This is a genomic window from Campylobacter sp. IFREMER_LSEM_CL2194, assembly GCF_025771685.1.
In the GTDB taxonomy this organism is placed as follows: domain Bacteria; phylum Campylobacterota; class Campylobacteria; order Campylobacterales; family Campylobacteraceae; genus Campylobacter_D.
On the sequence record NZ_JAKMQS010000001.1, the window covers coordinates 1 to 57,671 of the forward strand.

The 57,671-nt window shown below is 29.6% G+C and carries 59 protein-coding genes and 1 pseudogene (1 of these 60 running past the window's edge); 24 read left to right on the forward strand and 36 right to left on the reverse strand.

What is annotated here, in order from left to right; genetic code table 11:
* Positions 1-41: 41 nt before the first annotated feature.
* Both L8V79_RS00005 and L8V79_RS00010 read right to left on the reverse strand, forming a co-directional pair.
* Entirely contained in the window at positions 42-248 is a 207-nt protein-coding gene (locus L8V79_RS00005; RefSeq protein ID WP_263702019.1) for a hypothetical protein, read from the reverse strand.
* A 157-nt stretch (positions 249-405) separates the two neighbouring features.
* Positions 406-794 (reverse strand): annotated as a pseudogene (locus tag L8V79_RS00010) (hypothetical protein).
* Positions 795-1,324: 530 nt separating this feature from the next.
* On the opposite strand from L8V79_RS00010, the gene L8V79_RS00015 reads away from it, so the two are divergent.
* Complete coding sequence (locus L8V79_RS00015; RefSeq protein ID WP_263702020.1) at positions 1,325-2,245, forward strand: helix-turn-helix transcriptional regulator; 921 nt, start codon at positions 1,325-1,327, stop codon at positions 2,243-2,245.
* A gap of 11 nt (positions 2,246-2,256) precedes the next feature.
* Here the strand turns inward: L8V79_RS00015 and L8V79_RS00020 are convergent, their stop codons facing one another.
* The 6 genes from L8V79_RS00020 to dnaE all read right to left on the reverse strand — a co-directional run bounded on the left by L8V79_RS00020 (position 2,257) and on the right by dnaE (position 7,751).
* Positions 2,257-2,397: a hypothetical protein gene (locus L8V79_RS00020; RefSeq protein ID WP_263702021.1), complete on the reverse strand. Its 141-nt coding sequence runs from the start codon at positions 2,395-2,397 to the stop codon at positions 2,257-2,259.
* A gap of 296 nt (positions 2,398-2,693) precedes the next feature.
* Positions 2,694-3,143 (reverse strand): hypothetical protein, encoded by a 450-nt coding sequence (locus tag L8V79_RS00025; RefSeq protein WP_263702023.1) that lies wholly within the window; start codon positions 3,141-3,143, stop codon positions 2,694-2,696.
* A 94-nt stretch (positions 3,144-3,237) separates the two neighbouring features.
* Positions 3,238-3,483: a Sir2 family NAD-dependent protein deacetylase gene (locus L8V79_RS00030; RefSeq protein WP_263702024.1), complete on the reverse strand. Its 246-nt coding sequence runs from the start codon at positions 3,481-3,483 to the stop codon at positions 3,238-3,240.
* 4 nt (positions 3,484-3,487) lie between these two features.
* The gene (locus L8V79_RS00035) at positions 3,488-3,652 is read right to left on the reverse strand and encodes a Sir2 family NAD-dependent protein deacetylase (RefSeq protein WP_263702025.1); all 165 of its coding nucleotides are present in this window, start codon (positions 3,650-3,652) and stop codon (positions 3,488-3,490) included.
* 9 nt (positions 3,653-3,661) lie between these two features.
* Complete coding sequence (locus L8V79_RS00040; protein ID WP_263702026.1) at positions 3,662-4,090, reverse strand: hypothetical protein; 429 nt, start codon at positions 4,088-4,090, stop codon at positions 3,662-3,664.
* 67 nt (positions 4,091-4,157) lie between these two features.
* Positions 4,158-7,751: a DNA polymerase III subunit alpha gene (gene dnaE / locus L8V79_RS00045; protein WP_263702027.1), complete on the reverse strand. Its 3,594-nt coding sequence runs from the start codon at positions 7,749-7,751 to the stop codon at positions 4,158-4,160.
* 103 nt (positions 7,752-7,854) lie between these two features.
* On the opposite strand from dnaE, the gene L8V79_RS00050 reads away from it, so the two are divergent.
* Positions 7,855-8,094, forward strand: coding sequence for a SelT/SelW/SelH family (seleno)protein (locus L8V79_RS00050; RefSeq protein ID WP_257396702.1), 240 nt, complete (start codon positions 7,855-7,857; stop codon positions 8,092-8,094).
* A gap of 23 nt (positions 8,095-8,117) precedes the next feature.
* On the opposite strand, the gene L8V79_RS00055 is transcribed toward L8V79_RS00050, so the two are convergent.
* The 6 genes from L8V79_RS00055 to L8V79_RS00080 are packed head-to-tail and all read right to left on the reverse strand — an operon-like array spanning position 8,118 to position 12,362.
* Positions 8,118-8,684 (reverse strand): DJ-1 family glyoxalase III, encoded by a 567-nt coding sequence (locus L8V79_RS00055; protein WP_263678634.1) that lies wholly within the window; start codon positions 8,682-8,684, stop codon positions 8,118-8,120.
* Between the two features lie 11 nt (positions 8,685-8,695).
* A complete protein-coding gene (locus tag L8V79_RS00060; RefSeq protein ID WP_263702028.1) occupies positions 8,696-9,568 on the reverse strand; it encodes an N-carbamoylputrescine amidohydrolase in 873 nt (290 codons plus the stop codon).
* Positions 9,537-10,451 carry a cation diffusion facilitator family transporter gene (locus tag L8V79_RS00065; RefSeq protein ID WP_263702029.1) on the reverse strand — a complete coding sequence of 305 codons (915 nt, stop codon included), beginning with the start codon at positions 10,449-10,451 and terminating at the stop codon, positions 9,537-9,539. The genes L8V79_RS00060 and L8V79_RS00065 overlap by 32 nt, the downstream gene beginning before the upstream one ends.
* Complete coding sequence (locus L8V79_RS00070; RefSeq protein ID WP_263702030.1) at positions 10,448-11,425, reverse strand: agmatine deiminase family protein; 978 nt, start codon at positions 11,423-11,425, stop codon at positions 10,448-10,450. Before L8V79_RS00070 ends, L8V79_RS00065 begins: the two co-directional genes overlap by 4 nt.
* Before the next feature lie 56 nt (positions 11,426-11,481).
* A complete protein-coding gene (locus L8V79_RS00075; RefSeq protein WP_263702031.1) occupies positions 11,482-11,763 on the reverse strand; it encodes a hypothetical protein in 282 nt (93 codons plus the stop codon).
* On the reverse strand, positions 11,763-12,362 hold the full coding sequence (locus L8V79_RS00080) for an MBL fold metallo-hydrolase (protein WP_263663228.1): 600 nt from the start codon (positions 12,360-12,362) through the stop codon (positions 11,763-11,765). The genes L8V79_RS00075 and L8V79_RS00080 overlap by 1 nt, the downstream gene beginning before the upstream one ends.
* Before the next feature lie 61 nt (positions 12,363-12,423).
* On the opposite strand from L8V79_RS00080, the gene L8V79_RS00085 reads away from it, so the two are divergent.
* From L8V79_RS00085 to L8V79_RS00105, 5 genes are read left to right on the forward strand one after another with little or no spacing between them, the layout of a single operon-like run.
* The gene (locus tag L8V79_RS00085) at positions 12,424-13,164 is read left to right on the forward strand and encodes an NAD+ synthase (RefSeq protein ID WP_263702032.1); all 741 of its coding nucleotides are present in this window, start codon (positions 12,424-12,426) and stop codon (positions 13,162-13,164) included.
* Positions 13,151-14,089: a tetraacyldisaccharide 4'-kinase gene (locus L8V79_RS00090; protein ID WP_263702033.1), complete on the forward strand. Its 939-nt coding sequence runs from the start codon at positions 13,151-13,153 to the stop codon at positions 14,087-14,089. Before L8V79_RS00085 ends, L8V79_RS00090 begins: the two co-directional genes overlap by 14 nt.
* On the forward strand, positions 14,064-15,473 hold the full coding sequence (thrC, locus tag L8V79_RS00095) for a threonine synthase (protein WP_263702034.1): 1,410 nt from the start codon (positions 14,064-14,066) through the stop codon (positions 15,471-15,473). Before L8V79_RS00090 ends, thrC begins: the two co-directional genes overlap by 26 nt.
* The gene (gene kdsB, locus L8V79_RS00100; RefSeq protein WP_263702035.1) at positions 15,470-16,195 is read left to right on the forward strand and encodes a 3-deoxy-manno-octulosonate cytidylyltransferase; all 726 of its coding nucleotides are present in this window, start codon (positions 15,470-15,472) and stop codon (positions 16,193-16,195) included. Before thrC ends, kdsB begins: the two co-directional genes overlap by 4 nt.
* Positions 16,192-16,956: a transporter substrate-binding domain-containing protein gene (locus tag L8V79_RS00105; RefSeq protein ID WP_220567099.1), complete on the forward strand. Its 765-nt coding sequence runs from the start codon at positions 16,192-16,194 to the stop codon at positions 16,954-16,956. Before kdsB ends, L8V79_RS00105 begins: the two co-directional genes overlap by 4 nt.
* On the opposite strand, the gene L8V79_RS00110 is transcribed toward L8V79_RS00105, so the two are convergent.
* Positions 16,953-17,669 (reverse strand): amino acid ABC transporter permease, encoded by a 717-nt coding sequence (locus L8V79_RS00110; RefSeq protein WP_318529917.1) that lies wholly within the window; start codon positions 17,667-17,669, stop codon positions 16,953-16,955. The two genes, L8V79_RS00105 and L8V79_RS00110, sit on opposite strands and share 4 nt — an antisense overlap.
* Before the next feature lie 247 nt (positions 17,670-17,916).
* Between L8V79_RS00110 and dsbD the strand changes: the two genes are divergently transcribed.
* Together dsbD and L8V79_RS00120 are read left to right on the forward strand one after the other, a co-directional pair.
* On the forward strand, positions 17,917-19,608 hold the full coding sequence (dsbD, locus tag L8V79_RS00115; protein ID WP_263702037.1) for a protein-disulfide reductase DsbD: 1,692 nt from the start codon (positions 17,917-17,919) through the stop codon (positions 19,606-19,608).
* A gap of 24 nt (positions 19,609-19,632) precedes the next feature.
* Positions 19,633-19,932 (forward strand): 3-alpha domain-containing protein, encoded by a 300-nt coding sequence (locus L8V79_RS00120; protein ID WP_263702038.1) that lies wholly within the window; start codon positions 19,633-19,635, stop codon positions 19,930-19,932.
* Here the strand turns inward: L8V79_RS00120 and L8V79_RS00125 are convergent.
* Positions 19,925-21,100, reverse strand: a complete 1,176-nt coding sequence (locus L8V79_RS00125; RefSeq protein ID WP_263702039.1) for an NAD(P)/FAD-dependent oxidoreductase — start codon at positions 21,098-21,100, stop codon at positions 19,925-19,927. The two genes, L8V79_RS00120 and L8V79_RS00125, sit on opposite strands and share 8 nt — an antisense overlap.
* 102 nt (positions 21,101-21,202) lie before the next feature.
* On the opposite strand from L8V79_RS00125, the gene L8V79_RS00130 reads away from it, so the two are divergent.
* Positions 21,203-22,567 carry a sodium-dependent transporter gene (locus L8V79_RS00130; RefSeq protein WP_263702040.1) on the forward strand — a complete coding sequence of 455 codons (1,365 nt, stop codon included), beginning with the start codon at positions 21,203-21,205 and terminating at the stop codon, positions 22,565-22,567.
* On the opposite strand, the gene L8V79_RS00135 is transcribed toward L8V79_RS00130, so the two are convergent.
* From L8V79_RS00135 to L8V79_RS00155, 5 genes are all read right to left on the reverse strand, one after another.
* Complete coding sequence (locus L8V79_RS00135) at positions 22,538-23,422, reverse strand: 1-aminocyclopropane-1-carboxylate deaminase/D-cysteine desulfhydrase (protein WP_263702041.1); 885 nt, start codon at positions 23,420-23,422, stop codon at positions 22,538-22,540. The two genes, L8V79_RS00130 and L8V79_RS00135, sit on opposite strands and share 30 nt — an antisense overlap.
* The gene (locus tag L8V79_RS00140) at positions 23,409-24,359 is read right to left on the reverse strand and encodes an OmpA family protein (RefSeq protein ID WP_263702042.1); all 951 of its coding nucleotides are present in this window, start codon (positions 24,357-24,359) and stop codon (positions 23,409-23,411) included. Before L8V79_RS00140 ends, L8V79_RS00135 begins: the two co-directional genes overlap by 14 nt.
* Complete coding sequence (locus L8V79_RS00145) at positions 24,346-25,677, reverse strand: MotA/TolQ/ExbB proton channel family protein (protein ID WP_039626332.1); 1,332 nt, start codon at positions 25,675-25,677, stop codon at positions 24,346-24,348. Before L8V79_RS00145 ends, L8V79_RS00140 begins: the two co-directional genes overlap by 14 nt.
* Positions 25,678-25,752: 75 nt before the next feature.
* The gene (gene fbaA / locus L8V79_RS00150) at positions 25,753-26,817 is read right to left on the reverse strand and encodes a class II fructose-bisphosphate aldolase (protein ID WP_258107514.1); all 1,065 of its coding nucleotides are present in this window, start codon (positions 26,815-26,817) and stop codon (positions 25,753-25,755) included.
* Positions 26,817-27,632 carry a major antigenic peptide/PpiC-type peptidyl-prolyl cis-trans isomerase gene (locus L8V79_RS00155; protein WP_039618453.1) on the reverse strand — a complete coding sequence of 272 codons (816 nt, stop codon included), beginning with the start codon at positions 27,630-27,632 and terminating at the stop codon, positions 26,817-26,819. The genes fbaA and L8V79_RS00155 overlap by 1 nt, the downstream gene beginning before the upstream one ends.
* A gap of 79 nt (positions 27,633-27,711) precedes the next feature.
* On the opposite strand from L8V79_RS00155, the gene nth reads away from it, so the two are divergent.
* Positions 27,712-28,338, forward strand: a complete 627-nt coding sequence (gene nth, locus L8V79_RS00160; RefSeq protein ID WP_263702043.1) for an endonuclease III — start codon at positions 27,712-27,714, stop codon at positions 28,336-28,338.
* A 22-nt stretch (positions 28,339-28,360) separates the two neighbouring features.
* Here nth and gltS read toward each other — a convergent pair whose 3' ends face one another.
* From gltS to L8V79_RS00180, 4 genes are all read right to left on the reverse strand, one after another.
* On the reverse strand, positions 28,361-29,569 hold the full coding sequence (gene gltS / locus L8V79_RS00165; RefSeq protein WP_263677566.1) for a sodium/glutamate symporter: 1,209 nt from the start codon (positions 29,567-29,569) through the stop codon (positions 28,361-28,363).
* A 115-nt stretch (positions 29,570-29,684) separates the two neighbouring features.
* Entirely contained in the window at positions 29,685-31,025 is a 1,341-nt protein-coding gene (locus L8V79_RS00170) for a TolC family protein (RefSeq protein WP_263702044.1), read from the reverse strand.
* A gap of 1 nt (position 31,026) precedes the next feature.
* A complete protein-coding gene (locus L8V79_RS00175) occupies positions 31,027-32,958 on the reverse strand; it encodes an ABC transporter permease (RefSeq protein WP_263702045.1) in 1,932 nt (643 codons plus the stop codon).
* Positions 32,955-34,088, reverse strand: a complete 1,134-nt coding sequence (locus L8V79_RS00180) for an efflux RND transporter periplasmic adaptor subunit (RefSeq protein WP_263702046.1) — start codon at positions 34,086-34,088, stop codon at positions 32,955-32,957. The genes L8V79_RS00175 and L8V79_RS00180 overlap by 4 nt, the downstream gene beginning before the upstream one ends.
* Before the next feature lie 127 nt (positions 34,089-34,215).
* Between L8V79_RS00180 and L8V79_RS00185 the strand changes: the two genes are divergently transcribed.
* Together L8V79_RS00185 and L8V79_RS00190 are read left to right on the forward strand one after the other, a co-directional pair.
* On the forward strand, positions 34,216-34,824 hold the full coding sequence (locus L8V79_RS00185) for an NAD(P)H-dependent oxidoreductase (RefSeq protein WP_263702047.1): 609 nt from the start codon (positions 34,216-34,218) through the stop codon (positions 34,822-34,824).
* A gap of 69 nt (positions 34,825-34,893) precedes the next feature.
* A complete protein-coding gene (locus L8V79_RS00190) occupies positions 34,894-38,406 on the forward strand; it encodes an acyl-[ACP]--phospholipid O-acyltransferase (protein ID WP_263702048.1) in 3,513 nt (1,170 codons plus the stop codon).
* A gap of 30 nt (positions 38,407-38,436) precedes the next feature.
* On the opposite strand, the gene L8V79_RS00195 is transcribed toward L8V79_RS00190, so the two are convergent.
* On the reverse strand, positions 38,437-40,446 hold the full coding sequence (locus L8V79_RS00195) for a CocE/NonD family hydrolase (RefSeq protein ID WP_263702049.1): 2,010 nt from the start codon (positions 40,444-40,446) through the stop codon (positions 38,437-38,439).
* The gene (locus tag L8V79_RS00200) at positions 40,443-41,693 is read right to left on the reverse strand and encodes an MFS transporter (RefSeq protein ID WP_263663202.1); all 1,251 of its coding nucleotides are present in this window, start codon (positions 41,691-41,693) and stop codon (positions 40,443-40,445) included. The genes L8V79_RS00195 and L8V79_RS00200 overlap by 4 nt, the downstream gene beginning before the upstream one ends.
* Positions 41,694-41,944: 251 nt before the next feature.
* Between L8V79_RS00200 and L8V79_RS00205 the strand changes: the two genes are divergently transcribed.
* From L8V79_RS00205 to mnmH, 7 genes are read left to right on the forward strand one after another with little or no spacing between them, the layout of a single operon-like run.
* Complete coding sequence (locus tag L8V79_RS00205) at positions 41,945-42,889, forward strand: NAD(P)-binding domain-containing protein (protein ID WP_263702051.1); 945 nt, start codon at positions 41,945-41,947, stop codon at positions 42,887-42,889.
* Positions 42,883-43,575, forward strand: coding sequence for a tRNA1(Val) (adenine(37)-N6)-methyltransferase (locus tag L8V79_RS00210; protein ID WP_263702052.1), 693 nt, complete (start codon positions 42,883-42,885; stop codon positions 43,573-43,575). Before L8V79_RS00205 ends, L8V79_RS00210 begins: the two co-directional genes overlap by 7 nt.
* Positions 43,565-43,936: a YkgJ family cysteine cluster protein gene (locus L8V79_RS00215; protein ID WP_263674548.1), complete on the forward strand. Its 372-nt coding sequence runs from the start codon at positions 43,565-43,567 to the stop codon at positions 43,934-43,936. The genes L8V79_RS00210 and L8V79_RS00215 overlap by 11 nt, the downstream gene beginning before the upstream one ends.
* Positions 43,912-45,147, forward strand: coding sequence for a tetratricopeptide repeat protein (locus L8V79_RS00220; protein ID WP_263702053.1), 1,236 nt, complete (start codon positions 43,912-43,914; stop codon positions 45,145-45,147). Before L8V79_RS00215 ends, L8V79_RS00220 begins: the two co-directional genes overlap by 25 nt.
* Entirely contained in the window at positions 45,132-45,734 is a 603-nt protein-coding gene (locus tag L8V79_RS00225; RefSeq protein WP_263702055.1) for an indole-3-glycerol-phosphate synthase TrpC, read from the forward strand. Before L8V79_RS00220 ends, L8V79_RS00225 begins: the two co-directional genes overlap by 16 nt.
* Entirely contained in the window at positions 45,734-46,222 is a 489-nt protein-coding gene (locus L8V79_RS00230) for an HIT family protein (RefSeq protein ID WP_263702057.1), read from the forward strand. The genes L8V79_RS00225 and L8V79_RS00230 overlap by 1 nt, the downstream gene beginning before the upstream one ends.
* The gene (mnmH, locus tag L8V79_RS00235; RefSeq protein WP_263702058.1) at positions 46,215-47,198 is read left to right on the forward strand and encodes a tRNA 2-selenouridine(34) synthase MnmH; all 984 of its coding nucleotides are present in this window, start codon (positions 46,215-46,217) and stop codon (positions 47,196-47,198) included. The genes L8V79_RS00230 and mnmH overlap by 8 nt, the downstream gene beginning before the upstream one ends.
* On the opposite strand, the gene L8V79_RS00240 is transcribed toward mnmH, so the two are convergent.
* Genes L8V79_RS00240 through L8V79_RS00250 form a run of 3 tightly spaced genes read right to left on the reverse strand, consistent with a single transcriptional unit; the run spans position 47,193 to position 50,624 of the window.
* Complete coding sequence (locus L8V79_RS00240) at positions 47,193-48,713, reverse strand: inorganic phosphate transporter (RefSeq protein WP_263702059.1); 1,521 nt, start codon at positions 48,711-48,713, stop codon at positions 47,193-47,195. The two genes, mnmH and L8V79_RS00240, sit on opposite strands and share 6 nt — an antisense overlap.
* Before the next feature lie 46 nt (positions 48,714-48,759).
* On the reverse strand, positions 48,760-49,860 hold the full coding sequence (gene pdxA, locus L8V79_RS00245) for a 4-hydroxythreonine-4-phosphate dehydrogenase (protein WP_263702060.1): 1,101 nt from the start codon (positions 49,858-49,860) through the stop codon (positions 48,760-48,762).
* Positions 49,857-50,624: a pyridoxine 5'-phosphate synthase gene (locus L8V79_RS00250; protein WP_263702061.1), complete on the reverse strand. Its 768-nt coding sequence runs from the start codon at positions 50,622-50,624 to the stop codon at positions 49,857-49,859. Before L8V79_RS00250 ends, pdxA begins: the two co-directional genes overlap by 4 nt.
* A 55-nt stretch (positions 50,625-50,679) precedes the next feature.
* Here L8V79_RS00250 and L8V79_RS00255 point away from each other — a divergent pair, with 55 nt between their 5' ends.
* The 3 genes from L8V79_RS00255 to L8V79_RS00265 are packed head-to-tail and all read left to right on the forward strand — an operon-like array spanning position 50,680 to position 52,743.
* On the forward strand, positions 50,680-51,639 hold the full coding sequence (locus L8V79_RS00255; protein WP_263702062.1) for a Ppx/GppA family phosphatase: 960 nt from the start codon (positions 50,680-50,682) through the stop codon (positions 51,637-51,639).
* A gap of 10 nt (positions 51,640-51,649) precedes the next feature.
* Positions 51,650-52,093, forward strand: a complete 444-nt coding sequence (locus tag L8V79_RS00260; protein WP_263702063.1) for a GatB/YqeY domain-containing protein — start codon at positions 51,650-51,652, stop codon at positions 52,091-52,093.
* Positions 52,090-52,743, forward strand: coding sequence for a DNA/RNA non-specific endonuclease (locus L8V79_RS00265; protein ID WP_263702064.1), 654 nt, complete (start codon positions 52,090-52,092; stop codon positions 52,741-52,743). The genes L8V79_RS00260 and L8V79_RS00265 overlap by 4 nt, the downstream gene beginning before the upstream one ends.
* Positions 52,744-52,774: 31 nt before the next feature.
* On the opposite strand, the gene dnaK is transcribed toward L8V79_RS00265, so the two are convergent.
* The 3 genes from dnaK to L8V79_RS00280 are packed head-to-tail and all read right to left on the reverse strand — an operon-like array spanning position 52,775 to position 55,948.
* A complete protein-coding gene (dnaK, locus tag L8V79_RS00270; RefSeq protein ID WP_087700645.1) occupies positions 52,775-54,637 on the reverse strand; it encodes a molecular chaperone DnaK in 1,863 nt (620 codons plus the stop codon).
* Positions 54,638-54,659: 22 nt separating this feature from the next.
* The gene (grpE, locus tag L8V79_RS00275) at positions 54,660-55,169 is read right to left on the reverse strand and encodes a nucleotide exchange factor GrpE (protein WP_263702065.1); all 510 of its coding nucleotides are present in this window, start codon (positions 55,167-55,169) and stop codon (positions 54,660-54,662) included.
* Positions 55,166-55,948 (reverse strand): HrcA family transcriptional regulator, encoded by a 783-nt coding sequence (locus tag L8V79_RS00280; RefSeq protein WP_263702067.1) that lies wholly within the window; start codon positions 55,946-55,948, stop codon positions 55,166-55,168. The genes grpE and L8V79_RS00280 overlap by 4 nt, the downstream gene beginning before the upstream one ends.
* A 240-nt stretch (positions 55,949-56,188) precedes the next feature.
* Between L8V79_RS00280 and L8V79_RS00285 the strand changes: the two genes are divergently transcribed.
* Positions 56,189-56,320 (forward strand): hypothetical protein, encoded by a 132-nt coding sequence (locus tag L8V79_RS00285; protein ID WP_256374638.1) that lies wholly within the window; start codon positions 56,189-56,191, stop codon positions 56,318-56,320.
* On the opposite strand, the gene L8V79_RS00290 is transcribed toward L8V79_RS00285, so the two are convergent.
* The 3 genes in view from L8V79_RS00290 to L8V79_RS00300 are tightly spaced (each overlapping or abutting the next) and all read right to left on the reverse strand, a layout consistent with a single transcriptional unit that may run on beyond the window.
* Positions 56,309-56,938 carry a hypothetical protein gene (locus tag L8V79_RS00290; RefSeq protein ID WP_263702068.1) on the reverse strand — a complete coding sequence of 210 codons (630 nt, stop codon included), beginning with the start codon at positions 56,936-56,938 and terminating at the stop codon, positions 56,309-56,311. The two genes, L8V79_RS00285 and L8V79_RS00290, sit on opposite strands and share 12 nt — an antisense overlap.
* Positions 56,935-57,171 (reverse strand): hypothetical protein, encoded by a 237-nt coding sequence (locus tag L8V79_RS00295; RefSeq protein WP_263702069.1) that lies wholly within the window; start codon positions 57,169-57,171, stop codon positions 56,935-56,937. Before L8V79_RS00295 ends, L8V79_RS00290 begins: the two co-directional genes overlap by 4 nt.
* On the reverse strand, positions 57,155-57,671 hold the end of the coding sequence (locus L8V79_RS00300; RefSeq protein WP_263702070.1) for a DHH family phosphoesterase. It continues 536 nt past the right edge of the window; the window shows 517 of its 1,053 coding nt (coding positions 537-1,053); its start codon lies off the right edge, out of view — the gene reads right to left on this strand; its stop codon occupies positions 57,155-57,157. Before L8V79_RS00300 ends, L8V79_RS00295 begins: the two co-directional genes overlap by 17 nt.

The window sequence follows — 57,671 nt, forward strand, 5'->3', positions numbered from 1 at the left end:
CCCTATAAATACTTTATCTTTATCACAGCAACCACCCCCAGTTAAGCCAAAAATTTGTCTTTAGAGCGACATCTATTATCTTTTTTATTAAAGATAAAAATTTGTCCTCTATAAGAGCCATCATCTTCCCAACCATTATTATTTTCATCATTAATACCAACTTGAGCATCTTCATCTTCGATATGGCTAGTGCTTTCTATGAAAGGAAACGGAGCGCATTGATACTTATTATCTGTTAAAACCATCATTGTTAGAATCTATCGCTAAATTATCTCTTAGCTTTTGGAATGGTAATTTCAATAAATGATATATTGTCACAATATATACTAAAAATCCAAAAGAAAGTAGTATATTATAATGCAACATAACACTATTTAAAAAATTTTCAACTACATTTTTTATACTTCAATTAGTATTTACACTTTTTGAATTTGTATTTTGGTTAATACTTGTGTTTTGCTCCCACAGCCTATCAAGCATAGCATTAAAAAGCTTAGTGGTATTAGTTTCATTGCTTTTGGATATATAGTTTTTAACATCATCAACCATTGTTTTAATTTGATTTTTTGAGTATTTGCATGAAAGAGTGCTTTTAGCTCTTGCTCGTGTCTTGTTTTCAACTCCTGAGTAATCCTCGTGAGTTCATTATTTACACCCAAAGCTAAATTTAAATCACTTTGACTTTTTTCTAATTTTGCATTTGTGCTATCTAGCTTAAGATATAAAAATACATTAAGCATAAACATTAGAGCTAAAGCAATATAAAGCTTTGTATTTTTAAATAAAAATGACATATTATTTGTAGTTTAAAGTAGGTTTTTGTATAATACTTTCAAGGGTTAGCCGTAGGTCTGACCCCCTATGGCTTAATCTAACCCTAGAAAGTAGGTGATTAAATTTGAGCTATATAATCCACATAATCTTTATAATTATACTACTAAGTATGATTATAGTCAAGGCTTATTAACCTTGTCCCCTTTTTTTAGGGGGATTATGTGGTAACCTACTCTAAGCTTACTCCTTTCTAAAAATTTATTTGTGATTTCTAATTTTATATTTGATAAATCTTGTTGATATAGCAAATCATATAATTTTTACAAGCTTGTCTACTTTGTCCTACACTTTCATCGCTCTTAGTTAAACCTAGTAAAATACAATCTTCTGTATTCTAATAATTATATATTTATCATCTTTTACTCTCAAACATTGTTTTCTAAATAAACTTTCATTTCTAAACTATAAGTTTTACAGCGTTTATAAACTAGACTTTATTTGTTTATAAAGCAATTGTTGTTAATATTTTTAAAAAATTTAGAGAAAAATCATGAAAGATCTTAAAAAATACATTGCAAATTCCAAACTAACACGCCTTGAAGTTTTATATGAAAAATTAGTAAAGTCTGAAAATGGCATAACTATAAAAGAACTAGCCCAAGAACTCAATGTAAGCACTAAAACCATAAAAAGAGATATGCAAGGGGTTTTTGAGCCTATGGGGCTTATTAAAAATGGAAGAAAATGGCGTATCGATACAAGCAAAGACATTCAAGAGCAAGATGATGAAAAAATAATCCTTGAAGTGCTTGATACTATGGCAAAAAGTGCTGGAAACAGCTTTTATGCCAAAGCTCATCCTCTACTTTCTAAACTTTCTCAAAACATTTCTAATCCCATCCATACTAGCCTAGATGCAGAAAAGCTAGAAGAAAAAGATTTAAGCAATTTTCAAATTCTTGAACAAGCTATCAACACCAAAACACAAATTGTCTTTAAATACGAAAATAAACTTTTCCAAGTAAAACCTTTAAAACTAGCTTTTTTTAGTGGCTTTTGGTATTTGCTTGCTTTTGATATGAAAAAACGTGATATTTTCAAAAAATTTTATTTAAAAAATATCCAAAACATCACCCTAACCCAAGAGCATTTTCAAACCGATGAGAGTTTAGAAGTAAAACTTCAAAGAGTAAATTCTATATGGTTTAGCCTTGATAAGCCTTTTACAGTAAGACTTTTAGTAGAAGAACCTATACGAAAATACTTTAAAAGAAAGCCTCTAAATTCACAAATCATCACCGGTAAAGACAAAGATGGCTCCATAGAAATAGAGCTTGAGATAACTCATGAAATGGAAATTTTACCTTTGGTGTATTATTACATACCTTATGTAAAGGTTTTAGAACCTGATTTTATAGCAAATAAAGTCAAAGAAGTAGTTGGGGAATACCTTGATCAAATAAGCAAATGATTGCTTATTTGTCAGGATTTTAATACTTTCTTAGCTTTATTTAAAGCTTTTTCAATCGTGTCATTTTCTATAAAATTTTTTATCTCATTATAAATATAATCTTCTATAGTTTTAAATTTATCAGCCTTAGTGGTTTCATCATAGTCAATCATATCATAAATAAATTTATAATCTTTATCTTGATTTTTTTATCTAAAATTATTTTTTTATATAAATTAGCATATAAAATATTCATTTTTTTCAATTCTGTTTTAAAAACTTGAATTTTTTCATCATATTCTTTGCATTCTTCATCATTATCATAATAATAAGTAATACAAAAATCAATACACAAATTTTTATAGTTTTTTTCAGAAAAATATAAATTAAATATTGGCAATATATAATTATTTATATCTTTTTTGTGGTAAATAGTAAAAAATGTTTTTTGGTTGAATTTGTTTTTTCACTATCTTTTTCCACAAGCAAAGTATTTTTTCTTATTTTTTTTGTTTTTAAATTTCTTTTCGAGTTTATCCATAAATTCACTCATTAATTCTTCACAAATTTCATCCCATTTCTCTCTTACTATTTCTTTTGCTTTTTTATATTTATCGTAATCTATATCCTTAAAATCACTTTTATTTTTAGTATATCTATATAAATTTGTAGCATTGTTTAAATTTTCTTTACTCGATTTCAAAAATTCCATGACATAATCTTTAGCCACATAATCATCTATAGCTACATACCAAGTTAAAAGAGTTTTATACTGATTTAAAGTAAAAATCACATTTTGCATATCATTTTTAAATTTTTTATCAATTTCATTGTTTTTAACTTTATTCTCACACACACCTATACAAGCATTAATCCACTCTTTTATCCATTTATAATCCATTTTTAGATAAAAACTCATTTTTTTATCATTGCTATCATATATAAGATCATCATTTATTTTAAATCCATTTTTTGTGCCTAAGCTATATTTGCTAGGCTCGGTATCTTCATTTTTATGCAAATAAATAGTAATTTATATTTCCATGAAATTCATAAATTTTATTCTCATCAAAACCAGCCTTTTTAAAATGCCCATCTACATTAGTCGTAACAACATAATAATCTTGTTTGCTTTTTGCAAGTTTTAAAAGTATCTCATAACCTTTATGTGGCATAGTGTCTTTATACAACTTAAATCTATGTCCATAAAATGCCCAAGCAAGTTGTGCGTTTGTATAAAAATTTGTAGGATTAGCCATGCGTTCAAAGTCTATGCCTAGTTTTTTGCAAATGCGGATAAGCTCTCCAAAAACCTTCTTTTCCTCTAAAATCAGGCAAACCACTATCTACTCCCATGCCAGCTCCAGCTGTGATGATGATTACCTCTGCTTTGTCTAAAGCTTCTTTTATATAAGTTTGTATTTGCATTTTTTACCTTTAAAAATTTTCATAATCAAATTTCCTAGCTTCATGTAATTCTTTGGCTACTTCAAGGCTCATTTCCCAAAAAACTGTATTCATGGATTTTGGTATGCAGTTTTTATCTTCATATTTTTTGCTTATAGCCTTATAAATCTCATCATTTTCCTCACAATCAACAGCAAGACTACCTAAATAAGGATACGACAAATACCCCACCGGAGCTGTATCAAATACCATAGTTAGTTTTGTTTTTGGAAAATTTTCTTTCATAAAAGCTAAAAATTCATCTCTAGCTTTATAATCTGTCTTGTCTTTATCAAACAAATCGCTATGTTTTGTTTTATTGACATGAAAATCATTGTTTGGAGTGTTAAAGCACATCCAAAAAGATTTTTTACCTTTTTGGATGGTATAATCTTGAATAGTTTCAAGCGCTAAAGCCATTTTTTATCCTTTTTATATTGTATTGATATAATTATACTATATAAAATGGACTTTTAATGTCTATATTTTAACCTTTACATTTTTGAGCTATCACATCCATAGCTTCTTGTGAGAGAACAAAATTTGTATGATAAAGCAAGCAACTACCCATATCAAGCACTTTTAGCACAAGCTTTTTGTTATTAGTATCTTTTGGATTGTGCCTTGTATTAGCTAGATCATAAATTTCATACACCATATCTTTGCTAAGCTTGTTAATATCAAGTTCTATGATATTTTCTTCAAATTTCATAGGCTCTTGGGTAAATTCTTCTTTATTTTCTTTTTTTGCAAAGCTTTTTTTCTTACTAAAAGATTTTAATTCATTTTCCTTTGCTTCTTCTAGGGTGTAAATTTCATTTAAACTAAAGCTTAAGTCATTGTCGTTGTTTTTATATCTTAGTAAAAAGGCAAAGGCTTCATCTTTGCTTTCTTTAAAAAGCGCTTCAACTTTTTCTACTTGGGCTTCAAAGATGATCATATCAAAAGTAGAATAAAAGTCTAAAACCACAGCCTTAGCATACCTTTTACCGCTTTTACTCATCATTGATTTAAAATCTTCAATCTTTCCTACAACCAAAAGCTCGCCTTCGCCTTTGAGTGTTTCAAAATCCATACTTTTAAAATACTCTATGCCTTCTATTTGACTTGCAAATTTATCTAAAGGATGGCCTGATACATAAATTCCTAAGATTTCTTTTTCATAGCCTAGTTTTTCCATTAGTTCAAATTCGATTTTACTATCATGAAGCCCTACTTTGATATCTGCAGCTATTTCCTCTTCTCCAAAAAGTGAAGCAGTGGAGTTTCTTTTAACTTCAGCGATTTTTCTACTTGTTTCTGAAATAAGCTCAAGATTATCCACCAAGCATTTTCTAGTATAGCCAAACTCATCAAAAGCACCTGATTTTGCCAAATTTTCAATAGTTTTTTTATTAATTTTAGTTGGATCAATCGAACTTATAAAATCATCAAAATCACTAAAACCTTCTTCCTTACGAATTGCCATGATATTTTCTATCGCAGGAATTCCCACGCTTTTAATCGCTCCAAGCCCATAAATAATAGCTTCAGAACCATCTTCAAGCTTAGTTGCACTAAATTCTCTTTGGGCTTTGTTAATGCTTGGTGGCAAAAGCTTGATGTTCATTCTTTTCATCTCTTCAATGTATTTTGCGACCTTGTCTACATTACTTTCTTCACTTGTTAAAAGTGCAGCCATAAACTCACTTGGATAATAAGTCTTTAAATACGCTGTTTGAAAGGTTATAAGTGCATAAGCAGCTGAGTGAGATTTGTTAAAACCATATTCAGCAAATTTCAAAATAAGCTCAAACAAATCATCAGCCTTTTTCTCATCATAGCCTTGTTTTTTAGCTCCTTCTAGATACTCTGCTTTAAGATTGTCCAAAATTTCTCTTTTTTTCTTACCCATAGCACGGCGCACATTATCAGCCCCGCCCAAAGAAAAACCACCGATTTTTTGCACTATTTGCATAACTTGTTCTTGATAAACTATAACTCCATAAGTGTTTTCAAGTATAGGTTTTAAATCTTCAAATGCATAAGTTGCAGCCTTTCTACCATGCTTGATATCGATAAAATCATCCACCATCCCACTATCAAGTGGTCCTGGTCTATATAAAGCTAAAACCGCGATTAAATCTTCAAATCTTTCAGGCTTTAACCTAGCATTCAAACTTTGCATACCGCCTGATTCTATTTGGAAAATACCCAAGGTATTACCACTTTGTATAGTTTTATAAACCTTAGGATCATTCATATCAATCTTTTCCCAAATCACATCTTTACCATAACGCTTTTTAACTAGTTTTATGGCATTATCAATTACTGTAAGGGTTTTTAAACCCAAAAAGTCAAATTTAATTAAATCCACATCTTCAAGATATTCTTTAGAATACTGCGTTACCAAATGACGCTCATCGTTTTTGCTTTGTCTAAAAAGCGGAGCTTTATTCCACAAAGCTTCATTAGATATCACAACTCCGGCCGCGTGCATACCTGCATTTCTATTTAAACCCTCTAGTGCCTTAGCAAAATCCCAAACTTGACGCCCCTTTGGATGAGAATTTACAAATTCAGCTATTTTTGGTTCTTGCTCATAGGCTTTTTCTAAAGTAATTTTTAGCTCTTCAGGAACTAATTTTGCCAAAGCATCTGCATCAGGTATGCTCATATCACAAACCCTAGCCACATCACGGATTACCCCCTTTGCTAAAAGCTTACCAAAGGTAATGACTTGTGCAACCTTTTCAGCTCCATATTTATCGATCACATAATCAATCACTTCCCCTCTTCTATCTTGACAAAAATCCACATCAATATCGGGCATTGATACACGCTCAGGATTTAAAAATCTCTCAAAAAGAAGATTATAAGGTATAGGATCTAAATCTGTAATTTTCAAACAATACGAAACTAAACTCCCCGCTGCACTCCCACGCCCTGGGCCAACTGGTATATCTTTTTCCTTAGCTGCGGCGATAAAATCATGAACGATTAACATATAACCTGAAAATTTCATATTTTTAATAATACTAATTTCTAAATCAAGCCTATCTTTATACTCTTGGTGCTTACTCTCATCGATAAATTGAAGTCTTTCTTCCAAGCCTTTTTTACAAAGATACTCAAAAACTATATCATCATTATCAAAGCTAAATTCTTGATCTTCTTGTGCTAGATTTAAACTATATTTTTTTGCATATTCACGGGTAAATTTAAAATTTGGTGGGGTTGGATCGCCTAGTTTTAATTCTAAATTGCATTTATTAGCTATTTCTTGAGTATTTTCAATGGCTTCAGGAATATCAGCAAAAAGCTCGCTCATTTGCTCTGGCGTTTTTACATAAAACTCATGCACCTCATGTCTTAAACGCCCTGGATCATCAAGCTTAACCCCCATAGCTATACACATAAATACTTCATGTGCAGCTGCTCTTTCTTTAAAAGTATAGTGCGTATCATTCGTTGCGATGATTTTTATATCAAGCTCTTTAGCAAGTTTGATGATAGAATCATCGATAAATTTTTGATCATCAATACCATGACGCATAATCTCAAGGTAAAAATCATCTCCAAAAACCTTTTTATACCAAAGCGCAGCTTCTTTTGCGCCTTCATAACCTTTTGCGCCAAATTTTAAATTTCTTTCATTTTTGGTATTTAAATGCCAATTAACCTCACCTTGCAAACATGCAGAAGAACAAATCAAACCCTCACTATGTGCTTCTAATAGCTTTTTGTTAATCCTTGGGTAATAATACAAACCATGTATATAACTTTGCGAGCTTAAATACATCAAATTTTTATAGCCAATTTCATTTTTAGCAAACAAACAAATATGAAAGCGTTGTCTTGAGCTTTTATCACTTAAATCATCATGATTATGCAAATACGCTTCAAGCCCTATGATAGGTTTAATCCCTTCAGATCTCATTGTTTTATAAAAATCAATAGCCCCAAACATATTTCCATGATCAGTCATAGCAACACTTGTTGCACCTTGAGCTTTTAGTGTTTTAGCAAGCTCTTTGAGTTTATTTGCTCCATCAAGTAAAGAATATTCCGTGTGTAAATGTAAATGTGTAAATTGGCTCATATTTTCCCTTGTATTTTTTTATTATTATAAAAAAAAACCTTAAATTTAAAACTTACAAGCATAAAAAATGTATAATAACTTACTTTCAAAAAAGGAGTAAAAAATGGAAGTAAAAATTTATTATTGTAATCTTTGAAATTACAAACCACAAGCTGCAAGGGTTGCAGAAGAAATACAAAACGAATTCAAAGATGCGCAAATTTCTACCATAGAAAAAGGTGGTGGTCATTTTATAGTAGAAGTAGATGGCAAAATCATTTACTCTAAAAAAGACTTGTTTAACTGCGAAGTAGATAGATTTCCTCATGAGGGTGAAATCACTAAGCTTATGAAACAAATGTAAGCTAAACCCTCATTAGCGAGGGTTTATTTTGTTAAAGGAACAAGCATACCTTCATAAAGTTTTTGATAAATTTCTTCTGAGCATAAATGTTTAGCAAGCTCTAAACCAAACAAAATAGCTGTAGCAGGCCCAGCTGCTGTGATGACATTTTCATTTACCACAACTGCTTTATTTACTCTTACACCTTCAATACCTACTTCACAACCAGGATAGCAAGAAAACTCCCCATTTATCACCCCTGCTTTAGCTAACACCATAGGTGAAGCACAAATAGCTGCTACGATTTTTTTCTTAGCATGTAAATCTTGTATGATTTTTATGATAGCTTGATTATTTTTTAAATTCATCATACCTTCAAATCCACCCGCCAAAGCAATTGCGTCTAAATTTTCTTGATCAACACTAGATAAACTCACATCAGCCCTTATGCAAATTCCATTAGCTCCTTGTACCAAAAGCTCATCATCTAGTGAAGCAATAATTACTTCTAAATTTCCACTAGCTTCTCCTGCTCTTTTTAAAACATCAGCTATACCTATAAATTCAGCTTCTTCAAAACCTTTTGCCAAAGGCACTAAAACTTTTTTCATTTTTTCTCCTTTTAGTCAATAAATCTTTTATTTAATTCATGAAAATACTCTATGCGTCTATCGCGTAAAAATGGCCACCACCTACGCACATTTTCACATCTTTGCATATCAATTTCAATGATTTTACAAAGCTCTTGTTTATCATCAGCTCTAAAAAGCTCTTCGCCTTGAGCCCCAAAAACAAAAGAATTTCCCCAAAATCTTATGCCATCTTCCACACCGCTTTCATCTTTTTCAAAACCCACTCTATTAATAGCTACTACAGGTAAGCCATTAGCTATAGCATGGCCTCTTTGCACACCTATCCAAGCTTCAAGCTGTCTTTGTTTTTCTTCTTTTTCATCCTTATCAAACCAACCAATAGCAGTAGGATAAATCAAAATTTGAGCTCCTTTTAAAGTCATTAACCTAGCAGCTTCAGGATACCATTGATCCCAGCATATTAAAACCCCAAGTTTTCCAACACTTGTTTGTATAGGTTCAAAACCCAAATCACCTGGGGTAAAATAAAATTTTTCATAAAAACAAGGATCATCAGGAATGTGCATTTTGCGGTATTTTCCTGCTATAGAGCCATCTTTTTCAAATACCACACTAGTATTATGATAAAGCCCTGCGCTTCTTTTTTCAAATAAAGAAGTTACCAAAACAACTTTATTTTCCCTAGCTACATTAGACCAAAACTTAACATCTTCTTCATAATCATTAGCTAAATCAAAAAAGTTTGTATTTTCACTTTGGCAAAAATACTGCGTTTGATGAAGCTCTTGCAAGCATACAAGTTCGGCCTTTTCTTTTGCCGCTTGTTTGATAAGCTCGCATGTTTTTTCTATAGTTTTTTCTTTATTTTGTTTAAATTCTTGCTGTATGAGTGCTAATTTCATTTTTACTCCTTTCTTCTTCTGAATCATCATAAGGGTCTAAGTGTATATGGATATTCCAAAAATCATCTTTAAAATGTTCCCTTATACTATCTTCAATCTCATCACCGATTTTATGAGCTTTTAAAAGCGATATTGTAGGTTCAAAAACTAAATGCACACTAACATAAAGTATATCAGGACTTTTTCTAGTTTTTAAATGATGAAAGCTTTTGACTTCTTTGTTTGCGCTTATAATTTGTTTAATCACTTCAACTTGTTCTTTATCAATTGCCACATCTAATAAAATTTTAGAACTTTCTTTTATGATTTTAAAAGCTGAAAAAATCGTATATAAACTTATAGCTATACCAAATAATCCATCAATAAAATGATAATTTGTAAAAGCTATAATCACAAGTGCTAAAAGTGTTAGAGCATTAGTTAAAAAGTCTATTTTATAGTGCAAGCTATCAGCTTTTATAATCAAGCTTTTTGTTTTTTTAGCAACATAATTTAAAAAAACCACCAAACACAAAGTCACAGCCATAGCAAAAGCCATGACAAAAATTCCAAGATCAAGTTTTTCTACACTTTCTTGATTGTGAATTTTCAAAACACTCTCATAAAAAATATAAACCCCAATTCCGCTAATCACAAGACCTTCAAAAAGCCCCATTAATGCTTCAATTTTACTAAGGCCAAAATTATATTCTTTGCTAGAGCCTTGAGAGCTTTTTTTCAAAGCTAAAAAATTTAAACCTGAAATCACACAATCAAGTAAAGAATCAATCGCACTAGAAAGCACCGCAACAGAACCTGAAGCTAAACCTACTATAAATTTAACAATAGCTAAAAAAATAGCACATACACTTGCGATGATGGTTGCACTTTTTTGCAAATTCATCTTTGACCTTCATAGCGGTTTTGACAAGAACAATGCAAAGAACCATTTTGTCTTAAAAACACTCTTGCATCAACCCCTACTACTTTTCTATCTTTGCATGCTTTTTGTAAATTTTCTAATACCAAAGCATCGTTTTCATCATTATAAGTTGGCACTATCAAGCCACCATTAACAAAAACAAAATTTACATAAGTAGCACCAAGTCTTTTACCTTCAAAATACAAAGGCTTAGGTAAAGGAAGTTCTAAAAGATCAAATCCTGTTTTTTTAAGTTCTTCTTCCATAGCTTTTAAGGGTTTATAATGCTCATCATTTTCATCTTTACACACACAATAAGCAATAGTTTTTTCATCGATAAATCTTGCTAGAGTATCTATATGATGATCAGTATCATCGCCTTTTATATAACCATGATTTAACCATATAATTTGTTTTAAGCCAAAAATTTCTTTTAACTTGGCTTCAATTTGCTCTTTATTTAAACGGGAATTTCTATTTTCATTTAACAAACAAGCACTCGTTGTAAGCATTACTCCTTGCCCATTAAAATCAATACTCCCACCTTCTAAAATAAAATCAATTTTTTCTAATTTTCCAGATAATTTTTGTGCAAAAAGTTTTGAATTTACCGCATTATCTAAAGTGCTTTGAAATTTATCCCCCCAAGCATTAAAAGTAAAATCAAGCCCTATAGTTTTATCATCTTCAAGCACATCAATTGCACCAAAATCTCTAATCCAAGTATCATTAGTATCACACTTAAAAAAATCAACGTTTTTTATATGCTTAAATCTTTGAAAATCTTTTTCACTTGGCGCTATAAGTAAAACTTTTTGAAAATTTGCCACAGCTTTAACAAATTCTTCATAACTTTGTAAAATCTCTTCTAAATAAGGCTTCCAATCGCTATTTTCATGAGGCAAGGAAAGTAAAAGTAGCTCTTGTTTTTGCCATTCTGCTATGCTTTTTCTCATTTTGATACCCTTTTTGATAATTAAAAAAGTATTTTAACATTTTTAATGATAGTTTTTTACTCTTTTTTTAAAACCCAAGCAAAATACCATATCGCAAAAGATAAAAGCAAAATCATGAAAAGCTTTTTATCATACACTCCAAATCCTATATAAAGCACAGAATACATAAAACCAAAACTTCCTGCATAAATGCAAATTCTACTCATTAAACCATTTTCCACCGCTCTAAAACATGGGCATTTGTGAAAAAATTTCTTTTTTGTTTCTTTGGGCTTAAAAAAACTCAAAACCGCACTTAAAATCAGCAAAAAACTTAAAAAATATAAAACCTTATCCATTAGTGAAAATACCTTAACCAAGCAGGAATTGCTTTTTGTTCTTCTTTTAAAGTGCTTTCTTCTCCATGCCCTGGAAGTAATCTAAAATCTTTTTCATAAGCTAAAACTTTAAGCAAACTCTCTTTCATCTTGGCTGCATCTGAGTAAGGAAAGTCCCATCTACCAATACTACGGTAAAATAAAAAATCTCCACTAAAAAGCACATCTTCACCCACAAGTTCTATCATGCAACACCCTGGAGTATGCCCTGGAAAATGATGAAATTTAAACTTAAACTCATCTATACTAAATTCATTTTCATTTTCTATCAACACATCAGCATTTGAATGCTCAAAACCATAATTAAAAGGATCTTTTAGCATAAAAGCATCATCTTTATGGATAAAAAGTGGAATTTCATAAACCTTTTTAACTTTAGCATTATCATAAACGTGATCATAATGACCATGAGTATTTAAAATAGCTAAAGGTTTGCTTGCGTTTTCTTTGATAAACTCATAAGCATTTTCACCTGGATCGATGATGATTTGCTTGTTATTATGATCTATAATATAACAATTTGTTTCATACATTCCGCATGGTTGTTTTAAAATACGCATATAAACTTCCTTTTAACTAAATCAAATATAATTTTAAAAAATTAATATTTAAAGATTTTTTATGAATTATACAAAATTACAAGAATTATTGATCAATTTTATAAAAGAACAAGCAGGGGATAAAAATCTCATCTTAGGTTTAAGCGGTGGGATAGATTCAGCTTTAGTAGCTCATCTTTGTAAAAAAGCAGTGGGTGAAAAACTTTTTGTGCTTTTAATGCCTACAAAACATTCTAAAAAAGAAAATTTAGATGATGCATTAATGCTTTGTAAAGATTTGCAAATTCATCATAAGATTATTTATATTGATGAAGCACTTTGTGCTTATGAAAAAATTTGTCAAGACTTAAACCCTTTACGCTTTGGAAATTTAGCTGCAAGAGTGCGTATGAGTTTGCTTTATGATTATTCGGCTTTACACAATGCATTGGTAGTAGGCACTTCTAATAAAAGCGAACTTATGCTTGGTTATGGGACTATTTATGGGGATTTAGCTTGTGCTTTTAATCCTTTGGCTACACTTTATAAAAGTGAAGTTTTTGAGCTTGCTAAATTTATGGGTGTGCATGAAAATTTCATACAAAAAGCCCCTAGTGCTGATCTTTGGCCAAATCAAAGTGATGAAAAAGATCTTGGCTATAAATATGAAGTTTTAGATGAAGTTTTAAAAGCTTTAGAAAATAATCAAAGCTTGGAAAATTTTGATGAGAATTTAAAAAATTTAGTCTTAGAGCGTGTGCAAAATAATGCTTTTAAAAGAAAACTTCCAACAACATTAAAGAATACATATGACTTGGCTTGATCGGTATTTTTTTAAACCTAATTTTTTGCAAAAAACTCTAGCCTTTTTGCTTTTGCCTTTTAGCTTTTTATATATGATCATAGCGATTTTAAATACTAAATTTAAAAAAGAACTTGATTTTAATTTACCCATTATAAGCATAGGTAATCTAACCCTAGGAGGCAATGGAAAAACTCCCATTTGTAAAGCCATAGCAGCTGAGTTTGAAAATTGTTTTATCATCTTAAGAGGCTATAAAAGACAAAGTAAAGGCTTAATCATCGTTAAGCATAAAGATAAAATTTTATGCGATATTAAAGAAAGTGGCGATGAAGCTATGGAATATGCACTTACAAAGCACATTAATGGAGTGATAGTAAGCGAAGATAGGGTTAAAGGCATACAAAAAGCTATCGAGCTTGGAGCAAAAATCATACTTTTAGATGATGCTTTTTCTAAATTTCATATTAAAAAACTTAATATTTTATTGCAAAGTAAAGATGAGCCATTTTTTGATTTTACCCTACCTAGCGGGGCTTATCGTTTGCCAAAATCTTTTGCTAAAAGGGCTGATTTTATAGCTAAAGAAAACGAAGATTTTGTGCGTTATTCTCATGTAAAAGAAAATCAAAAAGCCGTTTTAATAAGCTCTATTGCAAAGCCTTTTAGATTATATGAGCATTTTATCAAAGCTAGGGCTTGTTATTTTTTTGCCGATCATTATACTTTCAAAAAAGAAGAATTAGAAAAACTTTTAAAAAAACACAATTGCGACACCTTGATGCTAACCTTTAAAGACTATGTGAAAGTAAAAGATTTTGGCTTTAAAACTGAACTTATTCATCTTGATATTGTTTTAAAAGATAACTTTAAGCAAGTTTTGCAAAATTATATTGATAAATTTAACAAAAAGGAAGAAAATGTTGCTACACTCAACCCAAGATAAAAACCATCAAGTAAGCTTTTCAAAAGCCTTACTTAGCCCTAGTGCACCTAATAATGCTTTATATGCGCCACTTAATCTACCAAAGCTTAATAATGAAGCTTTAAAAAATTTAAGCTACAAAGAATTAGCTTTAAAAATCATCGCTGCATTTGAATTTGATTTAGAGCTTGAAGTTTTTGAAAAAGCTTTGAAAACTTATGAGAGTTTTGATGATAAAACCTGCCCTATTAATTTGAAAAAAATCAATGATAAGCTTTATATTAATGAATTATTCCATGGACCAACAAGAGCTTTTAAAGATATGGCCTTACAGCCTTTTGGCGTGCTTTTAGAACACTTAAAAAAAGATGATGATTTTTTAATCATGTGCGCTACAAGTGGTGATACAGGGCCTGCAACATTAAAAAGCTTTGAAAATAAAAAAGGCATAAAAGTAGTTTGTATTTACCCAAATGAAGGCACAAGTAAAACTCAAGCTTTACAAATGACACATTCAAATGCAAGCAATTTAAAATCCATAGCCATTGAAGGTAATTTTGATGATGCGCAAAATGCTCTAAAAGCGCTTTTAAATGATGAGGATTTTAAAAATACTTTAAAAGAAGAAAAGTTAAGTCTAAGTGCCGCAAATTCAGTTAATTTTGGAAGAATACTTTTTCAAATCATCTATCATTACTATGCTAGTTTAAAAATCGATAGAACAATAGATATCATCATTCCAAGTGGAAATTTTGGCGATGCTTTGGGAGCTTATTATGCTAAAAAAATGGGAGCAAATATAGGTAAAATTAAAATTGCTTCCAATTCAAACAATATCTTAAGTGAGTTTTTTAATACAGGCAAATATGATTTAAGAAATAAAAGCTTGCAAAAGACTATTTCTCCTGCTATGGATATACTTATATCATCAAATATAGAAAGATTGCTTTTTGATAAATTTAAAGATGAACGCACCAAAGAGTTAATGCAGGCTTTAAAGAATGAAAAATATTATGAGCTTAGCCAAAAAGAACTAGAGCTTTTACAAGAAGACTTTAAAGCTGATTTTTGCAATGATGATGAGTGTATGCAATATATCAAACAATACAGCCACTTAGGACTTTTAGATCCTCACACTTGCACTTGCTTTAAAATGCTTGATTCTAACACTACTACGCTTATCACTTCCACAGCACAATGGAGTAAATTTACCCCAAGCATGTATCAAGCAATTTATAATAAAGAATGCCAAGATGAACAAGCTTGTATGCAAGAACTTGCAAAAGAATTTAAACAAAAAATTCATCCAAATATTGCAAACTTATTTACAAGCACACAAAAGCAAAATCAAGTTTGCAAACTCAAAAATCTAAAACAAACTATTATAGAATGGATAAAACAATGATTATCATACCAGCAAGATTAAAATCAAGTCGTTTTGAAAATAAAATTTTATGTGAAATTGATAATTTACCTATGTTTATTTATACAGCTAAAAAAATGCAAGAAGTTGATGAAGTGTGTGTGGCGCTTGATGATGAAGAGGTTTTAAAAATAGCACAAAAACATAATATAAAAGCAGTTTTAACAAGTAAAAATCACGAAAGTGGTACTGATAGGATCAATGAAGCTTGTCAAATTTTAAAACTAAATGAAAATGAGCTAATCATTAATGTCCAAGCTGATGAGCCTTTTATAGAAACACAAAATATTAAAGATTTTAAGGAATTTAGCCAAAAAGCTTTTAAAGATAAGCTTTGTTTTATGAGTAGTTGCTATAAAGAAGTAGATGCAAAAGCTTGCGATGATCCTAATTTGGTTAAAGTAGTTACTGATAATAATGATTATGCTTTATATTTTTCAAGATCTAAAATTCCTTATGAAAGGGCAAATTATAAACAAAATTTTAAAGCCCACCTTGGAATTTATGCATATAGGGTTAAAAATTTACAAGAATTTTGTACTTTGAAAAACTCGGCTTTGGAAGAATGTGAAAAATTAGAACAATTAAGAGCCTTAGAAAATGGCAAAAAAATCAAAATGTTAAAAATACAAAGTCAAAGCATAGGTATAGATACAAAAGAAGATTATGAGAGAGCTTTGGCTAAATTTGGAGTTAAAAAATGAAAAAAATACTTTTTTTACTAAGCTTGTTTTTTACACTTCATGCAAAAGAATTAATCGTAGGTATGGAATTAGCCTACCCTCCTTTTGAAATGAGTGATACTAAAGGCAATCCAAGTGGTATTAGTGTAGAGTTTTTACAAGCCTTTGCTAAGGAAAAAAACTATGATTTAAAAATTCAAAACATAGCTTGGGATGGACTTATACCTGCTTTAAGGACTCAAAAAATAGATCTCATCATGTCTTCTATGAGTATAAGCGAGCAAAGAAAAAAAGTAATAGATTTTACCTTGCCTTATGCTAAGGCAAATTTAGCGATATTAAGCGCTAAAAAATCAAATATTAATTCCATAGAAGATTTAAATCAAAAAGGAAAAATCCTTGCTTTAAAAAGAGGTTCAAGTGCACATTTATATGCTCAAAAAAATCTTAAAAACGCAAAAATCCTAGTATTTGATAAAGAAAATGCAGCTATTTTAGAAGTCATTCAAGCAAAAGCTGATGCTTTTATTTATGATCAAATGAGCATTTATAAAGCATGGAAAAAACATCCTGAACAAACAAAAGCTATTTTTACTCCTTTTGAAAAAACACCTGAGCAATGGGCTATAGCTTTAAATAAAAATAATACCAAATTAAAAGAAGAGCTCAATGAGTTTATTTTAAAATCTAAAGAAAATGGTCTTTTTGATAAGCTAAGTCAAAAATACCTCAAAGATATGCAAGAAGTTTTCAAAGAACAAAAGCTTGAGTTTTTCTTTTAAGAAAAACTCTTTTCAAGCTTTCTTGAAAACATAGAAATAGGCAAAGTTAAAACCAAATAGCAAAGTGCTAAAGGAATGTAAATTTCTAAAGTTGAAAAAGTAAAAGCATTAATTTCCTGAGCATTTTGAGTTAATTCTGAAATAGCTATAACACTTAAAAGAGAGCTGTCTTTAATTAAATTACTAAGTTGTCCACTTAGTGGTGCTAAGATATTTTTTAAAGCTTGGGGAAAAATAACACTTTTATAAATTTCAAACTCACTCAAACCCAGAGCCTTAGCACTTTCATATTGCATTTTATCAACACTTAAAATCCCTGCTCTAAATATCTCACAAATATAAGCACTAGCAAATAAAGCTAAAATCAACACTCCACAAACATAGCGATTATCAAGTCCCAAATTATCTGCAAAAATGTAATAAATCAATAAAATTTGCACTAGCAAAGGCGTACCCCTGATAAGTTCTATAAAAACTCTTGCAAACATATTAAAAAGCACGATTTTACAAAGACTCATATAACACAAAATCAAAGCAAAAACCACACCTACAATCAAAGACAAAACACTAATAAAAAAACTCGTAAAAAAACCCTGTATCATTTTGTCTTTATATTCATAAATTGCCCCAAAATCAAAATTATAACTAGCGCTTAAAAAAGATAAATAAAAAAATAAAAACAATAAAAAAACCAACAAAAAAGCATTAACCATATATACTTTTAAAGTAATTTTTTTATGCTCGTTAAATTTATTGTGTACTAAAAAAATACTATTCAAAAATTTCCTTTATTATGATTTCAAATATAGCAAATAGCAGCTAAATTTCACTAAATACAAGATTGTTAAAAATTGGAATTTTAGTTTATAACAAACTCCTTAATTTAGGATAATTATTAACTTAAATTTACCACAAATAAGTAAAATAAAACAAATTTAATTTTCAATTTCAAGGAGAAAAATGCGTTTTTTGGCGGTATTTTTTATTTTTTTCAATTTAGCTTTTGCTAATAATGGAGTATTATCACTCAATGAAGCTTTTAAACTCAATACCCATAGCAACAATCAAGGAATTTTTTTAAAAATCAATCTCGCAGATAGAATTTATCTTTACAAAGATCAAATCAAAGTAGAATTAGACTCTAATGATATTACTTCTTTATTAAATTTCCCACAAACTCAAACGAGAGAAAACAAAGAAGTAATCTTTAACCAACTTGAACTTTTTATACCTCAATTATTATTAGATGATTTTATTAAAAATAACAAAGCAAAACTTTCCCTAGCTTATCAAGGTTGCTCAGAAGAAGGTTTATGCTATCGTCCTGTATATGTAAATTATGAACTTAATAAACAAAATGGAATTTATACTATAAAATCCACTAAAGATCAATTTAAAAAGCAAAATGAAGATGAGCAAATTGCTAATGATTTAAGCACACAAAATATATTTATCACGCTTTTAACTTTTTTTGGTTATGGCTTATTATTAGCACTTACTCCTTGTATTTTACCAATGATACCTATTCTTTCTTCATTAATCGCAATGAAGCTCAAAGATAAACCATCTAAAAAACATAGCTTTTATTTATCTTTTATCTATGTCTTTTTTATGTCTTTAGCTTATGCTATAGCAGGTGCTTTAGTAGGTCTTGCAGGAGCTAATGTACAAGGTTTATTGCAACAACCTTGGATTATCATTACTTTTGCTGGCATTTTTGTATTGCTCTCACTTTCCATGTTTGGCCTTTATGAATTACAACTACCACTTAAATTTCAAAATTTTATTAATAAAAAAATAGAAGGCAAAAACGGGGTTTTTGGTATAGCTATCATGGGCTTTTTATCAGCTCTTATTGTAGGACCTTGCGTGGCTGCACCTTTAGCAGGGGCTTTGCTTTACATTACTAATAGTGGCGATGTATTTTTAGGAGGACTTTCTTTATTTGTGATGAGTTTTGGTATGGGCATGCCTTTACTTTTAATAGGACTTGGAGGAAGTTTTTTAAAAAGCGGAGCTTGGATGCTTAAGATAAAGATTTTTTTTGGTTTTATCATGCTCATCATGGCAGTTTGGATGCTAGAAAGAATACTTAGTGCAAATATCATTTTAATGCTTTATGGGATTATAGGGGTATTTTTTGCTAGCTTTATGGGGCTATTTGATGAAGCAAAAACTAATTTTGATAAATTTAAAAAAGCAAGTATGATTTTAATTTTAGCTTATAGTTTAAGTCTAATTTTAGGCGGATCAATGGGTTCAAAAAGCTTACTAAAACCTCTTGAGTTTAACCTTGCTTCAAAAGAAAATAACTCTAGTTTAAGTTTTAAAACCATTAAAAACTTAAAAGAACTTAAGCAAGAATTACAAAATTCTACCAAACCAGTCATGCTTGAATTTACAGCTACTTGGTGTGAAAACTGCAAACTCTTAGAAGAATATACTTTTACAGATACAAAAGTACAAAATTTGCTTGCTAATTACACGCTTTTAAAAGCAGATGTAACACATAATAACCAAGAAGATTTAGCTCTTATGAAAGAATTTGGAGTTTTTGGACCTCCTGTGATGATATTTTTTAACAAAGGTGAGGAAAAAGGACGTATTATAGGCTATGTAGATGCAAATGATTTTTTAAGTAAAGTTCCTTGATGAGTTCTATTAAATCTTTGCAAATTGGCAAAATCAAAAACTATAATAAATTTCACTCAAGAAATTTTCAAAAGTGGAAGAACTGGATGGTATTATAGAGTCTTAAAAGAAGGCATAATAAACAAAAATGACAAAATCAAAATCTTACAAAAAGATGAAACTAATTTAAGCATTATGGAGTTAAATCAATTATTTTTTAATCCTTTTAAAAATTCAAATTCTTTAGAAAAATTAGAAAAAATTTCCACCCTAGCAAAAGGATGGAAAGAGAGTATTCAGGCTAGATTAAATCATACTTATGATGATTCTTATATGTTTATTTAAAAAATCCTTTTATCCCTATAAGCTGATATTGCCATAGTTTTTCTATAAAAATTTTAAGTTTTATTGCCAAAAGACCACTAATTGGCTTATGCAAAACTGTGCCAACTGCATAATCATTTCCGATTGAACAAACGGTATTCCCACTTATAAAAGAAAATTCTTGCTTAAATTCTTTCTCATCGATCATAGCCATTAAAGCTTTGGCTACATAAGCTCCTTCTCTTAATGCAAGCTGGGCTGTTGGAGGATAAGGAGTGTTGGTTTTAGGATTTTTAAATAAACTATTATCGCCTATAAAAAAGTATTTTGATGGATTTTCAACATTTAAAGGATGCATAAAAGCATCTACTTCTATACGCGATCTTGCACTTGGAAAATCTGAGCTATTTTCTATAACGCTATTACCCCTAACCCCTGCAGTCCAAATGATAGTATTAGCTTTAACAAATTCTCCCCCATCAAGTCTTATGCCATTTTTTTCACATTCTATGATTTTAGATTTTTCATATACTTTCACACCAAGTATCTCTAACCTTTGCCTTGCTTTTAAAGCCATACTTTTATCAAACATAGGTAAAATTTGATCCATAGCTTCAATAATAGAAAGTTCTAATTTCTCATAAGCAATTTGCTCTTTTTGGCAAAAGAATTTAAGCTCTTTAGCTAAAGAAGCTATAAATTCAACCCCGCTTAAGCCCCCACCACAAACTGTGATTTTTAAATCATCTTCATTTTGAGTGGTTTTATAATTTTTTATTTTCTTATATATTATTTCATTAATTTTTAAAGCATTTTCATAATTATCTATACTCAAAGCATATTCTTGCATACCTTTAATACCAAAAGTTTCTTTAGCAAAACCAAGCCCACATACTAAAATATCAAAGTCAAATTCATTATTTTTAGTAAAAACTTTGTCTTTAGAAATTTTTAAAACTTCATCTTGGATAAAGTTAATTTTTGGATTTAACAAAGGCAAAAGATCATATTTTGAACTATAAATATCTTCATTGGAAGCTACTTTGTGTAGTAAAATAGTATGATAATGATAAGAATTGTTATTAATTAAACTCACTTGTGCTTTTTCAAAAAACTCATCAGGTAAGGCTTTTATAGCCGATAAAGTAGCATATCCTGCACCTAAAAACAAAATTTTCTTTTTTTGCATGGATTTTCCTTTAATTTGATAAAAAAATAAATAAAAATTTGGCATAATGGTATTATTTTTTATCTTAAAATATTTTTTATTTAAATTTAGCAAGGAAAAAGTATGCAAAGACAAACTTGGAGCAATACGCTAACTTATATCCTTACAGTAGCAGGAGCGACTATTGGTTTTGGAGCCACTTGGCGTTTTCCATACTTAGTAGGTGAAAATGGAGGCGGTGCTTATGTTTTAGCCTTTTGTATAGCTATGATTTTTATAGGAATTCCTGTGATTTTGGTTGAAAATGTTATAGGAAGACGCAGAATGCTAAATTCAGTCGATGCTTTTGGCGGAAAAACAAGTGATGGGGTTAAAATATCCAATTCTTGGCAAGGTGTTGGCTACATGGGACTTTTAGGTAGTTTTGGGATCATGGCTTATTATATGGTAATAGGTGGATGGGTTTTGACTTATATTTTTAAAATCATCATAGGTGATTTTAATCTTTCAAGTCCCATTAATGCTCAATATACAAGCGAATTTTATAGCTCTACCATAGAAAATAATCCTTTATCAATAGGAATTTTTACTACTATATTTGTGATAATTAACTGGATTATCTTAAAAAAAGGTGTGATTGATGGCATAGAAAAGTCAGTAAAATACCTTATGCCATTTTTATTTATCTGCCTTTTGGTTGTTGTTGCACGTAATTTAACTCTTGAAGGAGCAAGTGAGGGCGTGAAATTTTACCTTACTCCTGATCTTTCCAAAATCACTCCTAAATTGTTTATAGATGTTTTAGGACAAGTATTTTTTGCCCTATCTTTAGGCTTTGGTGTAATGATAACCTTATCATCTCACCTTAAGAAAAATGAGAATTTAATCAAAACTTCTGTTTATACAGGAATTTTAAATACCCTCATAGCAGTACTTGCTGGTTTTATGATTTTTCCAGCTTTATTTAGCGTAGGTTTAACCCCTGATAGTGGGCCATCTTTAGTTTTTAAAACCTTACCTGTTGCATTTTCACATATACCTTTTGGAAGTATAATTTGTGTGTTTTTCTTTTTACTTTTAATCATCGCTGCACTTACTACAAGCTTGCCAATTTATCAAGTAATCATCAGTGTTTTGGAAGAAAAATTTAAACTAGCTAAAAATACTGCTATCAATCTAACACTTGGAAGCATTTTTGTCTTAGGAAATTTACCATGCATACTTACTTATGGTCCTTTAAGAGATATTACCATCATCAAAGGAAAAAATATTTTTGATAGCTTTGATTTTATTAGTGGAAATATATTCTTTGTTTTAACCGCATTTTTTTGTTGTATTTATGTAGGTTGGGTACTTAAAAAAGATGCTATTTATGAACTTTCTAATCAAAATACTCTAAAAGGAAGTATTTTTAAACTATGGTATTACTATGTTAAGTTTATCATACCTTTGATTATCTTAGTGATTTTTTATTTTGGAATTTTTTAATTTATACTCATAACGCTTTAACATGCTTATATTTCCTTCAAGGCCTCCTTGATGGATATATAAGATTTTTCCACCAAATTGCTCTTTATGAGCTAATAAAGTTTTAAAACCCACCATATCATAAAGCAAATCAAACTCCACTCTACATTCTTTTTTTAGATCTTGATAAAGATCATAAAATTCCAAATAAGGCTTAGCAAAATGATATTTTTTAGGTGGATTTAGTATGGTTAAATTATTAAAATCATAATTTGGCTCTAAGCTTAAAATTTGCTCTTTTAAATACGCACTATCGCCTACGCAAGCACATGTAAAAACTTTAAATTTACTATGTTTAGCCAAAAAAGCCGCAGAAGTTCCTGTACCTGAGGGTAAAAAAATACTTACATTTTCATTCAACTGTTCACTAAGCTCTAAGGCTAGTTGTTGGTATCCAAATTCAGCTTCTTTTATAGCCACACCCTCTTCTATAAAAATATCATCATCTTTTTTTAAGGCTAAAGCTTGTAATCTTCTTGTAGGATAGTTTGTATTTTCTATCAACTCAACATTGTATTTTAATGCAAATTCTAAATTTCCATGGGGATTTTCTTTTAAAAAAGAACTAATTTTTTCACAAACAAAAATAAGTGAAAAATCATTTTCGTAACAAAACTTAGCTAAAGCAACTAAAGCATTACTTTGAGAAGAACCAAAAGAAATAAATCTTTGTCCTTTTTTAAATAAATGTTTGTTTTTTTCAAAAAAGGCTAGTTTTCTAGCCTTATTTCCATTGATATAACCTAGTAAATCATCTCTTTTGAGTAAAAATTCAAAATCTTTGTATTTTAAAACATCAATTCTACTTGCTATCAAGGTATTTTTCAACCTTTTCTAAAGCATTATTTGTATTGATATTAAACTTAATCTCTATTCTACGGCTTGCTTCTTTATCTTCTTTACCATCTTTCATAATCACATCAGAATAAGACCTACCACTTGCCATTAAAAGTTTTTGCAATCTTGGATCTTTGTAAAATGAGTGTATAAAACTCATCACAGCATAAGCTCTTTTTTGTGATAAATCAAGATTATATATATAAGAACCTGCACTATCTGTATGACCTTCTATGACTATATTTTCTATGCTATTTAAGATATTTTCATCTTTTAAAATATTGTCAAAATACTGCGTTAAAATCGCTTTTAAATTCTCTTTTGCTTGAGCTTTTAGCGTAAAAGAATTTGTATCAAAAAGCACTTCAGAAGGTAAAACTATCGCCCCTGTATTAGAATCTAAGGTAATATTAGTGTCAAATTTAGCTTGAAGATTTTTAATGGTATTTTCTTTGATTAAACCTAGTTCTTTGATTTTACTTTTTACCTCATCAAAATTACGCTCTAATTCTTTGATTTCTTCATCTTTTTTGTTTAATCTCTCAAGTAAAGCAAAAATTTGTTGATCTTTTTCATCCAAACTTGAATTTAAATCTTGATTGAGTTTAGTAATATTAGCCTCTAAAGCCTGTTTTTGCTTATTAACATCATCAAGCGTGCTTGAAGTATTATTTAATTTTTGGCTAAGATTTTTTAAAATATCTTCTTTTTGGTTTAATTCTTCTTTGTTCTCTCTTAAGCGCTCTTCTTGTTTTTGCAGATTTTCTTTTATGATTTGCAAATCACTTTGAGTTAAAACATACTTAACAACTATAGCTCCAATAAGCAAAATAAATATAAAAAGCAAGCCCGCCATTAAATCTGCATAAGCGATCCAAAAATTATTTTCTTCATTGTTAGAATTATTTTTTATCATCTATTTTTTCATCTTCTTTTTGATTTTCAAGTTTTGCAATAACTTGTGTGGTTTGCTCATCTAATTCTTTGCTTTCTTCTTTAAATTCTTGCATTAGTGAAATTTTTTCGTCAATATTTTTTTCATCTTCATAAGCTTCTTTAAAAGTATGCATACCTTCTATAATACTTGCCCTAAAGCCTTCAAAAAGCTTAGTTTGATTATCGAGCATAAGATTTTGATATTTTTCAATATTATTTGAAAAATTATTCACCTTTTCATCTAAAGCACTCACACTTTTATCTAAATGCACAATCTTATCTGAACTCACATCTAAAAGTCTGTTGTATTGCTCTGAAATTCTTAAAGTTAAATCTTTTATGTTTGAATTTAGCATATTTACCGCATTTGCGATTTCGCTGTAAGTTTTAACTATATCTTTTTGCTCTCTTTGGGTTTTAGATAAATCACTCATAGTTTGTTTTACATGCTCACTGCTTAATCTTACAGCTTTTTCCTCAGCATTTACAAGTTCTTGAAAAACTTTGAATTTTCTATCTATTGTATTATCTAGTTCTTTAAAAAATTCCTCATTACTCACATGCTCAAAAATCGTGCCTATTTTTTCAAAATGTTGCAAACTTTCTTGAAGATATTTTCTATCAATTTCTTCTTTAGACCAGAAAAAATCGCTTGTTGCATTTTTTTGACGATTAAGAAGTTTTTGGAATTTACTGCTGCCGTATTTTTCAAAAAATATCCACCAAAGTGCTAAGAAAATTCCATAAATTGATACATAAAAGGCTGTTCCTACTCCATTTAATAAAACTGAAATTTCTTGTTCTAAACCTGCTGTGTCGCTTGAATTAAAATTTGGCATAGACATGGCTATACTTATAAAAGTTCCTAAAATACCAAGCATAGGAAAAATAGCTGCACCTACAGAAGCAAAATTTTCATTTCTCAAATCTTTCACATAAGCATAAGCAAAATCATCAAAACTAGCATTTGACTTTGTTTCTTTACCTATAACTAAAAAATGCTTCATAATATAGCGTTTTAATATCAGCTTAAACTCATCTTTTTGTTGCTCAAAAATACTTGAAGCATAATCAGCACTATGTCTAGCAAAGATCAAAGCCACTAAAAAGATAATCCCTATCATTACAACGCTATGTAATTCTACTTTAAAATCAATCTTTCCAAAATACCCTAAAAGCACTAAAATATACAATATAGCAGGGATAAAAATAATCTTTAAATAAGCAACAATTCCTGTACTACCTTTTCCCTCAGGCAATACAAGATCAGAAAAATCATCAGTTGTTTTAACTTCCATTTTATAAACCTTTGTTAATTTTACTCTAAAAATTTGAAATCTTCACAGGAAAATCAACTAAGAGTTATAAAACTCTTAGTTTCTATCGATACAATTTAAATCACTAAAAGCACACTCTAAGCGCTTGATCATACTCTCTTCGCCCGCTCTAAGCCATACTCTTGGATCATAGTATTTTTTATTTGGCTTATCATCGCCTTCAGGATTACCAATTTGTCCTTGCAAATAAGCTTTATTTTTAAGCTCATATTCTCTAACACCATCCCAAAAAGCCCATTGAGTATCTGTATCAATATTCATCTTAATCACACCATAGCTAAGTGCTGCTTTGATATCTTCTATATCACTACCGCTGCCACCATGGAAAACAAAATTGATTGGTTTTTCTTCACCAAGATTGAATTTTTCTTTTACATAATTTTGAGAGTTTTTAAGAATTTCAGGCCTTAAAATCACATTTCCTGGTTTATATACTCCATGTACATTACCAAAGCTAGCTGCAATTGAAAATCTATCACTAATTTTAGAAAGTCTCTCATAAGCTAGCGCTACATCTTCAGGCTGGGTGTATAATTTTGCATTATCGATATTAGTATTATCTACTCCATCTTCTTCACCGCCTGTACATCCTAACTCAAGCTCTAAAGAAATTCCAAGTTCAGACATTTGTTTTAAATAATTTTCACAAGTGCTTAGATTGCTTTCTAAATCCTCTTCACTTAAATCAATCATATGAGAGCTAAACAAAGGTTTGCCTGTTTCTTTTTTAAACTCAATATTTGCTTCAATCAAAGCATCAATCCAAGGAAGTAGTTTTCTAGCAGCATGATCTGTGTGTAAAATCACCGGAACTCCATAAGCTTTTGCCATTAAATGCACATGTCTTGCACCACTTATAGCACCAAGCACATCAGCTTTTGGGCAAGCTTTTCCTGCTACAAATTTAGCTCCTCCATTTGAAAATTGAATAATCACAGGTGAATTAACTTTTTTAGCACTTTCTAAAACCGCATTAATAGAATTTGTCCCCACGACATTTACCGCAGGGATAGCAAATCCTTCTTTTTTTGCATGATTATATACGATATTTAGATCATCACCACTCAAAACACCTGGCTTAACAAGATCTAATACGCCCATTATTTGTATTCCACTTTTGCTTTTTGAAGAAGTTCTTGAGCTTTTTTATTCATAAGTTCTTTAAATTCTTCCATTTTAATATTGCTTTCAATACCTGCTTTTACTTCATTATAGCTCATAGTACTTTTTGCTCTAGCATCTTCTTTTAAGATAATATGATATCCAAAATCACTTTTTACAGGTGTTTTAGAAATAGTACCTTTTTTCATAGAAAAAGCTGCATCAGCAAATGGTTTTACCATAGTTGATTCAGCAAACCAACCAAGATCACCACCTTGAGCTGAAGAACCTTTGTCGATTGATTTTTCTTTTGCAAGTTGAGCAAATTTATCATTTAAAGCTTTTCCACTTAGCTTACTAAGCTCGGCAATAATATCTTTAGCTTCTTTTTCGCTAGTTACCAAAATATGCTTAGCTTTTACCTGAGCTGGTTTAGTGAATTTATCTTTATTTGCTTCATAGAATTTTTTAGCTTTAGCATCATTATTTTTAATTGAATCAAAAATTTTCTTTTGGTAGATATTTACCAAAATAGCTTCTTTAGCACGCTCTAATTCTTCTTTATATGAAGGATCATTTTCTATTTTTTGAGCTTTAGCATCTTTTAATACAAGTTGTTGAACGATATATTGATCAATAATTGCTTTTTTTTGTTCAGCTGGCAAATCAGTGATTTTAGCACCTCTTAACATAGGAGCAAAAAATTCATTCACTTCTGTATCGCTGATATTGTTTCCATCAAGGGTTGCAACCACCGCAGCATTTAAACTTAAACCTGTTAGCAAAGCCGCAGCAACTAAAGAAATTTTTTTCATTGTTTTTCCTTTTGAAATAGTTTTGTTGATTTTATTATATCTAAACTTTATTTAAAGCCGATTAACATACAATAAGTTTATGAAAAGAAATTTAGAAATTAAAAAATTATTTTTAGAGCATTTTGGAGAGGCAAAAACAGAATTAGTTTTTAGTAATGCTTATGAACTTATAGTTTGTGTTATGCTTTCAGCTCAATGTACTGATAAAAGGGTTAATCTCATCACACCGGCTTTATTTGAAGCTTATCCTAGCGTACAAGATTTAGCTAAGGCAAACTTATCATCTTTGAAGCTTTTGATTAATTCTTGCTCATTTTATAATAATAAAGCACAAAATTTAATCAAAATGGCTCAAGCAGTTTGCGAGCAATTTAATGGTGAAATTCCTATGAATGAGCAAGATTTAAAAACTCTAGCAGGAGTAGGACAAAAAACTGCACATGTAGTAATGATAGAATGGTGCGGGGCTAATTGTATGGCTGTAGATACTCATGTATTTAGAGTTTCACACAGACTTAATCTTAGCAAAGCCAAAACCCCTGAAGAAACAGAAAAAGACTTAACTAAAATTTTTAAAGATAATCTAAACTATCTTCATCAAGCTATGGTGCTTTTTGGACGCTATACATGCAAGGCTAAAAATCCTTTATGTAAAGAGTGTTTTTTAAATCATTTATGTAAGAGCAAAGATAAAAAGTTAATCTAGCACTAAATAGTGCTAGATGATTTTAATGAAAGAATGGTAGATATAAGAAAGCATTAATCACTAAAGCATTTACTATATCTATGAAAAATGCACCTACTAAAGGCACAATAATAAATGCCATATGGCTCATACCATAGTGATTTGTTACAGTTTGCATATTTACCATAGCTGTTGGAGTAGCACCTAAACCAAAACCACAATGTCCTGCTGCTAAAACTGCTGCATCATAGTCTTTTCCACATACTCTAAAGGTTACAAATATAGCAAAAGCAGCCATCATAGCAACTTGTACTACTAAAATTACTAGCATCGGTAGCGCAAGGGTTACTAGATCCCAAAGATTAATAGTCATTAACGCTAAAGCCAAGAATAAAGACAAGCTTACATTACCTAAAACTGATACTTCTCTATCAAACACATGATGAATTTTTGTAGCTGATAAAACATTTCTTAAAACAACACCCACAAAAAGACAATACACAAAAGTTGGTAAAGTAAAACCTGTATTTGTTTTAATATAAGTAGATAAAGCATTACCTATTAATAAACATAAAGCAATCAATGCTAAAGACTCTATAAAAGAAGATGGGGTGATTAATCTTTCTTTTTCTGGAGATTGGAAATTTAAAATCGCATCTTTATCATCATTTTGTTTTGGAACTACTAATTTGTATTTATTAACCAAATATCTTGCAACAGGTCCACCTATGATACCACCTGAGATAAGCCCAAAAGTCGCACAAGCAATAGCAACAGTAGTTGCACTAGAATACAAATAAGGTTCTTTAATAAATTCAGCCGCCCAAGCTGCACCTGTTCCATGGCCACCACTCATTGTAACAGAACCTGCTATAAGTCCCATTAGTGGATTTTGCCCCATAGCACTTGCCACACCTATACCAACTATATTTTGAGCAAAAAGCAAGCCTACAACTACTACTAAAAAAATTGCTAACTTTTTGCCACCCTTTTTTAATGAAGCAAAATCAGCCAACAAACCAATACTTGAAAAAAATGCAAGCATTAGCGGATCTTTCATAGATTCATCAAATTTAATATTTAATGAAAAAGAACTATGCAAGATTAAAAGAATAATCGCAGCTATTCCACCACCAACAACTGGCTCAGGGATATTATAATCACGAAGAAATTTTACCCTTTTAATGACAAAAACGCCCAAAAGCAATACTATAACCATAGTAACTAGTGTTGCATAAAAATCAAATTTCATACCTCTCCTTTGTTTGATTTATTCATCAATTGTATTCTAAATGACTTTAAAACAACGCAAATAAATATTATTCTTTACTTAAAATATTACAAAATGAAACATTTTTAAGTCTTTTCTACTCTGAAATTAATACTATATTATGATACAAATTAATATTTTTAAGCAAAGATAGTTTTGCTCTACTAAGCTCTTGGAATGAATTAATAAGCAAAGCGTCCGCATCAAGATAATCTTTTAGCTCATTACGCCCTAGTTCATATTTTTCAAAATATAATTGTGTAATTTTTGCTTGATTAGTATTAATGTCTTTTACTAAATTTAACAAATCGTTGTAGTATTTATCGTTCTCATAACAAAGTTTAAACTCATGAATGGCTCTTTGCAATGCATCTTTATACTCATATAAGCGTGCTTGGTATGCAAATTCAGAAATTTTTACATTTTGTCTTACTCTATAAAAGTCCAAAAATGGTAAGTCAATAACAACATTTCCACCTAAGATTAAAAATTTAAAACTCTCATCAAAATTTTTATCACTCCCATCTAAATTTCCTAATATTTTTATACTAGGTAAAATGCTTTTTTGCACACTTATATAATCTTTATAAGAAGCCATAAGTTGATTTAGTTTTGCTTGAACTTGTGGTCTATAAGCAAGCATTTTTAACTCTATATCAAAATTAATTTTTTGCAATGAAAAATCTTCAAGGGTATAATTTAGCATTTTATTAATCAAACGCTCATCATCTTTACCTAGTAAATCTTTTATATTTTTAAGTGTTAAGTCTTTATTTTGCAAATTTGTAATGATATTTTGTTTAGTATTTAATAAAGACTTTTTGATATTTAAAAGATCAATATACTCAACCTTGCCATAATCAAATTTAGTAGTATAAATTTCTAGCATTTGCTCAAGATTTTTTAAATGATTGTTTAGCAAGCGATCTACATCATTAAAATAAATCAATTCAAAAATACTATTAATTGCTAAATTAATCGTATCAAGTTCCAAAGAGCGTAACTCATATTCGCTTGCTTTTGCTAAAAATTCAGAACTAGCAACTTGATCTGAGATTTTGCCATATATATCAAGCTCATAATTTAACATAATGCCATTTGAGAAACTATGCATTTCTGTACCATTGTTTAAATTTTTTCTTATATTTGCACCTAAATTTCCACTCAAAGTAGGATAAAGATCTAAATTTAAAAGCTTATATCTAGCTAAAGTGCTTAAAAAATTAACTCTTGCTACGTTTAAATCTTTGTTATTATCAATAATAGCTTTTAAGATATTATTTAAGTCTTGATTGTTATATTTTTCCCACCAAGCCTTACTTGCATTAAAATCTTCAAAATATTCTTTTTTTATTTGCTCTTGAGATACTTGCTCTAATTTTACTCCTACACAAGCATTTAAAAAAAAGACTATAAAAAATAATAAAAATATTCTCATCTCATTCCTTTGATAAAGCACTAATAGGATTTAAATTTGCTGCATTTTTTGCTGGGAAAAATCCAAAAACCACTCCGATTAAAACTGAACTTAAAAGCCCTAAAAATACTGAATTTAATGAAAGTATCATCGTAAAACCAAAATTTAAAGAATTAAATACTTCAATGATAACAAAAGAAAGCATTACTCCAAAAATAGCCCCTAAAGAACAAATCAACACAGCTTCAATTAAAAACTGCATCAAAATATCTTCTTTTCTAGCTCCAATAGCCATTCTAACTCCAATTTCCCTTGTACGCTCACTTACCGAAACAAGCATGATATTCATCACACCAATACCACCTACTATTAAAGACACTACCGCAATAGAAGAAATAAGTAAAGTCAAAGTAGCAGTATTTTCTTCAATAGCATTTTTAATTGCATCAGAATTTATAGTGAAAAAATCTTTTTTTCCGCGTTTAATCTCTAAAATTTTTACCATAGCCTCTTCAGCTAAAGCAGGATTTACCTCATCTTTTACCTTAGTTACTATAGCTCTTATTTGCTTATCTCCTGTGATTTTATTCATCAAAGTAGAATAAGGAGTATAAATTTTAATGGTATTTTCATCAGCTCTAAAGCCTTTATTATCTCTTTCTTTTTTTAAAACTCCAACTATGGTTAAAGGTTGCTTGTTAAAAATCACGCTTTTACCTAAAACATCTTTAGCACTGATATTATCAAATAAAATTCTCAAAGCATTTTCATCTATAATGCAAATATTAGTATTATCTTTTATATCCTCATTATTAATAAACCTACCATCTACCATCACAAAACCTCTAAGTCTTAGATGATTTGGCCCTACTCCGTAAATTCTAGCCTGCAAAGAATTATTCTTATAAGTTACAACCCCTACTTTACCCACATCTGCTTCTACTGCTTCTAAATAAGGCAAAGAACTTAAGGTTTTTAAATCACTTAAATTTAGCCTTGTTTTACCTGATCGAATATCTCCCAAACCACGCCCTGAAACAACTTCTATGGTATTAGTCCCGATAGAACTAATAGAAGCAAGTATGTTTTGTTGGGCTCCAAGTCCTAAAGCAACCACGCAAACTACTGAAGCTATGCCTATGATAATACCAAGCATAGTAAGCAAAGAGCGTAGCTTGTGTGCTACAATGGAAGTTATGGACATTTTTAAACTTTCAAAAAGCTGATTTTTAAGCAAATTAAAGCTTTTTTTCTCTTTTGGCATTAACTTAGCTTTTATTTCGTCTGCTTTTTTTGCACCATTATCGCTTATAATCTTACCATCTTTAATTTCTATAACTCTTTTTGCTCTAGCAGCTATTTCTCTATCATGAGTGACTAAAACTACAGTGTGTCCTTGATCGTTTAGTTTATTTAAAATTTCTAAAACTATCTTACCGCTTTTAGAATCAAGCGCACCCGTTGGCTCATCTGCTAAAATAAGCTCACCACCATTCATCAAAGCTCTTGCTATAGAAACTCTTTGCTGTTGCCCCCCGCTTAGTTCATTTGGCTTTGATAATTCTTTATGATCAAGCTCTAAAAAAGAAAGTAATTCCTTAGCCTTTTGCGATCTTTCTTGTTTGTTTTTTCCTGCATAAACAGCAGGTAAGGCTACATTATCTTTAGCATTTAAAAGACTAAGCAAATTATATCTTTGGAAAATAAAACCTATTTTTTCACGTCTAATCCTTGCTTTTTCATCCTTGCTTAAATTTGTAACTTCATATGCATCTAAAAAATATTTTCCACTACTTGGTTCATCAAGTGTGCCTATAATATTTAAAAGAGAGGTTTTACCACTTCCTGATTGCCCTATAATAGCTACAAATTCCCCTTTTTGAATATAAAGATTAATATTTTCTAAAATAGTTGTATTATTAATCTTTTTTTGTATATTTTCTAAGCGTATCATTTTTTATTTTTACCTATGATAACTAAATCACCCTCATTAATACCATCTAAAATTTGAGTATTTAAACTATCTTTAATACCTAATTTAACAGGTGTCTTCACGCTTATATTATTTGCTTTTAAAATTTCTACATAATAACCACTTGTATCACTTTTTATAGCCAAAGTTGGTATAACTAAAGTATTATTTTCTGTTTTAATAGCAATTTCATTTTCTGTGCTCATACCTATGCGTAAAAAATTATTATCATTTTTTACAAAAACCCTTGCATAATAATATACAGCGCTAGTGCTAGTACTTGAGTTTGAGTTTAAATTTGTATTGCTTGTTGCATCACTTATGGTAGTATTTGCTGGATCTATACTTGAAATAGTTGCTTCATATTTTTTATCAGGCTCATTTAAAATGCTAAATTTTACCTTTTTTCCAACACTGATTTTATTAATATCAGCTTCAGCTATTTGCATACGAATTTCCATTTCACTTAAATCAGCCAAGCGCACTATACTTGGTGTATTTTGGTTTGCATTTACAGTTTGCCCCTCTTCAACCGCTACATTGATAATCTCACCCTTACTAGGTGCAGTTATAGTAGTATAAGCTAAATCTTTTTGAGCATTTTTTAAAGAAATTTCAAGTTGAGTAGTTTGAGCTTTTAAATCAGCTACATTTGCTCTTAAGGCATAAAAAGTATTTTTAAGATTTTCAAGATTTTCTAAAGAGGTAGCCTTTTTAGCATAAAGCTTTTGCTCTCTTTGGTATTGTTTAGTAGCTATATCAAGAGCAATTTTTTTACTTTCTAAATTTGCCTTTGCACTTTCAAGCTGAGCTTTGGTAATATCTAAATCATTTTGTTGCTTATCTTTATCAATTTGTGCGATTAAATCACCCTCATTAACATGATCACCTAATTTTACATAAAGTTTAGTAATTTGCCCACTAACTTGTGCACCAACATCAACTTGGGTTTTTGCATAAACTTCACCAATTGCTTCTATACTTTGAGTGATGTCTTGTTTTTTAACCTCATAAGTTAGATAATTATATTCTTCCTTATTTGCAAAAAAGAAAAAATACACCCCTATAATGAGTAAAATCAAAAATATGCTTAAATAAATTATTTTTTTCATTTTAATCCTTTAAAAATCATATAATAAAACATTTGTATGAAGTAAAAATAAAATTGTAACAATAAAATATAATTTTAACAATTTTAAAGCTTATAAGATATAAGATAAATCAAAAAAAGGAAAAATAATGCAAGATTATTTAAATTTAATGCAAAATCGCTCTTCTATTAGAGCTTACACCCAAGAAAAAATTTCTAAAGAGAATTTAGAATATATCTTAGAATGTGCTAGATTATCTCCTAGCTCCTTAGGACTTGAACCTTGGAAATTCTTAGTTTTTCAAAAAGATGAACATAAAAAAGAAATTGCCAAAATAGCTAGCAATCAAAGCCATGTAGCAAATTGCGCTGCTATTATAGTTGTAATTTCAAGGGCTGATTTTAAAGATTATTTTGAAGAAAAACTAAAAAAGAGAGGTTTAAGTCAAGAAGAATTAAACAAACGCTTGCAAACTTATAAGCCATTTTTAGATGCAATGGATTTAGAACAAAGTTTTATTTATGCCAAAGAACAAAGCTATCTTGCTATTGCAAATATTATCAATGCTGCTTATAGTTTAAATTTGGGCTCATGTATCATCGGTGGCTTTGATAAAGATAAAATCAATCAATATTTAAATTTAGACACCACCAAGCAAAGAGTATCTATGCTCATTACCTTAGGATATACCCAAGAAAATACTAGCGTAGAAAAAATTCGTTTTGCATTTAATGAAGTAGTAGAATTTAAAGATTAATCAAATATCAAAACTCCATTTAAATTTTATATAATAGAATAATATTTTTAAAATAAAATGGAGTTTTTAATGCAAAGAAATTTCTTAAATATTTTTGGCGTATTGCCATTTTTAGCAGTGGCTTTTATTAATGCTTTTGTGGATTTAGGGCACAAAATCATTATACAAAATACCATTTATAAATTTTATGAAGATAGCACCCAACTTTTTTTAACTGCCATTGTTAATGCTTTGATGCTTTTACCTTTTATCCTTATGCTTTCACCTTCTGGATTCTTAGCAGATAAATTTCCTAAAAATAAAATCATGAAAATATCTGCATTATTTTCAGTAATATTAACTTGTATTATTTGTTTGTGTTATTATCTTGGAGCATTTTGGCTTGCTTTTGTAATGACTTTTATCATGGGAGTACAATCTGCCTTATACTCTCCTGCAAAATATGGTTTTATAAAAGAATTAGTAGGAAAAGAGCTTTTAGCTATGGGAAATGGAGCTGTAAACGCAGTAAGTATTGTGGCTATTTTAGCGGGTATGGCGGTATTTTCTCTAAGCTTTGAAATGCTTTTTGATCCAAATTTTAACACTCCTTCAAATATTTTAATACAAATTACACCTTTGGGTTTTGTATTAATAGCTTTTGCTTTATTAGAACTTTTTTTAGCTTATAAACTTCCTTGTTTAAAAGAAGAAGATAAAAGTTTAAGTTTTGACAAAAAACAATATTTCCAAGGAAAACTTTTAGCCTCTAATTTAAAAACAATATTTTCTCATAAAATCATTTGGCTTTGCATTGTAGGAATTTCACTTTTTTGGGCCATATCACAACTTTACTTAGTGAGTTTTCCTGTATATGCAAAAAATGATCTTTTCGTAGAAAATACCTTTTATGTACAATGCTCTTTAGCTTTTTCTGGCATAGGAGTGATTATAGGATCGCTTATTAGTGGTAAATTCTCTAAAAATTACATCGAATTAGGTCTTATACCACTAGGTGCCTTAGGAATTTTTCTAATGAGTATTTTAATGCCGTTTTTAGAAAACTTACTAAGTTATAGTGTAGTGTTTTTTATTTTTGGTTTAAGCGGGGCATTTTTTATCATACCTTTAAATTCTCTCATACAATTTCATGCAAAAGAAAATGAACTAGGAAAAGTCTTAGCAGGAAATAATTTCATACAAAATATTTTTATGTTAGGCTTTTTAGCACTAGCTACTTTTGCTGCTTATGCTGAATTTGAAGTGATAAATTTGTTTTATTTTATCATCGCTGTGGCATTTTTTGGAAGCATTTATGTGTTAAGTAAATTGCCTTTTTCTTTAGTGCGTTTATTAATGAGTATAGCGTTTTTTCAACGCTATCGTTTATTAGTAGAAGGTTTTGAAAATATTCCTGAAAAAGGTGGAGCATTATTACTTGGTAATCATATATCTTTTATAGATTGGGCTATTGTGCAAATGGCTATACCAAGAAAAATTTATTTTGTTATGGAAAAAAGCATTTATTCTAAGTGGTATATTAAAATTTTTCTTGATAAATTTGGAGTTATTCCTGTTTCAAGTGCTTCTAGTAAATCAAGCTTAGAGCTTATTGCTATGCATATTAAAAACGGAAATTTAGTTTGTCTTTTCCCAGAAGGAGTACTTTCACGCCATGGGCAGCTTAATGAATTTAAAGGTGGATTTGAGTTAGTTTGCTCAAAATTAGAAGAACAAGATGGAGTGATTTTGCCTTTTTATATTAGAGGACTTTGGGGAAGTGCTTTTTCAAGAAGTGATGAAGAATTTTCAGCAAGAAACCGCAAAATAAGCAAAAGAAAAATCGCTATTGCTTTTGGAAAAAGCTTGCCAATACACACTAAAAAAGAAGTGGTTAAAACAAAAGTTTTTGAACTTTCTTTTATTGCTTGGAAATCTCAATGTGAAAGTATGCATACTATAGCCAGAGCTTGGATAGATAGCGCTAAAAGAAATTTAAGTCAAATAGCTATTGTTGATCCTTTAATAGGTGGTATTACCTATAGAAAAATGCTTGCTTTAAGTTTGGTTTTCAGCTCTTTTATAAAAAATAAATCACATGAGTTAAATATACAACCTACCCAAGGAAGCTATGCTCCAAAAGAAGAATGTATAGGAATTTTACTCCCTGCTTCTATGGCTAGTTCTCTTTGCAATCTAGCTGTATTGCTTGCAAATAAAATCGTAGTAAATTTAAACTTCACAGCAGGTATAAAAGCAATTAATCAAGCCATTCAAAGTTCTCAAATTCAACAAATTTATACTTCTAGAAAATTTATGGAAAAATTAGAAAATAAAGGTATAAAACTAGAATTTGAAGAGCATATTAGAATCATTTTTATGGAAGATATTATCGCAAACTTTAAAAGACAAAAACTCAAAATCTTTTCTATGCTTGCTTTAGTAAGTATCTTACCTACTTGTTTGATAAAAGCATTATTTGCGCCTAATAAACAAAACCTTGCCATAGCTGCTATATTATTTAGTAGTGGTAGCGAGGGAACACCAAAAGGAGTAATGCTAAATAATCGTAATATTTTAAGCAATATAGCCCAAATTTCAGATGTATTATGTGCAAAAAATGAAGATGTTGTCTTATCTTCTTTACCGCCTTTTCATGCTTTTGGATTAACTGTAACTACTTTTATGCCTTTATTAGAAGGGATTAAAAGCATAACACATGCTGATCCAACAGATGCACTAGGTGTAGCAAAAGCTATAGTAAAAAATAATGTTAGCATTATGTGTGCTACTTCAACTTTTCTAGGTATTTATGCAAGAAATAAAAAACTTGATGCGATTATGTTTGAAAGCTTAAGGATTATCGTCTCAGGTGCTGAAAAACTCAAAAGTGAAGTAAGAAGCGCCTTTGAAATGAAATTTAAAAAACCTATTTTTGAAGGTTATGGAGCTACTGAAACCACTCCGGTTGCAAGTGTAAATTTACCGAATAAATTTGATCCTGATTATTGGATTTTACACCGTGCAAATAAAGAAGGTAGTGTAGGTATGCCTTTACCAGGAAGTGCTATACGCATAGTAGATCCATCTACTTATGAAAGTTTAAATCATGGAGAAGATGGATTAATACTCATTGGTGGCCATCAGGTTATGGTAGGTTATTTAAACAATAAAGAAAAAACCGGTGAAGTTATCAAAGAAATCGATGGCATACGCTGGTATAATACCGGCGATAAAGGTCATGTAGATGAGGATGGCTTTTTATATATAGTAGATCGTTATTCTCGTTTTGCAAAAATTGGTGGTGAGATGATATCTTTAGGAGCTTTAGAAGAAGAAATTGCTAAATTTATCAATACAGATATAGTAAAATTTTGCGCAGTGGCACTAGATGATAATAAAAAAGGTGAAATGGTATGCTTATTAGTAGAATGTCAAGAGCAAGATTTTGAAGGAATTTGTGAAGCGATTAAAAACTCTACTATGCCTGCTATTTTTAAACCAAGTAGATATTTTAAAGTAGAACAAATTCCACTTTTAGGTTCTGGCAAAGTGGATTTAAAAGGTGCTAAAGATTTAGCTAAAATCTTGCAAGAAAATTAATCCCCAAAGTAAATTTTACTTTGGGAAATTTTACAAACTATTTCTTTTAGTTTTATAATCATATTTTTTATCAAAAACAAGTTTATCGTTTTCTTTGACTGCTATTTTTCCCTTAATATAAAAATACTCCAAATCACTAGTTTGTGTTAAGATTATATCAGCCTCCATCATACAACCCTCACGTCCTATTTGCATTGTTTGAGTAATGGTATATTGCGCGCTTAATGGGTTTTCATTTTGAAGTTTTAATTCTCTTTTTAAATTATGCTTTACTAAAACATCAACCTCATCAAACCTATAAACACCTTCTCCAAAAACTCCGCCAACACCATCTGTAATACAAGTCCAAGTATCGTTTAAAATATCATAAGAAATGCTTCTATCTACCCTACCTTCTTCTAAAAGTGTTATTGGAGTTAAAGGAGCACTTTGTGCTTGCATATTGATTTTATTACTATTTTGTCCATTAAAACATGGCAAATTAAATTCACACTCATTTAAATCCAAAGTCAAGGTTGAAATTTTTGGCATAGGCCAAAACATAGGCCAAAAAGAATTTGCTAATGATAATCTTATCTTAGAACCCTTGCCAAATCTATATCCACAAGCATCAAGTTTGATTTGCTTTTGGATAAATTCATCTTTTTTTAAAGGTATAAATTGCTCTTTATCATCACTTAATGCAAGATTGATCACTCCATAACTTACTCTTTTTACAAAACCATCAGCTCTAACTTCACTAAGCTGAGCAAAGAGCATAGCTTTTCCTTGATCACTTGCAATTTTTACATTTAAAACCGGAAAACCCAAAATATCTAAATCTTGTTCTAAAAAATCACTTTCAAAAACAACTGCCATCCCATCATCCAACCTTTGATCACTAGGACTTTCTCCTAAAACACCAGCCCCCATCCACTCTCCGGATAAAAGCCCATGATTTAATGGAGTGTTAATTTTGATAAATTCACTTGATTTTTTGCATGTTAGTTTATACGGATTTAAATAGTATTTTTTATAGCTAATATCATTTTTAAAATCATTTAAAGCAACAAAACGACCTTCTACTTTCTCTGTTTTTGAATTTGGCTTAGAGCTATTTTCAATATATGCTTGTATCATAGGAGCTTCAAGCACATCGTTTTCTTCATTTTTAAGCCATTTATCCCACCATTTAAGTGCTTCTTGTAAAAAACCCATTGCAGGCAAAGGAGATCCATCATGAGGATAAACATGAGCCCAAGGACCAACGATAGCTTTTTTTGGAACTTTCAAAGCATTCATTAGAGTAAAAACAGGATTAGTATAAGAATCAGCCCACCCATCTAATGCAAAAACAGGAACTTGTATATCATCATAATTTTCTCCAACAGATCCATGCTTCCAATAATCATCTTTTAAAGTATGCTCAAGCCACAATGCGGGCCATAAAGGCATATTCTCAAGCCTATTGAGCCATTTATTTCTACCATTTGAATCAATTTTTGGATCAACAAAGCGCGATTGATATGCAAGCATAATATTACCCCACCAAAAATTATCATTAAGTAAACATCCACCTTTATAATGAATATCCTCATTAAACCTATCATCAGTAAAACCTACTACTATAATTGCTTTTAAATTTTTAGGTCTTCTTGCTGCAACTTGTAAAGAATTAAAGCCACCCCAAGATTTACCCATCATACCAATATTCCCATCACACCATTCTTGCTTTGCAATCCACTCAATGACTTCTAAGGCATCATCTTGTTCTTGTTTTAAATATTCATCTTCTAATAAACCATCAGATTCCCCACTTCCTCTAATATCAACCCTAACAACCGCATAGCCATTACCACTAAAATATCCGTGCATAGGCTCATCTCTGCCCCTTGTTCCATCATTTTTTCTATAAGGAATGTATTCTAATATAGCAGGAACTTTTTCTTCAACCTGAGGAAGCCAAATTCGTGATGAAAGCTTGGTGCCATCTTTTAAAACTATCCATTCATTTTCTATCACTTTAACCTTGTTTTTAAAATCAAGAATAATTTCTTTCATTTCATCTCCTTTTTATTGTATTTTTTAATCCAAATCAAACAAAACATTACACCCAAAATAGCCATAGCTATCATAATAGTAAAATATATATGAAAACCTTTTACACCTGGATATCTATCTAATAAATCTCCAGCAAGCAAAGGTGCAAAAACCTCAGGTAAATATCCAAAAGTAGATACAATACCTATGGCCATACCTGCTAAATGAATAGGAATTTTTCCCTCACTAAGTAAAGAATAATAAATTCCAAAATTAGAATACATAGCTACATAAATTACCACACAAGCAGAAGTTAAAACGCTCATTTGCAAAAATCCATTTAATTTTGAACTAAGCATTAAAAAAATAACACCAATTCCCATTAAAATAAAGCCTATCATCATTATTTTAGCCTTTCCATATCCATCTGCTATAAACCCACCTACCACAGAAGAAACAGGACGAATGTATTGAGCTAATACTGTTAAAATAGCTGCAAAAACAGCAGAAGCTCCTATCACATTACTTGCATAAGGAGTAAAATAATAAAAGCTCATATTAAAAAAATAGGTACAAAAAGTAATAGCAACCACAAGCCAAAGAGCAGAATTTTTCAAAAGAAAAACTAAATCTTTGATTTTAATCTTCTCGCTTTGTTCATTAACCTCATCTTTTAAAAGAAAAAATAATAAAACAGCGCTTGCAATAGGAGCTATAGAATAAAAAATAATAACCATTTCTATACCTTGTGCGGCTAAAGCTTTTGTTTGAAAATATCCAAAAATACTTGTAGCTATAGCCAAATGTGCAGCACCAACAACACCTCTACCACCTTCAAAAATTCCATAAGCTTTTGCTTGCTCTTTAGAATTTGCCAAACTTCTTACTATTTTCATCAAAGAAGGCCAAAAAGTTAATAATGAAGTAATCCCCCAAATTCCATAAATAATCAAAAGTGCATTTAAAGAAGTAAAATATAAATGCAACAAACCACCAAGTCCTGTAGCAATTAAAGAAAAAATCAATAATTTTTTTGGCGCAAAACGATCTGCTAAATATCCTCCTAAGGCATAAGAAAACAAACCAAGTAAGCCATAAGCACTACCCAAAAGGCCCATTTCAAAATTATTTAAATGATAAAGACTCATATAATCATCATAATAATATTTTCTAAAATAAGGCAAACCATAAATAATAGATCCACAAAAAGATAATAACAATAATGTAAAAAAATTATTTTTTAAACTTTGTTCTTTATTTTCATACATTAAAAACCTCCTTTTTTATACTATATATGATTTTTTTATTTTTTAATCTAAATATAGATAATTTTGCATAAAAATTTTAAATTGATATATTTTTTTACACACTTAAGATAATTTTTAAAAAATTTTTTTAATTAAATGAGTTGCAATAAAAACAAAAACTCTACAAAAAATTAAAATTATCTATAAATTTTTATATTTCATTATCATTTTTTTGATACATTTACACATTAAAATACTAAAAAAGGGAAATAATGAAAATTTTTGATATGGTAGTTATTGGTGCTGGCCCTGCAGGTATTGCAGCGGGAGTAGAAGCTAAAATAAAAAATAAAGAAGTTATTGTTTTAGAAAAAGCTGATGCGATTTGTCAAACCTTAGTAAAATTTTACAAAGAAGGCAAAAGAGTAGATAAAGCTTATAAAGGTTGTGATAGCACAAATCACGGGCATATAAATTTTGAAGATGGAACTAGAGAAAGTACGATAGAAACTTTCCAAAATGCTATCAAAGAGTATAATCTTGAAGTAAAGCTTTCTAGTGAAGTTGAAAGTGTTAAAAAAGATGGAGAAAATTTCATCGTTAGCACCGCAAATGAAAATTATATTTGCAAAAATGCAGTTATTGCCATAGGTAGAATGGGCAAACCAAATAAACCAAGCTATACTCTACCTATAACTTTAACAAAAATCATCAATTTTAATGCAAATTCAGCAAGCCAAGGTGAAAAAATCTTAGTTGTAGGTGGTGGAAATTCAGCAGCAGAATACGCTATAGATTTAGCTAAAAATAACGATGTGACGCTTTGCTATAGAAGAGAAACTTTCTCAAGATTAAACGATATTAATCTAGAAGATATTCAAAAAGCTTTTGAACAAGGTAGTGTAAAAGCAAAACTTGGCATAGATATAACTAGTATTGAAGATGAAAGTGGTAAAGCTAAAGTAAATTTCACTAATGACACAAATGAAATTTATGATCGTATTATTTATGCTATTGGGGGTTCAACTCCACTTGATTTCTTACAAAAATGCTCTATAGATGTTGATGAAAAAGGCGTGCCAAGCTTTGATGAAAATAAAGAAAGCAATGTAAAAGGATTATTTGTAGCAGGTGATATAGCGAGTAAAAATGGAGCTTCTATTGTAGTGGGTTTAAATGATTCATTTAAAATCTGCGATCATCTTTATAAATGCTAAAACTCTTTCAATACTCAAAAGGCTATCGTTATAATAATGATAGCCTTTTGCTTTTTGACTTTTTATCTAAAAATAATTTAAAAGGAAATATCCTTGATATAGGATGTGGTTGTGGAATTTTAGGACTTTTGATAAAGCAAAAATTTCCAAATTCAAATGTTTATCTACTAGATATCCAAGAGCAAAATATCAAACTAAGTTATAAAAATGCTAAAGAAAATAAACTTGAAATTCAAGGCATTTGTGAAGACTTTTTAAACTATAAAAGTGACATAAAATTTGATTTTTTAATCTCTAATCCTCCATTTTATAAAAAAAATACACAAAAAAGCCAAGATTTACATTTATGTATATCAAGATATCAAGATTTTATGCCACTTGAGAAAATGTTTGCTAAAATAAATACTTTAATCAAACCAAATGGTAGTTTTTTTATGTGTTATGAGGCAAGTTTTTTAGATGAAATTTGTGCTTATTTAAAACATTTTAAATTAAAACTAGTTTCACTTCAATGTGTTCATACTAATGCACAAACTAACGCAAGACTTGTTTTAATGCATATTAAAAAAAATAGCAAAAGTCCATGCGCTATAATGCCTACACTTTTTATGTATGAAAATGATGTTTTAAATCCAAAAATTAGTGAAATTTATAAAAATACAGGAACTATAAGCTATGATGTGTGAAAAAGGTTTTGATTATTCTTTTGATGAAAGTGCTTGTGAAAAATGTGGTGGGAAGTGTTGCACTGGAGAAAGTGGGTATATCTATGCTAGCAAAGAAGAACTAGAAGCTATTGCTAGTTTTTTAAATTTAAACTTTGAAGCCTTTAAAGAACAATACCTCATCAAAGTTGGATTTAAATATAGCTTTAAAGAAGCAAAGTATGAAAATGGCTATCGTTGTATTTTTTTTGATACAATGTATAAAAAATGTTTAATTTACAAGCATAGACCAAAACAATGCAGAACTTTTCCATTTTGGGAGTATTTTAAAACACACAAAGAGGAGTTAAAAAAAGAATGTATAGGGGTTTGCTTTCACTAATTATAGTTTTTATCCTAACAAGCCTTGCTTTAGCCAAAGGTGAAGATAAAATCCTACAAGCACTTATTTATGAAGAGCATGGACAATTTCAAAAAGCATGTGATATTTATACAAATTTATTTCATGAAAATAATGAAAGTATTTATTTGCAAAAGGCTTTACTTTTAGCCTTAAGTGCCAATTTAAAACAAAAAGATGAGCTTTTAAAAGCTTCTAAAGACTTTTTAGAACACACAGCTATTGCAAGATTAAATGCTTTATATTTTTTTGAAATAGGAGATTATAAACAAGCTGAAGCTATACTTTATAAACTCATTAAAGAAGAACAAGATTATAGAAATTATGAAATATTAGGCGATATTTTTGCTAAAAAAGCTTTATATACTAAAGCTTTAGAGCAATACAATCTTGCTTATAAGCTTTTTGAGCATGAAAATTTATTACTTAAAATAGTTGAAATTAATATCAAAAATAAAAATATCAACCAAGCTAAAAAGGCCTTAGAAGAATTTGTAAAAAGTTCACAATGCACCCTTAAAACATGCACCCTACTTTTAAAAATTTATCAAGAGCAAAAAGATCACAAAGCAAGTATCCAAACCCTTGAAAAGCTATATAAACTCAACAATGATATTAAATACATCTACGCTATGATAGAATTACTAGTACAAGAAAAAAATTATACTCAGTCTCTAAATTTAACCCAAAAATATAACATAGATCCTGATACCAAAATTTTCTTATACACACAAACAAAAGATTATAAAAAGGCCTATGAAATAGCTTTAAAACATTATGAACTTAGTAAAGATAAAAAATATCTTTCTATGGCAGGTGTTTTAGAATTTGAAATTCATATGGATCCTAAAAGTAAAAAAGTCACGGATCCAAAAATTCTAGCCTCTATCATGAAAAAATTTGAACAAAGCGTAGATGTGCGCAGTGATGCTTTATATCAAAACTACTATGGCTATGCTTTAATTGAATATGATATTGATATAGTCAAAGGTATAGAGCTAGTAGGCTGGGCGCTTGAACAAGAACCACAAAATCTTTACTATCTAGACTCTTTAGCTTGGGGGTATTATAAACTTAAAGATTGCAAAAAGGCTTATGAAATTTTGCAAAAAACACTGCATGATAAAGAATTTTCAAGCTCAGATGAAAGCAAAGAGCATTTAAAGGCTATTGAAAAATGTTTAAAACAATAGATTTAAAAAATCATTTTTCAAAAACACAAAAAATTCTTGAAAGTAAAAAAGAAATTTTTCCTTATGATATGCTAGGCAGAAGTCTAGCTTCTAACGCCTTTTATCCTAAAGATATTTATACACTTTTACTTGAAGGAAAACTTTCACATTTTTTATATTCTAAAGATTTAAATTTTAATCATGAAAATTTCGATGCCATCATCTTGCCAACAAGCCCTTTGCTTAATCAAGACATACAAAATTTAAGTCTTTTTAGACGCTATCATGAAAAACCTATTGTACAATTTGATTTTATTTTTGATGAATATCAAATTTTAGAAAGCTTAGTATATGGGGCTGATGCGTTTATTGTATTTCCTAAAATGCTAAAAACTATGCAACTAAAAAAACTTTATAATTTTGCAATACATCTTGGTTTAGAGGCCATTTTTTACCTTGAAAGCAAAAGTGATCTTAATAATGCTATTTTAGCTGGAGCTAGAATTTTTTTATTAGAAGATGAAAAGCTATTATCTTTGATACCAAAAAATAAAGCTCTTATAAGTAAAAATATTAAAAATCTACATGCTTGCATAAAGGAGAGTTGATGGAGTATTTATACGCACCTTGGAGGGATGTTTATTTTAACAATAAAGATAAAAATTTTTGCCCTTTTTGTCATTGCAAGTATGAACTTAATGAAGATGAAAAACTTGGGGTAATTTTTAGAGCTAAAGAATGTTTTGGCATTATGAATAAGTACCCTTATAGTCCAGGTCATTTTATGATTATCCCTTATGAGCATTTAGAAAATATAGAAGATTTAAGTGATGATACATGGCTAGAAATTAGCCATTTTGTGCGTATTGGAGTTAAAATTTTAAAAGAAAACTTTCATGCTAAGGGTGTTAATATAGGTATGAATTTAGGCAGCGCAGCAGGAGCTGGCATAGCACCACATTGTCATTATCATTTAATCCCAAGATGGCAAGGCGATACAAATTTTATCACCACCATAGGACAAACTAGAGTTTGCGGGAGCGATTTGGAAAAAGTTTATACCACCTTATGTAAAGCTTTTAAAGACTATGTATAAAGAAGTTGATTTTGAAAATTTTTTAAAATTTAATTTTGATCTTTTAATTGACGCAAGAAGCCCCAAAGAATACAAACTTGCTCATATAAAATCTGCGCAGAATTACTACGCACTCAATGATAATGAATTTGAAGAAATAGGCACACTTTATAAGAAAAACAAAGGCTTAGCTAAAGCAAAAGGCGCAAGTTATATTTGTAAAAATATGAGTGAGCATATTAATAAAATTTATCAAAATTATAAAATAGGCTCTTTGGTGGGAATTTATTGCGCAAGAGGTGGTAAAAGATCAAAAGCTATTGCTTTAATCTTAGCTGAACTTGGCTATAGGGTTGTAAGATTAGAAGGTGGATATAAAGCTTATAGAAGTTATGTGAGTGAGTTTTTTAGAAAAGATTTAAATATTGAGTTTTTATGTCTTTGTGGTAATACAGCAAGTGGCAAAAGTGATTTAATCCAAACTTTAGATAATGCTTTAAATTTAGAAAAACTAGCTAATCATCAAGGATCAAGTTTTGGTAAAATTTATGGAGAACAACCAAGCCAAAAAGCCTTTGAAGATGAATTGTTTTATTTTTTAAAAGATTATACTTATAAAACTTGTTTTATAGAAGCTGAAAGCAGACAAATTGGAAATTTAACTATCCCGCTAAATTTATACAATAGCATGCAAAAAGCTAAGAAAATTTGGTGTGAGTGTGATATGAATTTACGCATTCAAAGAGTTTTAAAAAACTATACTCCAATGGATAAAAAAGTATTTTATCAATGTGTTGAAAAAATATCACCTTATATTAGCAAGGATTTTAAACTAAGACTTTGTCAAAATTATGAAGAAAACAATTTAGAACTTTGTGTAAAAATGCTTTTTGAATATTATGATAAAGTATATAAAAAACCTTCAAAAATTGATTATTTTATCAATAGTTCTAATTTAGATGAAGCTAAAAAACATCTTATGAGTTTAAACTCATAAGATTGTATTTACAAAGATAATAAAAATAATACTTGAAAGAATTCCAGCAACTGGTAAAGTAATCACCCATGCTAAACCAATAGGTTTCATCATAGCCCATTTAGCATCTTTATTAAATACCCCTATACCTAAAATAGCACCGATTAAAATATGGGTTGAGCTAACTGGAATTCCAAGTTGGGTAGCTAAAAGTATAACGATACTTGCACCAAGTTCAGCACTAAAGCCTGTTGTTGGTTTAATTTCAGCAAGTTTTGAACCCACAGTTTGAATAACTTCTTTACCCAAAAACCAAAGTCCAATAACCAAAGCTATACCAAACATAAGCATCACAGCAAATGGCACTGGCGAGCTAGGATTAATGGTGTTATTTTTAAGTACGTCTAAAATAGCGGCAAATGGCCCAAGAGCATTAGCTATATCATTAGCTCCATGTGAAAAAGCAAAACTTGAAGCAGTAAAAATTTGAAACCATGAAAAAATCTTTTCTATGGTTTTATTAACCTGAGTTTTTTTCATCAATCTCACAACTGCCAAAGTAACAATATAGGCAAAAATAGAAATAATCGATACTATCCATAAATTTTGCATTACATCTAAAGTAGAAACATTATTTAAACCCTTAAATAAAAACATAGAAGCAATAGTTAATGCACCTACACCTGCTATTAAAGGAACGTGAAATTTCATTCTTGAGAAAACATCTATGTTTTTTTCTTTTTCTTTTAACTCTTTGATTTTTAACTTATATTCACTTCTTTTTTCATCATCATCTAAAACAATAGCACTAAGTTCTTTGATTTGCTCTTCTTGGCTTTTGTTTTTTAAATTTTTAAAATATTCTTCTTTAAATGCTTTTTTTTCTTTTTTAATTTCTTTTACCACAAGAGTTATTTCTTCTGATGGCTTTAGAATTTTTTTATAAATATAAGCATAAATTAAATACGCCACAAGCCCGCCAAGCAAAGGCGAAATAACCCAACTCATAGCTATTTTATAAATACCATTCCAATTTACCATAGATAATGCTTGATCTTGATCAAAAAATACAAAGCCCATAGCAATACTTGAACCTACAATACCTCCTATAATACTATGAGTGGTAGAAACTGGAAGTCCTTTTTTAGTCGCCACAAAAAGCCAAATTCCTGAACTTAACAAAGCTGAGAGCATTACACATACAAACACCATAGGATTAATTCCATCAGGTAAAACCACTATACCACTTCTTATAGTATTTGTTACTTCTCCTCCTGCAAACACAGCCCCGCTTAATTCAAACACCGCTGCAATAATCAAAGCTTGTTTTATAGTAACAGTTTTAGCGCCTACGCTAGTACCAAATGAATTTGCTACATCATTACCACCGACATTAAAGGCCATAAAAATACCAAATATACTAGCAAGGATAAATAATATCATGGAATTATTAGGAATATAATTATATCCCCAAACAAAAAAACATAAAACACTCACAATAAAAATAAAAAATGCAATAGCATTATCTTTACTCAAGTATTCTCCTTAAGAATTTATTTTAATGAATTAATTTTAGTAACTTTTACTTAGTTTTTTCTTTGATTTTTAAAAATTGCAAAGCAGATTTCACTGCTTGCATATAACTTTGTAAATTAATTTTTTCATTTTTATAAGCCCTATCATAAGCTGTGCCATGATCAACGCTAGTACGAATTATAGGTAAATTTAAACTCACATTAATACTTTTTTCAAAATACAAAGCCTTTAAAGGTGCTAAGCCTACATCATGATACATACTCACTAAATACTTGCATTTACTTAACGCAAAAGGGGTAAAAGCGCTATCAGCCACCAAAGGCTCACTTAAATAAGTATTTTCCTTACAAGAAAGTTCTTTTTCTTTTTGACTTAAAAAATCTTCATTTTCTAAATTTTGCAAATTCAACGTGTAATCTTTTAAAAATACATTTGCCATTCTTATAGCTTTTTTTATTTCCTGCTCTTCTTCTCCGCCTATTACGCCATTATCACTTGCATGAGGGTTAAAACTTAAAACTCCAATTTTTTCAAATAAAGTGCATTGATAAAAATTAATTAAAAATTGTACAACTTTAAAAGCCTTAATCTCTTTAAAAACATCTCTTAAAGCCATATGCTCAGTATATAAAGCCACAAAAAGCTCATCACACCCTAACATCATAATAGCATCTTGTTTGAAAAAATCTCTTAGTGCCTCAGTATGACCTTTATAACTCACTCCCCCCATTTGCCAAGTTTTTTTATTAATCGGTAAAGTTACCAAAGCATCTAAAAACAAATGCGTACAATAACTAGCTCCTTCAAAACTTAAAAAAGAATAAACCCCGCTTTTAGCGTCTAAATTCGCAGGATTTAACTCAAAATCAAAATCAATAATTTTACTAGCTTGATATGAAAACTCATAAATTAAAAAATTTTCTTTTTCTTCTTTAAAGGTAAACTGTAGTTTTGAAGCATTAGAAATTTCAACTAAATTGATTTTAGATTTAGGATTTATTTTCAAAAGTTTATTTGCTTTTTGAAATAATTCATAATGCACAAAATAATAAGGATCACAAATTTTTACTAGCTCATCATGACAAGATAATAAAATTTGCATACCTATGCCATTTAAATCCCCTATGCTAATAGCAATTTTTTTCATCTTTTAATCAAAGCTTTCATTTGCAATATAGCTTTTTCTAAGCCCACAAAAACCGATCTTGCTACTATACTTTGGCCTATATTTAACTCTTCTATTTCTAAAATATCTACAATATTTTTTACATTTTTATAATTAAGCCCATGTCCAGCTGCTACTCTTAAATTTAAACTCTTAGCCAAACTTGCACTTTGTCTTAATCTTTGGAGTTCATTTTCTAAAAGCTTTTTGAGTTCATTTTTACTTAAAATTAATTCAGGCAATGCATAAGAAGTTTGATTGATATTAGTATATAGTGCATTATAAATATTAGCGTACAAGCCTGTATGAAGCTCTATAAAATCAGCATTTAAAGAAGATGATTTTTTGATATCTTCTAAATTAGGATCAATAAATAAAGAAACTTCGATTTGCTCTTGTTTTAAAACATTAATGGCTTCTTGTAGTTTTTCATTATCTAAATTTAAACCACCTTCTGTTGTAAGTTCTTGTCTTTTTTCAGGCACTAAAGTAACGCGTGAGGGTTTGTATTTTAAAGCATATTCTATCATATCAATAGAGCATTCTAAATTCACTACACATTTGCAATATTTTAAGATATTTTCTAAATCAAACTCATTAGCATGGCGACGATCTTCTCTTACATGGATAGTGATTTGATCAGCTAAATTTGCACTCAAAAAAGCAGCCTCAAGCAAATCAGGATCATTTACTTTTCTAGCTTCTCTTAAAACTGCTATATGATCGATATTAACCCCTAAAAGCATAAGTTTTCCTTATAAGTTTTTTGCTATTATACTTTAAATTTTTTAAGGAGAGCTAGTGCTAGGTATTGATATGGGTTCAAATACATTAAGAGCTGTTTTAATGGATGAGAATTTTAATAAACTAAAAAGCGAAGAATTTATCATAGGGACAGCTAAAAATATGCAAAATGACATCATTAGCGATGAAGCCATAGAAAGAATTTTTAACGCTTTAAAAATCTTAAAAGAAAAAAATTATGACTTAAGTCAAGCCAAAGCAGTCGCCACAGCTGCTTTTAGAAAAGCAAAAAATACTGAGTTTATTTTTGAAAAAATTCAAAAAGAATTTAAACTTGATGTAAAATTAATCGATGCAAAAACTGAAGCAAAACTAAGTATTTTAGGTATGCAAGAGCGTCTTAAAGCTCTTAAGCTTTTTAGAAAAGACCTAAACTATTGTGATTTAGGCGGTGCTTCTTGTGAAATTTCAAATGAAAAGTTTAGCAAAAGTTATGATTTTGGAATTATTAGTTTTTATGAAAGAATGCATTTTAAAGCCATAAAACCAAGTGCTTATGTAAGATTTTTTAAAAAATATCCACAAAATCTTGCACGTATTAAAGATGAAAAATTAAAAATTCATCTAAGCCCCTACCCTGCGCATTTAAAACAACTTGCCCTAAAAGCTTTTAATCTTAGTAAAGATATAAAATTAAAAGGAAATTTTTTCATATTAAATTCAGGAGTACCCACCACACTTTGTGCTTATAAACAAAACATAAAATACAAAGATTACCTAGAAGAAAATGTAAATGGCAAAATACTCAAACGCAAAGATTTTTTTGATTTTGCATTAAAAATTTGGAATTTAGAACAAGAAAAAGCTAAAATTTACCTTGGGGAAAATAGAAAAAAATACCTCATAGCAGGTTCAATGATACTTTTTGCTTTATTTAATAAACAAAAGCTCATTGTGATTGATGATGGTGTTAGAGAAGGTGTGTGTATAGCACATTTTAAAAATATCAAATTTTAAAGGAGAAAAAATGAGTTTAAAAGATCAAATTTTAGAAGATATCAAAGAAGCTATGCGTAATAAAGATGATTTCAAAAGAAACACTTTAAGAACACTTAATGCTAGCTTTAAACAAATAGAAGTTGATGAGAGAATTACGCTTAGTGATGAAAGAATATATAAAATCATTGCAAGTGAGATTAAAAAACGAAATGAAGCAGCTTTGGCTTTTTCTAAAGGCTCTAGAGAAGATTTAGCACAAAAGGAACTCCAAGAAGTAGCTATTTTAAGTACTTATTTACCAAAACAACTTAGCGATGAGGAATTAGAAAGTGAGCTAAAAAAACTTATAGATAAATTACAAATTAGCTCTTTAAAAGAACAAGGTATTTTGATGAAAGAAGCTAAAGCAGCTTTTGGCGCAAGCGTTGATGGTAAAAGACTTAATGAAATGGTAAGAAAGCTTTTAGTATGAAAAAAGTTTTAGCACTTTGCGCCTTAGCTTTAAGCTCTTTTGCTTACACTCAATATGAATTGTATCCTAGCTTTAAAGCTTATTTTAAAGACTGCTCTTTATTGATGGATAAATATTATTATATTAATTGTTATGATTATAATTATAAAGGCACTAAGGCAATTGCTTATAAATTAGAAGCTAAAATTTTAAATCAAGGACACATCAAAAAACGCCCAAGATTTCAAGAAGATACCAACATACCTAAAAAATACAGAACTTATTGGGAGGATTATTTAAGAAGTGGTTATACAAGAGGACATGTCGTGCCAAATCAATCCATGAATGCAACCCCACAAGCTCAACTTAGCACTTTTTTAATGAGCAACATAACTCCGCAAAAAAAAGATATTAATGCAGAAATTTGGAATGAAATCGAACAAAGAGAAAGATATTTAGCAAAGAAAAATAAAGAATTAGAAGTCTTAAATTTAGTACTTTATGATGATAAGCCAAAACGTATTAAAAACAACATAGCCATTCCTAGTTTTTATGTCAAAATTCTTAAGGCTAAAAATTTCAGCGAATGCTATAAAGTACCAAATAATGATAATTTTGCAAGATTTGATAGAAATTATTTTAAGGAAGATTGTAAAAAATATATTGATTAAACTAGAAGCAACAAGGCTTCTAGTTTAGTTTTTACTCAACTTCAGCATCGATTACATCATCGTCTTTTTTCTTTTGAGCGTTTGGTTCTTCTTTTTTGTACATATTTTCTGCTAATTTATGAGAAACTTCACTTAAAGCTTTCATTTTGCCTTCGATTTCTTCTTTAGAAGCATTAGCATTTTTCAATGTCTCTTTTAACTCATCTAAGGCTTTTTGAATATTTGCTTTATCATCATCGCCTACTTTATCTCCAAGCTCACTTAAAGATTTTTCTACTTGATGTACTAAGCTATCAGCAGCATTTCTAGCTTCTACTGCTTCTTTGCGTTTTCTATCTTCTTCTTTGTGAAGCTCTGCATCTTTTACCATATTATTGATCTCTTCTTCACTTAGTCCACTTGAACCTGTGATTTTAATCTCTTGAGCTTTACCTGTAGCTTTATCTTTTGCACTAACTGTTAAAATACCATTTGCATCAATATCAAAAGTTACTTCAATTTGTGGCATACCGCGAGGTGCTGGTGGAATTCCTTCAAGATTGAAATTTCCTAAAGATTTATTATCACGGCTAAATTCTCTCTCACCTTGTAAAACATTGATGGTAACTGCGCTTTGATTATCTTCAGCAGTTGAGAAAACTTGTTCTTTTTTAGTTGGTATAGTTGTACCTTTTTCAATGATTTTAGTCATCACACCACCTAAAGTTTCAATACCCAAAGAAAGTGGAGTAACATCAAGCAATAATACATCTTTAACATCACCTTTAATAACCGCACCTTGAATTGCCGCACCTATTGCAACAACTTCATCAGGATTTACTGATTTATTAAGCTCTTTTCCAAAAGCTTTTTTAACTTCTTCTTGTACCAGTGGAACACGAGTAGAACCACCCACCATAACGATTTCTTTTACTTCATTTTTGTCAAGTCCTGCATCTTTTACTACTTCGTTAATCTTACTAATAGTTTCAGCAACTAAGCCATCAATCATACTTTCAAATTTAGCTCTTGTTAGAGTTTTAGTTAAGTGTTTTGGACCACTTGCATCAGCTGTGATAAATGGTAAATTAATATTAGTTTCATTAGCTGAACTTAATTCTTTTTTAGCATTTTCAGCTGCTTCTTTTAATCTTTGTAAAGCCATTACATCGTTTTTAAGATCAATACCTGTTTCATCTTTAAACTCATTTGCTAAAAAGTCGATTAATTTATTATCAAAATCATCACCGCCTAAAAATGCATTACCACCGGTTGCTAAAACTTCTACAACATTATCACCTGTTTCAAGCACAGTAACATCAAATGTACCGCCACCTAAATCATAAACTACAATTTTTTCACTTTCTTTTTTATCAAGTCCGTAAGCCAAAGCTGCTGCAGTTGGTTCATTAATAATTCTTAATACATTCAATCCTGCAATTTGTCCTGCTTCTTTTGTAGCTTTTCTTTGTGCATCATTAAAATACGCTGGAACAGTAATAACCGCATCTTCTACTTTTTCGCCCAAGAAAGCCTCTGCATCTTCTTTTAACTTCATTAAAACTTTTGCTGAAATTTCTTGTGGAGTATAAATTTTACCTGCTATTTCAATCGCACAAGCCCCATTTCTCTCTGTGATATGATAAGGTAAGCGATTTTTAGCTTCTTTTGCCGCTTCTTCATTAATCATCAAACCCATGATTCTTTTTATAGAATAAATAGTTTTTTCAGGATTAGTCACAGCTTGACGCTTAGCACTATCTCCAACTAAAACTTCACCTTTATCTGTAAAAGCAACTACTGAAGGAGTAGTATTTTTACCTTCTTTATTTGGGATAACTTTACTCTCACCTCTTTCATATACACTCACACAAGAATTTGTTGTACCTAAATCTATACCTATAACTTTTGCCATTTTTTATCCTTTTTATTAAATTTTATTTTGCAACACTAACTTTTGCTGATCTAATCACTCTATCATTCATCATATAACCCTTTTGTAAAAGCTGAACGATATGATTGCTTTCATGATCAGCACTTTCAACATGAAACATCGCCTCATGTAAATTTGGATCAAACTCACCATTTGCTTCTATTACCTTAACCATATGTTTTTCAAGTTTTTTCAAAAGCAAATCTAAAGTGTTTTGAACCCCTTCTTTGATTTTTAAACTTAATTCATCATTGGCTTCTACATTAATAGCCGCCTCTAATGCATCAACTACATCAAGCAAATCTTTAGCAAAACTTTCATTTGCATAAATTGTTGCTGAAATTTTTTCTTTTTCCATTCTTTTTTTGATATTTTCAAATTCAGCATTTGCTCTTAAATAAGTATCTTTTAACTCATTATACTCTGCTTGAAGTTTTTCTAATTCATTGTTTTGACTTTCTGAATTTTCCACTGCTTCTTCTTGCATTTGCTCATTTTGCTTTTCTTCGCTCACGCAGCCTCCTTTATAATATTTAACATTGTTTTAAAATCAGAATACACACTACCGGCAAAAACCACATTAGATTCTTTACCTAAAAATGTACTCTTAAGCTTTAACCCCATAAAACCCTCTTCAAATAAAGGATCAAATTGCAATTTATCATTAAAATAAAATCCAATTTGAGGAGATAAAAGCTTAGCAAATTCATCATTTTGATAAATTTGATAAGCTTTACTCTCATTATATCTATAATAAACCATAGCTTCTTTTAGCATAGTTATTTTTTCCAATAACTCTTTAAACTCAACTCTAAAAGCTAAATTTTCAATACTTTTTAGATCAAGCCCTATAAGTCTTTGCAAGAAAACCAGACTATCTTGGCTAAATCTTAAAACAAACTCATTTTGTCCAAAATCAAGTATGATGAATTTATCATTAACCTTAGTAATATCTTGCAAAATAAGCTCATCGCCACCATAAACTAAGGTATAAATTTCAAACTTATCAAGCAAAAACTCTAGCAAAGCAAGATCATTAATCACAATCTCATTTTCGCAAAGTTGCTCATACCAATAAGCCTTCATAGCACTAAAAGTTGGTATACGACCACTACTAATATGAAGTTGTGTTAATACACCCTCATCGCTTAATTTTTTAAAATAAACTCTTATAGTAGAAGCAGGTATGCTTACTTTATGATTTAACTCATTAGAACCCACAGGATTATTACCCTCTAGATACGTCTCAATGATGGTTTTTAAAATTAAATCTTTTTTACTATAAGACTTCACTACAAAACCTTAAATTTTTTATTTTAGCACTCAATGTTTTTAAGTGACAAAATAATTATACAACTTTAGTATAATAATGTCAAGTTATTTTTAAATAAAAATATTTAAAATTATTTAGTCTATATAACTAAAGTTTATTTAGCCATTTATATATAATATATAAAAATTTCTTTTTCAGTTTTTTTAAAAGAAAAGATAATATAATTGCGTCTAGCAATATTTTTTAAAAGGTTTACAATAATGAAAAATCTTACTTTAAGAGAAAAGCAAGATCTTGAAGCTTATGTGTTTTCCAATATAGAAAGAAAAAAAATGGCTTTAAGTAGAATTTTAAAGTTATATTATTTAAGATTTTTTAGATTAGTTTTTTAATTTATATTTTCTCATACCCTCTTCTGTGAAGGATAAGTCTTTAAAATCAGGGGATGAGATTAAATCCATACAAGTTTTATCCAAATTTTCCATTCCACTTACTTGCATACTAGCTTGCAAATTTTCATCTAAATACAAATCAAAAACTACACAAGCTTGATTATTAACCTTGTAAAGAATTTTTCCACCTTTTTTCTCATCTAGTTCATATGCTTGTAATTTATCATTTTTACTCATTTTCTTAATTTCATCTGCAAAAGATTGATGTAAGGTATAATAAATCATAAAATCACGCATAATATTTTTAATATCAGCAATTTCTTTTCTTAGTTTTGATAAATCTTTAGCGTATAAACTTATAAATTGCGTATTTAAGTATTCATTTAGACTTTTTTCATTTAAATTTTCACATAATGGATAAATTTTAACCACAAAAACCTTATCTTTAGCAAGTACTATATCCACACAAGCTTGTTTGTTTTGTTTGTATTCTAAAAATAAAGCTTGACTTGAGCTTAAATTTAGCGTGTTTTGTTTATTGTAAGCAAAATCACTTAGATCTTCATAGATATTTGCATAAGAAAAAATTCCCATAAAAAGCAATAATAAAATTTTCATTCAAATAAATCTTTATGATGAATTTTTAAGTACTCCACTACTTCTAAGATCTCATCAACTCCTTCTTTTTGAATATTTTGACAAACCTCATCAATACAATCAATATAAAGTCCAATTGCTTTTTCTAATTTTGCTCTTTTTACCCCAGCAAACAAGAGCATTGCTTCTAAAACTATGCTTAATTCATATTGTAAATTTTCTATTTCTTCTTTAAAATCATGATTTGTTTTCATTATTTTCCTTTAATTCTTTGCTTTTAATCAAATCCACAAATTGTGCTTTTATAAAATCATAGCTAGAGCTATCTTTATACGCAGCGAACAATCCACCGCTAGCATTTTTATGCCCTCCCCCATTGACCAAGCTTTTAGCCATCAAACTCACATCGATTTTATTATTTGCTCTAAAACTTAAGGTTTTTCTTGAACTAAGATCAACAAAAAAATCAAAATCGGGATTTTGCATTAAAAAATCATTTCCAATTACAGAAGTATTGCCTATATTTGAAGTTAATAAACCTTTACTTCCTTTATAAAATACACTAAATTTTTCTTTATTTACACTTAGTCTTTCTACCACAAATTTGGAAATTAAATTGCTTAAAGTATCATCATTTTCTTTTTTAAAAAAAGATTTTTTTAAGCCATGCAAATCATCATCTAAATTAATATGAGCATTTTTTTGATGAATGTATTTTCTACAAACATCAAAAAGATAAAAAAGATATTTGATA

Bases quoted from the DNA above. Each gene is read 5' to 3' on its own strand.
- L8V79_RS00220 (WP_263702053.1), top strand. From the start codon at position 43,912: ATGTATAGGGGTTTGCTTTCACTAATTATAGTTTTTATCCTAACAAGC.
- L8V79_RS00035 (WP_263702025.1), bottom strand. From the start codon at position 3,652: ATGCAAATACAAACTTATATAAAAGAAGCTTTAGACAAAGCAGAGGTA.
- L8V79_RS00190 (WP_263702048.1), top strand. From the start codon at position 34,894: ATGCAAAGAAATTTCTTAAATATTTTTGGCGTATTGCCATTTTTAGCA.
- L8V79_RS00200 (WP_263663202.1), bottom strand. From the start codon at position 41,693: ATGTATGAAAATAAAGAACAAAGTTTAAAAAATAATTTTTTTACATTA.
- L8V79_RS00070 (WP_263702030.1), bottom strand. From the start codon at position 11,425: ATGAGAAAAAGCATAGCAGAATGGCAAAAACAAGAGCTACTTTTACTT.
- L8V79_RS00230 (WP_263702057.1), top strand. From the start codon at position 45,734: ATGGAGTATTTATACGCACCTTGGAGGGATGTTTATTTTAACAATAAA.
- L8V79_RS00075 (WP_263702031.1), bottom strand. From the start codon at position 11,763: ATGGATAAGGTTTTATATTTTTTAAGTTTTTTGCTGATTTTAAGTGCG.
- L8V79_RS00080 (WP_263663228.1), bottom strand. From the start codon at position 12,362: ATGCGTATTTTAAAACAACCATGCGGAATGTATGAAACAAATTGTTAT.
- L8V79_RS00205 (WP_263702051.1), top strand. From the start codon at position 41,945: ATGAAAATTTTTGATATGGTAGTTATTGGTGCTGGCCCTGCAGGTATT.
- L8V79_RS00030 (WP_263702024.1), bottom strand. From the start codon at position 3,483: ATGGCTAATCCTACAAATTTTTATACAAACGCACAACTTGCTTGGGCA.
- L8V79_RS00105 (WP_220567099.1), top strand. From the start codon at position 16,192: ATGAAAAAAATACTTTTTTTACTAAGCTTGTTTTTTACACTTCATGCA.
- L8V79_RS00130 (WP_263702040.1), top strand. From the start codon at position 21,203: ATGCAAAGACAAACTTGGAGCAATACGCTAACTTATATCCTTACAGTA.
- L8V79_RS00215 (WP_263674548.1), top strand. From the start codon at position 43,565: ATGATGTGTGAAAAAGGTTTTGATTATTCTTTTGATGAAAGTGCTTGT.
- L8V79_RS00110 (WP_318529917.1), bottom strand. From the start codon at position 17,669: ATGGTTAATGCTTTTTTGTTGGTTTTTTTATTGTTTTTATTTTTTTAT.
- L8V79_RS00055 (WP_263678634.1), bottom strand. From the start codon at position 8,684: ATGAAAAAAGTTTTAGTGCCTTTGGCAAAAGGTTTTGAAGAAGCTGAA.
- L8V79_RS00025 (WP_263702023.1), bottom strand. From the start codon at position 3,143: ATGAGTTTTTATCTAAAAATGGATTATAAATGGATAAAAGAGTGGATT.
- L8V79_RS00225 (WP_263702055.1), top strand. From the start codon at position 45,132: ATGTTTAAAACAATAGATTTAAAAAATCATTTTTCAAAAACACAAAAA.
- fbaA (WP_258107514.1), bottom strand. From the start codon at position 26,817: ATGGGCGTATTAGATCTTGTTAAGCCAGGTGTTTTGAGTGGTGATGAT.
- kdsB (WP_263702035.1), top strand. From the start codon at position 15,470: ATGATTATCATACCAGCAAGATTAAAATCAAGTCGTTTTGAAAATAAA.
- L8V79_RS00090 (WP_263702033.1), top strand. From the start codon at position 13,151: ATGACTTGGCTTGATCGGTATTTTTTTAAACCTAATTTTTTGCAAAAA.
- L8V79_RS00155 (WP_039618453.1), bottom strand. From the start codon at position 27,632: ATGAAAAAAATTTCTTTAGTTGCTGCGGCTTTGCTAACAGGTTTAAGT.
- mnmH (WP_263702058.1), top strand. From the start codon at position 46,215: ATGTATAAAGAAGTTGATTTTGAAAATTTTTTAAAATTTAATTTTGAT.
- L8V79_RS00250 (WP_263702061.1), bottom strand. From the start codon at position 50,624: ATGCTTTTAGGGGTTAATATCGATCATATAGCAGTTTTAAGAGAAGCT.
- L8V79_RS00210 (WP_263702052.1), top strand. From the start codon at position 42,883: ATGCTAAAACTCTTTCAATACTCAAAAGGCTATCGTTATAATAATGAT.
- dsbD (WP_263702037.1), top strand. From the start codon at position 17,917: ATGCGTTTTTTGGCGGTATTTTTTATTTTTTTCAATTTAGCTTTTGCT.
- L8V79_RS00065 (WP_263702029.1), bottom strand. From the start codon at position 10,451: ATGAATTTGCAAAAAAGTGCAACCATCATCGCAAGTGTATGTGCTATT.
- thrC (WP_263702034.1), top strand. From the start codon at position 14,064: ATGTTGCTACACTCAACCCAAGATAAAAACCATCAAGTAAGCTTTTCA.
- L8V79_RS00145 (WP_039626332.1), bottom strand. From the start codon at position 25,677: ATGGAAGTTAAAACAACTGATGATTTTTCTGATCTTGTATTGCCTGAG.
- L8V79_RS00290 (WP_263702068.1), bottom strand. From the start codon at position 56,938: ATGAAAATTTTATTATTGCTTTTTATGGGAATTTTTTCTTATGCAAAT.
- L8V79_RS00040 (WP_263702026.1), bottom strand. From the start codon at position 4,090: ATGGCTTTAGCGCTTGAAACTATTCAAGATTATACCATCCAAAAAGGT.
- dnaK (WP_087700645.1), bottom strand. From the start codon at position 54,637: ATGGCAAAAGTTATAGGTATAGATTTAGGTACAACAAATTCTTGTGTG.
- L8V79_RS00285 (WP_256374638.1), top strand. From the start codon at position 56,189: ATGAAAAATCTTACTTTAAGAGAAAAGCAAGATCTTGAAGCTTATGTG.
- L8V79_RS00060 (WP_263702028.1), bottom strand. From the start codon at position 9,568: ATGAAATTAGCACTCATACAGCAAGAATTTAAACAAAATAAAGAAAAA.
- L8V79_RS00195 (WP_263702049.1), bottom strand. From the start codon at position 40,446: ATGAAAGAAATTATTCTTGATTTTAAAAACAAGGTTAAAGTGATAGAA.
- L8V79_RS00085 (WP_263702032.1), top strand. From the start codon at position 12,424: ATGAATTATACAAAATTACAAGAATTATTGATCAATTTTATAAAAGAA.
- L8V79_RS00140 (WP_263702042.1), bottom strand. From the start codon at position 24,359: ATGATAAAAAATAATTCTAACAATGAAGAAAATAATTTTTGGATCGCT.
- L8V79_RS00175 (WP_263702045.1), bottom strand. From the start codon at position 32,958: ATGATACGCTTAGAAAATATACAAAAAAAGATTAATAATACAACTATT.
- L8V79_RS00005 (WP_263702019.1), bottom strand. From the start codon at position 248: ATGATGGTTTTAACAGATAATAAGTATCAATGCGCTCCGTTTCCTTTC.
- dnaE (WP_263702027.1), bottom strand. From the start codon at position 7,751: ATGAGCCAATTTACACATTTACATTTACACACGGAATATTCTTTACTT.
- L8V79_RS00125 (WP_263702039.1), bottom strand. From the start codon at position 21,100: ATGCAAAAAAAGAAAATTTTGTTTTTAGGTGCAGGATATGCTACTTTA.
- nth (WP_263702043.1), top strand. From the start codon at position 27,712: ATGAAAAGAAATTTAGAAATTAAAAAATTATTTTTAGAGCATTTTGGA.
- L8V79_RS00295 (WP_263702069.1), bottom strand. From the start codon at position 57,171: ATGAAAACAAATCATGATTTTAAAGAAGAAATAGAAAATTTACAATAT.
- L8V79_RS00170 (WP_263702044.1), bottom strand. From the start codon at position 31,025: ATGAGAATATTTTTATTATTTTTTATAGTCTTTTTTTTAAATGCTTGT.
- L8V79_RS00180 (WP_263702046.1), bottom strand. From the start codon at position 34,088: ATGAAAAAAATAATTTATTTAAGCATATTTTTGATTTTACTCATTATA.
- L8V79_RS00265 (WP_263702064.1), top strand. From the start codon at position 52,090: ATGAAAAAAGTTTTAGCACTTTGCGCCTTAGCTTTAAGCTCTTTTGCT.
- L8V79_RS00260 (WP_263702063.1), top strand. From the start codon at position 51,650: ATGAGTTTAAAAGATCAAATTTTAGAAGATATCAAAGAAGCTATGCGT.
- pdxA (WP_263702060.1), bottom strand. From the start codon at position 49,860: ATGAAAAAAATTGCTATTAGCATAGGGGATTTAAATGGCATAGGTATG.
- L8V79_RS00185 (WP_263702047.1), top strand. From the start codon at position 34,216: ATGCAAGATTATTTAAATTTAATGCAAAATCGCTCTTCTATTAGAGCT.
- gltS (WP_263677566.1), bottom strand. From the start codon at position 29,569: ATGAAATTTGATTTTTATGCAACACTAGTTACTATGGTTATAGTATTG.
- L8V79_RS00015 (WP_263702020.1), top strand. From the start codon at position 1,325: ATGAAAGATCTTAAAAAATACATTGCAAATTCCAAACTAACACGCCTT.
- L8V79_RS00020 (WP_263702021.1), bottom strand. From the start codon at position 2,397: ATGATTGACTATGATGAAACCACTAAGGCTGATAAATTTAAAACTATA.